Raw genomic sequence first — 49,988 nt, forward strand, 5'->3', positions numbered from 1 at the left:
GCGCGGGTGCTGATCACCGAAATCGATCCCATCTGTGCCTTGCAGGCGGCCATGGAGGGGTTTGAGGTGACCACCATGGAAGCCGCCGCGCCGGTGGGCGATATCTTCGTCAGCGCCACGGGATGCTGCGACGTGATTCGCGGAGAACACATGGAGATGATGAAAGACGAGGCCATCATCTGCAATATCGGTCACTTCGACAGCGAGATCGAGATGCACTACCTGGAAAGCAGCGATGGCTGCCGCAGGGAACCCATCAAACCCCAGGTGGATCGTTGGCGCTTGCAATCGGGCCGCTCCATCCTCGTGCTGGCCGAGGGGCGCCTGGTGAACCTGGGCTGCGCCACCGGACATCCCAGCTTTGTCATGAGCAACAGCTTCACCAACCAGTGCCTGGCCCAGATCGCCTTGGCCACCGAACCCCATGATAAAAAGGTTTACACCTTGCCCAAAACCCTGGACGAGGAGGTGGCGCGGCTGCACTTGGAACGGTTGGGGGTCAAGCTGACCCGTTTGACGGACAAGCAGGCCGCCTATTTGGGCGTGCCCCTGCAAGGCCCCTTCAAACCGGACCACTATCGGTATTGATCTGTCAATCGGGGCTCCGAACAGCAAGGGCGGCATCCGTTAACGGATGCCGCCCTTGCTGTTGCGTTTCGCGAGCCCTAAGCGTCGCTGCCCACCACGAAACGGTCCACCAGCTCGAAGAGGTCTTTCAGGGCGAAGGGCCTTGCCAGAAAGGCGTCGGCGCCTAGTTCCACGGCCGGTATTTCGTCGGCCGGGTTGGCCGACATGGCGACGAAGTAGGTGCGCGGCTGCTCCTTTTTCAGATAGCGCAGCAACTCAAAGCCGCTCTTGCCGGGCAGGTGGACCGCCGAGAGCACCATGTGCACCGGCTTGCCCGCTCCGAGGAAATCCTGCAGCCCGTCCGCGTTTTCGAAGACGAGAATGTCCCTGTTGACGCTGTACATCATAACATTGACGATGAACTCCCGCGTCAAGGCTTCGTGATCGACAACGGCGATTTGAACATTGGGTATGATACGGCGCCTCACCCGGTTTGAGCTACAACGCGAAGGGGTTTTGGGATCGATCAGCCGTTTGGCCCCCGCCACCAACGGCTGGGCCTTTTTATGCTGTTTCCCACCGGTCCGTCAAGGGCCTGTCGTTTAAAAGCGATAGGCCAAGCCGATCATCACCTCGTAAGCTTGGCGGGAAACTTCGTTGAGGCGCGTGGTATGGGTTGTGCCGTCTTTGAGGAAAAGGGTGTCGGTGCCGGCATCGGTGGACCAACGTGTGAATCGCATCTGCAGCGATCCACGCAGATACCGGGTGAGATGCAGCAGCCATTCGGCCTGAACGGTGAACCCATGGCCGTCGGCCGACTGTTCGAAGCTGCGCGGTTGCCTGAATTCGTCTCGCAGGTTCCATGTGGCCTCGGCGGAAAAGTCGGTACGAAAGTGGTACATCAGCATTAGCGTCCATTCCATGGGCGGCGGCCGATCACCTGTCGCCATCAGGGTGTAGTGCAGGTCGCAGCCCACCCAGGGCCCCCACCACAGGGCTTTGTAAGTGCTGTTCAATCCATCGAAGTTGCTGCCGCCACCTGCAATGAGTTGCCTGCCGTTGGTGATGCGAAAATTTTGTTTGTGAACGGAGAAGCCGAGCAAAGGGGCGACGAGCAGTCGTTCTTGCACGAAGTGGAAAGGATACCCGAGACCGGCCACCACATCCCAGAGCTGATCGTCATTGGTGGCGCTGATGGAGCGTGAGTACACATTGGTCCGAATCGGGCCCCGGTAGTCCGAATCCGTTACCATGCCGCTCTGGATGGCGGCATAGGCGAAATGGCCGCGACAATAGAGGTGGCGTCCGGCCCGGAGTCGGCCGCTGAGCTGGAGTTGATAACTGAAAACCTCGGTCCACTCCAGTTCGGAACGCACATTGACCGGTTCGCCGCCGTATGCACCGCTGATCGACCAGTCCAGGGAGTCGAAACGCAGACCGGCGGCCAAGCCGATGCTGCCCTGCAAATGGCCCAGAACGTTCTGCACATTGGTACGGGTTGCACCTGAGAGAACTTCCACCGATGTTTGGGCGGTACCGTCATCCCCTGCCTCAGCAAAAACGTCCGCTGCCGTTCCGTTGATGACCATGCCTGCCCAAACCGCCACTGCCAGCCAACCGCAAACGATCAACCGTCTCAACCAGATGGAACCCATTTGTCGTCTTCAGCCCTTGTTTCGCTATCGGTGCAAGATTGGTGTTTTTCGGTAAGCGCCCTTTGGTGGTGCGTCATCTTTCTCTGTACCCGCCTGCCATCATCCTCTCAGGATCCCCGCTCTTGTGACACATTCTAAACAAACAATCCAATTAATTTGAGTGGACTCGGTCGACATCGCCGCAGGCGCGGCAAGGCGGGCTTGCATAATTTGCTTTGCCGCTTACTGTTTCGGGATAATCTGTTGGTGCAACGGCCCAAGGGGAACGACAGGTTTCAACCGCATCTTGAGGGGTTGGCCTTAAATGCGTATAATCAAATACCATCGGCGGCGTTTTCACGCGCCGCGCCTTGCCCGGATAAGTGAAACGCCGTGGGTCATTGGGTGCAACCGAGACGAAGGGGCCCCCGCAATGAAGGCCTTGTTGAAAGTCATATGTCTGGTTTCATGGTTGATCTTGTCGGCCTGTTCCATCATGCCGGCAGATGTGGAGCAAACCGCACTGCCCCCCATGGATTTTCAGGAGCTGGTCCAAAACGCCCGCGCCCATCGGGGGCAGATGGTGATTGTAGGCGGCTATGTGGTCCAGGTGGAGAACCATACCGATCACACCCGTATCACCGCCTTGGAAGTCCCCCTGGGTTTTCGACGGGAGCCCGTTGAGCGGGACCGCTCCCGGGGGCGTCTGATTTTGATTTACGATGGGTTCATCGACCCCGAGGTGTACACCGAGGGCCGCAAATTCACCGCCGCTGGATACTTGCTGGGCAGCTCCGCGGTCGATCCGGAACCCGAGCCTTTTCCCTATCTGCGGATTGCCGTGGAGACGCTGCATCTGTGGTCGGAACAGCAGCCGGTGCGGTACGAACCCTATTATCGTGATCCGTGGATGTATCCCTATGGGCATCCGTGGTGGTGGCGCCATCCCTATTGGTGGTGGTAGGGCCGGCATGCGGTTGCTTGCATTACGGGTGTGTTCATGAAAGCCAACTGAGTGGAAAGGAAGATCCATGACGATGCGCAAAACGGTTCGGCAGTGTGGCCTGTGGGTGTCCTTGTTGCTGGTTCTGTCGGCTTGCGCGGCGGGAATGTCCAGTGAAGCCCGCTCCCGAATCACCCTGGAGACGCCCTTTGCCGAGTTGCAAGGGCAGCCGCAGCAGTACATGGGTGAAACGGTGATGCTGGGCGGCACCATCATCGCGTCCCAAGTGATGGACGGCACCACCGAAGTGACTGTGCTGCAGTCGGCGCTCGATCACAACGACCGGCCCTTGCAGGACGATCAATCCGCGGGGCGCTTTCTGGTGCGCACCGACCAGTTCCTCGATCCGGCCCTCTACCCCGAGGGAACGGCCATCACCGTGGTGGGCCGTTTGGTGGAGACCCAACAGCGCCTGATCGGCAGCATGCCCTATCAATATCCGGTGATCGTACCGCTGGAGATCAAAAAATGGCCCAAAGAGCAGCCGGACCGTGGACCCCGTTTCCACTTCGGGATCGGCGTGGGCACTCGTTTTTAGCGCGAGCCCTTAGCCGATCTTTCCGGATTGCTTGTCAACCGCCGGTGGCTGTAGTATGAGAATTGCATATGGAGGAGATGGCCAATGGAAATCAACGGTAAACTGCCACCTGTCTATACTCGGCAAACCGTCAACGCCGGCCTAAAACCGGCATCGACGGGAACCGCGCCGGTGGGCGGCGCGGCGCCGGAAGAGCGGGTCGCCCTCTCCGAGCGGGCGCGCGAGATGAATGCCGCCCACCAAGCCGTCAGCCGAATGCCCGAGGTGGATCTTGAGAAGGTTGCCCGCATCAAAGCACAGGTACAAGCGGGCACCTATCGGCCGGATGCTGAAGAGACGGCCGCCCGCATGCTGGCTGAATCGCTGCTGGCCACATCCTGAACGGATCGATGCGGTAACCACCCCGGGACAAGGGGCCGAACCTATGAGGGCCTGTGGTGACCCGCACCCACCGCTCACCGTTACGCCTTTCGTTCCATACCACCGATCCCCGTTGCGCTTTGAGGATCCGACATGCAAGAGATGGTCAAAACCCTCCAGCGGCAGGTGGCCGACCTCCATCTGCGTTTGGCCGAAATGGCGGCGCTGCAACAGCGGTGCGACGCGGCCGAGGCGGCCCTGGCGGAGCTGACGCACAGCACCCGCGTGCTGGGTGACAGTGCGCCCTTCGGGATATTCACCATCGATCCAACGGGCCGCATCACCGGCATCAACCGCCGGATGCGGAATCTCTTGTCTTGGCCGGGCGGCAAGGACCCCACGGGTGTCAACCTCCGGGAAATAGAGCCGATCACTGCGGCCGGCGTGGACAAGGATTTCCAGCGCTGCCTGGAGCGCAGGCATGCGGTTCTGCGGGATTGTGAGTGCCTGGACCACAACGGCAGTTGCCTCAAGCTCCGCTTTCATTTGAGCCCCATCTCCGATGATGGCGATGCGGTGCACGGCGTGATCGCCTTTGTGGAGAACCAGACCCATCTGCGGCAAGCCCAGGAGGCCGCCCAGGAGAGTGAGCAGCGTTACCGTTTGTTGTTCAAATCGTCGCCCATCGCCATGCTGGAAAGGGATGCCTCGGCGCTCAAACAAACACTGGAACAACTGCGCCTGTCGGGCATTGACGACCTGCAGGGCTATCTTCGGGACCGACCGGAAGCCGTGGTCCGCTTGATGGATCTGGTGACCACCACCGATTGTAATGATGCCTTCATTGCCCTGGTGGGCGTTCAGGACAAGACGGCGTTGATGGCCGCCCTGTCCCGGATGACCCAGGAGGGGGCCATGCAGGAGCTGGTGCGGGAAACGGTGGCGGCCGTTGCCGAGGGCCGCGTGCCGCCCGAAAGGGAGATCGCCCTCAAAACAGTACAGGGAGAAACCCGGCATGTGATCGCCCGGGCCATGGTGTTGGCCGGCCATGAAGACACCATGGCGCGGGTCGTGGTTTCCCTGGTGGACATCACTTCCCGCATGGCGGCCGAGGCGGCTTTGCGCGCCAGCGAGGAGCGACTGCGCAAACAGGCCTTGCGGGACAACCTCACCGGGCTTTTCAATCAGCGTCACCTGCACGCTTCCCTGCCCTTGCTGCTGCAATCGGCACGGGCACGCCAGGCGCCCCTTTCACTGCTGTTCATGGATTTGGACAACTTCAAATCGGTTGTCGACGCCCACGGCCATCTCAATGGCAGCCGGGCCATTCAGGAAGTGGCGGCCACCATCCAAAGCACCATCGCACCACCGGCCTACGCCGTGGCCTATGCGGGGGATGAATTCGTGGTGGTGCTGCCCGATTGTGAGCAAGGGACCGCCCTGGCCAAGGCCGGGGAGATCCAAGCCTTGATTCAAGAGACCTTCTACCTGACGCGCCAGGGCCTGGCCGTACATCTGCAAGCCAGTTGCGGCGTGGCCACCTTTCCGCATCACGCCGACACCCCGGAGTGCTTGTTGACCGCCGCCGACACGGCGCTGTTCAAGGTCAAAGGCACCGGCAAAGGCGCCGTGGCCCCCTACGCCGCCGACGCCCCGCCGGTCTGCGCCGGCCCCTGACGGCATCGGGAACGCAGATGATGAAATATCAGCTTTCCAGAATCTTGCGCGCCAATGCGTCGTTGGCATCGCCGCAGTGGGCGATACCGGTTTCCCGCGCCGTCTCCCGGTTGGCGGCGAACAGATCGTTGCGATGCAGCTGGTCGATGGTGAATTTGCGTGCACCGGCCATCAACTGCTGCAAGCCGCAGGAGAGTTTGTCGGCCAGCGTCCAGAAAGCCATGGCGCCATAGGGGATGTGTTTCATCTCGTCTTTGCCCACCTTCTTTTCGACGTCGTAGTAGCAGGCAAAAATTTCTTCGGCGGAACCGCCGATATCCCCCACGGTCCTGGGCAGTCGATCCCAGTTGCCGCTGACCGCCGCTTTGCGCTCGGGATTGAGCGCCCCTTCGATATTGGCCCCAAGGAATCCGGGGATCATCACCGCACGGCCCATGCATACCAATTTGGTGTAGGGCGCGCCCAGGGCCAGGGCTTTGAAGATGCTGTCCTCCAGCGCAAAACCGCCGGCAAAAGACAGGTCGACCACCTGCTCGCCCTTGGCCGCCAAATAAGCGGCGTATTGGTGGGCTTTGGCGTGCAGCAGGATCGACGGCACACCCCAGCTCTGCATCATGTTCCAGGGGCTCATGCCGGTGCCGCCGCCCGAGCCGTCGATGGTCAGCAGGTCCAGCTTGGCGTCGGTGGCGAACTTGATGGCCATGGCCAGTTCCTCCATGCCGTAGGAACCGGTTTTCAGGGAGATGCGTTTGAAACCCAGGCTGCGCAGGTAGGCCACGCTCTTCATGAAGTCCTCGCGCACCAAGTCGACGCGGCTGAGCTGGGTGCCCCCCAGGCGGCTGTGGCGGGCGAAGGAGCGGATGGCCCCCTTTTCAAAGGCTTGCTGTACCTCGGGCAACTCGGGATTGGGATCCACCACATAGCCGCGCTTTTTCAGGAATAGGGCGTAATCGATGCTGGTCACCTGGATCTCGCCGCCGATGTCCTTGGCGCCCTGGCCCCATTTGAGTTCGATGATGCACTTGTCGCCGTACTTCTCGGCCACATAAGCGGCCACGCCGTTGCGGGTGTCCTCCACGTTCATCTGCACGATGATGGCCCCGTAGCCGTCGAAATAGCGCAGGTAGGTATCGATGCGCCGATCCAGCTCGGGCGCCTTGGCGATCTTGCCGTTGCGGATTTCCGAGTCGCGGTCCACGCCCACCACGTTTTCACCGATGACGATGGGAATGCCCACCAGGGCGCCGCCGATGGCAAAAGCATCCCAATACTTGGCGGCCACGAAGGTCGACCCCAGGGCGCCGGTCATCAAGGGGATACGGGCCTTGGTTTTTACCTCCCGGCCGAACTCGGTGGTCAGGTCCACATTGGGAAAGATGCAGTCGTCCGGGTCGTTGGAGAGGCGGCCGTCGATGCCGTGGGCGCCGTAGGCGTACCCTTGAATGCGCAGGGCGTTGTAGGAGACCCCGACATGGGTGGTGTTGTTGGCACCGGCGGTGACGATGCCGAAGTCGCGGGGATAGAGCAATTTCCGGCCCACCAGGCTCGAGAGCCAGGTTTCACACTTGCCTTCGCAATCGGCCCGGCACAGGGTGCACAGCCCCGATTCGGCCGCGTTGCCGCGATTGACGGTGCCCAAGACATCGTTTCTTTTGTCAAAACGCATGGTTCTCACTCCTTTGAACGATGGTAACCCGGCAATATCCGGGTGGGTCCGCAGCCCCGATCATCGGAAGGAGAGGAGACAGGCGATTCGCGCCTCGGACGCAAAAAGGCGTCCGCTCCAACTGGATGGGAGCCGCAGACGCCTTTGTCTGAGTCTGTTTTTGGATTTTTCGTTCCGCACAGCCCTGTGCGGGAAGGATGCGCTTGAGCCGCTGTCGCCGTTGACATCGCGATGCGCACGAAACCTTAACTAAATAAAAAACCGGTCTGTTTTTGTCAACAAAAAATTGTTTTGTGCCGGCCGTACCGGCCTGCTCGCCGGTTTACACGCCTCTGCTTTGCAGCTCGGAGGAGAGCAGGACCGCTTCGGCCACCTGCCGCATGGAGCGCCGTGTGTCCATGCTCTGCTTTTGCAGCCAACGGTAGGCTTCCACGCCCTGCAGCCCCGTGCGTTGCATCACGATCTCCTTGGCCCGCTCGACCAGCTTGCGGGTTTCCAGTTCCTCCTGGATGACGCGCGTTTTGACCATCAATTCAGTGTTCAGGATGGCCACCGCCGCCTGGTTGGCAACGGCGGTGAGCAGGTTCACCTCGGTGTCCGAAAAAGCATAGGGCGCGCAGGTAAAGCAGTTGAGCACCCCGATCACCTTGTCGTCCTTGAGCAGCAAAGGAACGCCCACCATGGAGACCAGACCGAGATTGCGGGCCATCTCCTTTTCCTTGAAGCGGCGGTGGCGCAACACATTTTTGATGATCAGGGGCTTTTTAGTGGTGGCCACATGGCCGACCACCCCTTCGTTCAGCGCCAGGCTGCGGTCCTTCACATATTCGGGGGCGATGGACTGGGTCGCCTTGAGGCGGATGACCGGCGGGGACTGTCCTTCATCGATGAGCCATAGGGAGCAGATGGCCACGCCGGTCACTTTGGCCGTCACCATCACGATCAGTTTGAGCAGCTCCTCCAGATACAAATCGGAGGTGATGGCGTGGCTGATGTCGGTCAGCGCCTTGATGTAGTCGTCGTAGGTTCGGAATTCGGTCTTTTCCATTGCGCTCCGGGCGGTTTGATTTCTACGCAGGGTGTATTAGTTTGCGAATACGCCATATTACCCGGCTCGGGACCGAGTCGCAAGGGTTTTGACGAGCTGCAGCCAACGCCGAGAGGCCCTTGCGGCTTTACAGGACGGGCCGGATGGACGAAAATCGGGGTCGTCATTTTGATTCGTTGCAGGCCCCGAAACGGTGAGGGAGGGTTTTTTATGACTGACAATGCTTTGATCGTGGTGGATATGCTCAATGATTTCATCCGTCCAGACGGGGCGCTCTATTGCGGTCCGGGTGCCGAGGCCATTGTGCCCTTCGTGCAGCAACGGTTGGCAGCGCACCGCCGGGCGGGCGATGCGGTGATTTTTCTGCGGGATGCCCACGCCCCGGACGACAAGGAGTTCGCGCGCTTTCCACCCCACTGCGTGGCCGGCACGCCGGGCAGTCGCATCATCGACGAGCTGAAACCGAGAGACGACGAACCGGTCCTGGACAAAACCCGCTACAGCGGCTTTTACGGCACCGACCTGGCAAAGATTCTGGCGGATTACGCCCCCGCAACGGTGGAGGTGGTGGGCGTGTGCACCTCTATTTGCGTCATGGATACGGTGGGCGGATTGGCCAACAGGGATTACGCGGTGACCGTGCCCAGGGCCGGCGTGGCCGATTTCGACGAAGCGTTCCACCGGTTCGCCCTGCAGCGCATGGAGCGGCTCTATGGTGCGCGTATTGTGGACACCGCGCGATGATCGGTTGCATAACGAAATCGGCCCGCCAGCGGGAGACCCTACCTCCCTGCCGCGGGCCGGCAGTGGTTTGCGCGCCAGGGTGCGCGGCACCCCGGCGCCGGTTTACTGCACCGTAATCTTTCCGGCCTTGCGTTCTTCCGGTTTGGGCACTTCCACTTTCAACACACCGTCCTTGTAATCGGCCTTGACGGCCTCCGGATCCACATCGGCCGGAAGGGTGAAAGACCGTTCGAAGCGGCCTTGGAACCGCTCCTTGCGGTAGTAGCGCTCTTCCTGAACCTCGTTTTCCACTTTGCGCTCGCCCTTGATGGTCAGAACGCGGCCCTGTACGTCCACCGCGATATCCTCCTTGGCGACGCCGGGCAATTCGGCCTTGACCACGATGGCCTCGTCGTTTTCAAACACATCCACCGCCGGATTCCATTCCCACAGCGCCTCGCGGTCTTTGCCGGCAAGGGCCGGGAACCAGAGATCATCCAGCAGCGCGCCGAAACGGCGCTGTACATTGAACAGATCCCTTGTTGGACGCCATTTCATCAGTTCCATGGTATCTACCTCCTTTGGCAGCAAGCATTAAACTTGGCGACAACAGCCCCATTCGGGGGTGACGGCCACGCACCGGACAACCTGTCGCGGTCGCTTTTCCCGGGTGCATCTGTGGCAACCGGGGCCATCGCCTTTGATTTGAACAATGTGCATTGCCTTGTGACTGTCAATATTATTTCATTACTTTTTAACTAAGAACTAAACAATAATGTAACGGAGTTGCTTCCCCCCGGCTTCGATGATATGCGGCCATGGCGATCGTGAATTTGCGCATACCGATTCATGTGGGTACTACGAAAGGCCGTTTGAAGAATGGATTCCCTGGAGAGCATGAACATTTTCGACAGTCACTGCCACCTGGACGACAAGGGATATGAAGGGGATTTGGATGGCGTGGTGGCGCGGGCGCGTCAAGCCGGGGTGATCGCCATGATGGCGGTGGGCATCGATCTACCCACCTCGCAAAGGGCGGTGGCCCTTGCCGAGCGTTACGCGGGCATCCATGCATCGGTGGGTTTGCACCCCCACGATGCCCGAAACGGTTCGTCGGCCCTGATGGAAGACTTGAAAGCCTTGGCGGCCCACCCCAAGGTCCGGGCATGGGGTGAGACCGGCCTCGATTTCAACCGCATGCACTCCCCGCGCAAGGATCAGGAGCTTTGGTTCGAGCAGCAATTGATTTTGGGCGAAGCGCTCGGACTGCCCATGATCTTTCATGAACGGGACAGCGAGGGCCGCTTTCTCGAACTGCTGGCGGCCCACTGGACACCGGCGCGCCAGGGGGTGGTGCACTGTTTTTCGGGTACCGAGGCGGAGCTGGAGCGCTATCTGGCCATGGGGTTGCACATCGGGATCACGGGTATATTGACCATTCAGTCCAGGGGTCGGGAGTTGCGCCGCCTGGTGCGGCGCATACCGGCCGACCGGCTTCTGGTGGAGACCGATGCGCCCTATCTGACGCCGACGCCCGAACGCAACAAGTTTCGTCGCAACGAGCCGGCCTTCGTGCGCACGGTGCTGCTCAAGCTGGCGGAGGTGCGCCAGGAAACGCCGGAGACGTTGGCGCTGACGGTGTGGCGCAACACCTGCCGCTTGTACGGAGTGGCGGAGCACTGAACACGGGGGCGCCGCAGGAGGCCCATCAGATGGGCGCGCTCGACCGCCCGGGCTACGATTGGATCGACAGCGGCTTTGTGACCGGGGTCACGGTCAGGCCGGGGAGGGTCCCACAGGCCAAGACGAAAGCCTGTAAAAGCCATCTCGGGCTTGCGACCTGTTCAAGCCGGCCTTTCAGCGGCCAAGGCGCCGACGGTGGTTTGCAGCAAATCGTCGTCCCAATAGAGGGTCACGGGGGTGGCATCCGTTGCCAGCGCTTGGCAGGCGGCCTTTGTTTGCGGATCGCCCATGGCGCCGCCGGCCAGTACCGCGAGCGCGCGCAAGCGGTTGTCGGGGGATGATAGAAAGGGCCGCAGGAAGGCGGCCGCTTCCTGGACCAACGCCGGCCGGGTGTGCCCCAGCCGGGCGACGGCCCACAAAACACCGGCTTGCAATCCTTCGTGTTCCAGATGGTTGCCGTGGGGATTGAGATAGGAGATGAGAATCCGGGCGTATTCGCCGGCCAGGCGCTCGCTGCGGGCCATGATCTCGCCCATGGCTTCGGGTGCGCCCCAGCCGATGCCCCCCGACTCATCGTTGAGGTGCCACATCAACCGCCGCATGATCACCCGCGCCCCCTCCGTATCGTGATCGGCCAACCGCGCCGTGACCACACCCATGGCGGTCACGGCACGCCAGCGCACTTGCGGATCCCCGTGGTGCAGCAGGCCGAAAAGGGGGTTGATCACCCGCCGGGCCGGCAATGCCGCGATGGCGCGCATCGCCGCCTGCTGGTCCGCCTGCCCCATCAGATCGAGCACCTTTTGCTTCAGTTGCCGATAGCCCATGGCGGTTCAGAAGGTGATGATCTCGTAGCCCGCTTCCCGATAACGGGCCATGCCGGGGTGGCCGTTCATATCGTCCAGCAGGGCCAGCCCTTGGGCTTCGGCCGCTTGAAGTGTGCCCATCTTTTTGGAACAGGCCCGGCACACCCCTTCCACCAGACCGGCCGATTTCACCTTTTCCCACAAGGGGTGCAGGGGATGGTCCCCAGCGGCCAACGGTTCGATCAAGGCGGTGGCGGACCCTTCCACCACGATGCCGGCCCGACCGCCGCGGGCCTGGATGTCCAGGGCGTTGAGCAGTACGTGAATAAAACACATGGGATCACCGTTGAAAACGAACAGGGCTATGGATGGCATGGGGCTTGGTCTCCTTCCTCCCAAGAGATGGCATCCTCCGGGCAATATTTGATGGCTTCCGCCACCAGGTCAACGGGATAGTCCGCCAGATCGGCCACCTCGATGTAACCGGCGTCGTTGAGCGCAAACACCTCGGGGCAAACCGCCACACACCCCATGCAGAGGGTGCAGGCGGCCAGGTCCACCACCGGACGGGTCAATCCGCCACCTCATCGCAAATCCGGCGGCCGATGGCGCGGCCGAAGGCGTAGCTCTCCTCCAGGGCGGGGGTGTCGGGCACATACTGGTGTCGCACCGGGTCCATCACCTCGAACTGCATGGCCGCCAGCTCCTTGGCGACCAGCTTGGGCGCTTCCCCGCTCCAGCCGTAGGAGCCGAAGGCCGCGCCGATCTTGCCCTGGGGCTTGAGCCCTTTCATATAGGTCAGAAAATCGCTGACCGTGGGAAAGAGGCCATTGTTCAGCGTTGGCGAGCCCACCACCACCGCCTTGGCGTCCAGCACTTCGGTGAGTACGTCGCTGCGGTGCCACTTGCGCAGATACATGGGACGCACGGCCACCCCTTCAGCGTACAAGCCCGCCGCGACGGCATCGGCCATGCGCTCGGTACTGTGCCACATGGTGTCGTAGACCACCACCGCCTTGCGCTTGGGTTGCTGTTTGGACCAGCGCACGTAGGCCTCGATGATTTTGCCCGGTTCCGTGCGCCACAATATCCCATGATCGGGACAGATCATGCGCAGCGGGAGCCCCATTTGGGTCACCTTGTCCACCAGTTTGAGAATCAGGGGCGCATAGGGCAACAGGATGTTGGCGAAATATTTCTTGGCATGGGGCATGATGGCGTCGCCGACCACGTCATCGAACTTTTCGAAACCGGCATAGTGTTGGCCGAAGGCATCGCTGGACAGCAGGATCTCGTCTTCCTTGATGTAGGTGAACATGCTGTCCGGCCAATGGAGCATGCGGGTCTCCAGGAAGGCCAGGGTGCGGCGGCCCAGCTTCAGCTCCTGGCCGTCGCCGACCGGCTGGTAGTTCAGCGGTTGGGAAAAGTGCAGCGACAGATTCTTGTGCCCCATCTTGGAGCAGTAGACCGGCTTGTCGGCGCCGATGCGGTGCATCACCCGGGCCAGGCTGCCGGAGTGGTCCATTTCCGTATGGTTACTGATCATGTAGTCGATCTTTTGCGGATCGATCACCTGTTGGATGTTGGCGATCAACTGGTCGGTGAACGGTTTTTTCACCGTGTCCACCAGGGCCACCTTTTCATCCACGATCAAAAAGGCATTGTAGCTGGTTCCCAGGGGGGTGGAGTATCCGTGAAAATCCTGGATGTTCCAATCGTTGACCCCCACATCATAGATCCCCTTGGCGATTTCAACAGGTTTCATGGCGTTGTTTCCTTGGAATGAGGATGCCCTTTTCACCCGGGGCGAAAAGGGCATGCGGTGCAACGGATGGGCGACTACTCTTCTTTTTCGAACTCCGATTTGGCGGCGCCGCAGACCGGGCACTCCCAATCGTCGGGCAGGTCCTCGAATTTGGTGCCGGCCGCCACGCCGTTGTCCGGATCGCCCTGTTCGGGGTCGTACACATAGCCGCAGATGGTGCAAACATAACGGTCCATTACAGTTCTCCTGTTTGTTTGGGTGGTAAATCGGGATGCTGGTTCAGAAAGTCGATCACTTTTTCCTCGATGGTGTCGCGCACCTGTCGCACGAAATCGATCTCCTTGCCGGCCGGATCGGGCAGATCCCAATCCAGGCGCAGGGTGCCGGGCAGATGGGGGCAGGCCTCGCCGCAGCCCATGGTGACCAAGGCTGCCGGGGGGCTGCCGTCCAGGGCCCCGTCCAGAAGACGGGGCGTGCTGAATCCCATATCGATGCCTTTTTCCGCCATGGCCGCCACCATGACCGGGTTGACCGCGGCGGCCGGTGCGCTGCCGGCGCTGATGACATCCAGCCGATCTCCGGCGTGGATACGGGCAAAGGCCGCCGCCATGCGGCTGCGGCCGGCATTTTCGCGACAGGCGAAGATCACCTTGGGCCGTCCGGCAAGGCCGTCGGCCAGTTGGTCGGCCGCCGCCGCCACATCCTCGGCCAGGGAGGGCAGTTCCATGATTTGCCCCCGCTTTTCGATGTGCCGATAGGTCAGGCTGCCTGCATAGCGGGCCGCCACCGCATCGAAGAAATATTTGGCCGTCAGGTGAATACCGTCGAAAAGCTGTTTGCCGCCCGTGGCGCCAACGGAGAGCAGAAAGCCACGACGAAGGTTGTGGCGCGAATCGTTGAGCTTGAGCAGGTGTTTGCGCGCCCAAAGGGTCTGGCAGCGATCGATCAAGGCCTTGAGCTGGGCGCTGACGCCATAGAAGAAGACCGGCGAGGCCAGGATCACCAGGTCGGCATCCCGCAGCAGACCGTAGATCTCCTTGTGCATGTCGTCGTCGATGGGGCAGGTGCCTTTGGTTTCGCAAACCGTGAGCTCCTTGCACGGTTCGATGTGTCGGCGACAGACATCGATGGTTTGCGTTTCCATGCCCAGACCGGCCAGCCGGTCCATGAACAGCGACAGTAATTGATCGGTGTTGCCTTTTTTGCGCGGGCTGCCGAGAAGACCTATTGCGCGCATCGATAACGCCCTTTCCCTGTGCGAGGAGGGTCGGTCCCCGCCGTATGCCTTGTTGTCTCAGCCCCTTGCCGATTGCCACAACAGGTGGCGGCCCGGCCGGGGTCGCGATTCGGAGATTGACAGGGTGCGCCGACACGCCCCCGTCGCCGATGTTCGCTTACGCGGCGCCATCCAAGGTGCATTGTGTGAAATCGATGGGCTCGCCGCAACTGTCGCACTTGTGCGATTTGTCGAACTCATCCGAGAAGATCTCTTTTGCAGCGCCGCATTTAGGGCATTTGCACTCGAAGGATTTGAGGTTTTTAAACGATTCGAATCCGGGGCAATGTTGCGGGGTCGTCATCCGGGCCTCCTTTTTTGCGCTGCCATGCGCAGCTTCGGGATGGTTATTTGATGCGCTGGTCCTTGCCGTCGAATTGGCAGTCAGGGGTGTAACAGGTGTTGTCCAAAAATTCGCATGCCTCCTTGCAGGAGGGGCAGCGTTCCGGAGGCGTCTCGGCCTCCAGTTCATAACCACAGTTGCCGCATTTCCAGTTGGCCATGGGGTCCTCCTTGTACTCTGATGAAATGGGCGCCCGACCGGAAGGAAGCCTCGGGCTCCCTTCCGGTGCGCCACGCTCAAAAACCTGATGGATCGGGTCAGGGTCGGCCTAGTTGGCCTTCCACAGACCGTGCAGATTGCAATACTCCCGGGCGGTGATGTCGTTGGCAGTGACCATGAAGGTCGCCTCCGGAGTTTCGCCCGGTTTGAGGAACTGGCGGTAAGCCTTGCCGTCGGCAATGATTTCGATCCATTCGATGTAGTGTTTCTCTTCCATGGGGTGCGCCACGCTGCCGACCTTCACCTTGACGCCGCCGTCGATCTTTTCGATGACCGGTACATGCTTCTCCTTGGCCGCATCCACCGTGTTCTCTTTCATGCAGACCATGGGTTGACCACAGCAGACCAATTGTCCGGGACCGGCATGCAATACTTCCACGATGTTGCCGCAAACTTCACATTTATAAACTTCCAGCCGTTCGGTCATTTCAAAAACCTCCTTTGGTTGTTTGGGTATGTAATCCGGCTTGAATCGCCGGCGTCTATTGCGCGCAAGAGCGCGCATTGAATCGGTGGACTACCAATTCTCTCCCAGAAGCTCAAAATGGGCTTGGGGATGGGCGCAGGCCGGGCACATTTGAGGCGCTTCCAGTCCCTGATGCAGATAGCCGCAATTGCGGCAACGCCACACCACCGGTTCGCCCCGCTTGAAAACGCTTCCGGCGGCGATATTGGCGGCCAGGTCGAGATAGCGTTTTTCATGCTGCTTTTCGGCCACGGACACGGCATCCCAAACCATGGCGATGGCCTCGAATCCTTCTTCGCGGGCGATTTTGGCGAATCCGGGGTACATTTCGGTGTGTTCATGGTGCTCGCCGGCGGCGGCCATCTTGAGATTTTCCAGGGTGCCGGCGATGACGCCCGCCGGGAAAGCACCCACGATCTCCACTTCGCCGCCTTCGAGGAACTTGAAGAAGCGCTTGGCGTGCTCTTTTTCCTGGTTGGCGGTTTCTTCGAATATATCCGCAATCTGCACGTAACCATCCTTACGGGCCTGGCCGGCGAAATAGGTGTATCGGGTCCGGGCTTGAGACTCACCGGCAAACGACAGCAACAGGTTTTTTTCGGTTCGGGTGCCTTTCAATGATGACACTAGTCAACCTCCTTTTCGATGTCTGGGTTCGGGTTGGTTGGTTTTTCCTCAAGCTCCAGCCACCATCCTTTGGCCTGGTGGCGTCTCTTTTCTTCTTCGGCAATACGCAACAGTTTGTAGGCCGCATCGCGCAGCATCCCGTACAGCACCCCGCAGCCCACATCCTCCCGGTCGGCATCCCCCTGGTCGGCAAGCCGCATCATCTCCCGAGTGAGCCGAATGGTTTGCTGGATATTATAATCACAAGGTCGCGCCACGCAACGTTCTCCCACAAAGGGTGCTGAATCGGTTGAGGATCGTTGCGCATTGTCATATCAAAACCCGTGCCAAACGCCACCGCAACGCCCTTTTCGGCTGCGGTGGCGATGATGCGCGGACGAATCAGGGCTTTGTGAGGGCTGCCGGTGAGCGTTCGGGCGCCGTTTCATTGCGGCACTCAATGATACGCCATCCCCGTGGCAGCGCCATGGCACCGGTGTCCCTTATGCTTGCAAGGTCTTGAAACAATGAACAATAAAGAGTGTTTCGAAAATCCCGTTGCCGGTTTTGAGACACATCTGTCTCGCAATACAGTGGGGCCGGGGTGTGGCGGCGCAGAACGGTGGTAGAAGAAAAGTGGTTCATGAACGCACAAACGTATGTCCACCGTGCTGAGCATTGTTTGTCAAAGCTATCATAGAGATGCGGCAGTGGCAAGGAAGGCAACCGGATTTTCAGCCGATAAAGCATGGCACCCATGTTGCAGAATGCGTGGTCAGTGCCCATAATGAAGATGGTCATACCCAAACAGCGCGTATGCGGGGAGCGTTTCCCGCTGCAAGGAAGGCGGTTATATGAATACATTGGAACAAATTCGGCAGGATGGGGCGTTGATCGACGCCATTGATTGGGAGATGACGCCGGAAGAGGCGGTGCGGCTCTACCTGGAATGGGGCAACAATTGGGCCGGCGGCAACTACGTGATCCGCTCCAAAAGCGACGAGACCTGCTATTTTGCGGTCAGCACCTGGAAAGAGCCGCCGGTGATCTATTTAATCCGGCGCAATTCCGAAGAGGCCCGCGAACTGGCGCGCATCGAAATGCCGCCGCGGATCCACAAAGCGTTCATTCGCGAGCATGGCAATCTCAAGGGGGTCTATCCCGTGGAAGGCGTCATCAAACGATGGTTGCAGCAGGAACTTGGTTGGAGCTGAACATCCGGACCCATCGGCCGTCAGAGGGCAGCTTCGGCCGGCAGGGCCTGCTCGGCGAAGCGGCGGGCGGTTTCGTTAAGGGAGCACTCGGGACACAGGCCCAGAAATTCCAGGCGGTGGCCCATGATGGTATACACCGTGGCGCCGTACAGGTTGTCCTCGAGGCTATTTAGCGGTGCGATGGGGGCATCGTCCATGCGGCCGCAGTAGATACAGCGGATGTGGTAGTGTTTTTGGGGAATGCCGTCGTACCGTTTCTGACTGCCGCTGATCTCCAGGGTTTGGATTTCGCCCATGGCGGTCAAGAGCTCCAGGTTGCGGTATACGGTGCCCAAACTGATGTGTGGCAGTCGCTTACGCACCATTTCGTAGAGCATGTCGGCGGTGGGATGGATGTTCTCCTTGCGCAGCTCTTCCAAGATCACACGGCGCTGCCGGGTCATGCGAAACTTTGCGGGCTGTTTCGTTTCAGAGGTGGTGGGGTTCCGGTTCTGCATCACATTTCTCGGGTGCGGCGTCCGCAACCTAACGTCGCGGGCGCCGCGTGCTTGGGTGCACGGCAAGTGTATTGCTCAGCGCTGATCCATGGGAACGAAGCGGCACTCCTCGGGGCCGCAATACTCGCCGATGTACTTGGATTCCGGGCGGTAAAGCATGGGTTTGGGTGCAGCACCGGCAAACTGCTCCTCGATCACATGGGCGGTCCAGCCGGCCACACGGGAGATGGCGAACAGAGGCGAATAGAGATCCACCGGAATGCCCATGGAATAGTAAAGCGAGGCGCTGTAAAAGTCGACATTAACATAGATGTCCGTGCCTTTGCGCTCTTTGAAGGCTTTCTTGCCCTTTTCTTCGAGGATCTTTGAGATTTCATACCAGCGGGTGTCGCCGGCCAGCTCTCCGGCCCGTTTGGACATGGGCGCCAGGATGTGGGCGCGGGGGTCGTCGGTTTTGTACACCGCATGGCCCAGGCCCATGATCTTCTTGCCTTCGTCCAAAACGCGGTTCACGTACGCTTCGGCCTTGTCGGGGCTGCCGATGTCCAGCAACATGCGCATCACGCGAACATTGGCGCCGCCGTGCAGCTCGCCGGAAAGGGAGCCGATGGCCGCCGACACCGCGGCGTACATGTGCGCGCGGGTGGAGGCCACCTCACGGGCCGCGAAGGTGGATGCGTTGAAGGAGTGTTCGGCGTGCAGCACCAGGCCGGTGTCGAAAAAGCGCACCGTTTCGCTGTCCGCCGGCTTGCCGAACAGCATGTAAAGGAAATTGGCGGAATGGTCCAGCTCGGGATCCGGGCTCACCGGCGCCAGGCCTTTGCGAATGCGTTCCCAGGCGGCCAAAACGGTGGGCAGCTTGGCCACCAGGCGGATGGCCATGCGCAAGGCGGCCTCCTGGGAGGTGTCGGTGACGTCACTGTCGTGGTTGGCCAGCATGGGCACGGCCGCTTGCAGGATGTCCATGGGCAAGGCATCGGCCGGTCTTGTCTTTAGGGCTTCGATGAGGGCATCGGGAACGGCTCGCTCGGCCGTGAGCTTCTGTTTCAGCGCAGTCAACTCCTCGGCGGTGGGCAGCTTTTCGAACAGCAGCAAGTGAACGATCTCTTCGAAACAGGTGTTTTTCGCCAGGTCGGAAACCAGAAAGCCGCGGTAAATCAGCTTTCCCTGGTCGCCGATAACGTCACTGATCTTGGTGCTGGCCACGGTCACGCCCCGCAAACCGGTATTCACTGTGGGTGCGCACGCTTCGGTCATACAAGCCTCCCTTGAAACTGCCCCTCTGGAGGGGTCCGTTGGTCGCTTTTAAAACGGTTAAGGTCGTTATCTATCAGGAATAATTATCATGTATGAGTTGAAAATCAAACCCAAAAGTGGTAGCTTTCATACTGTCGCCGTTGCGGCTGCCGTGCCATTTCCCCTTGCGGGAATCCGTGCCGCTCCCGCCCCGTCCCTGCGCCGCCGGGCGGCGCAACCGCGCGGCGGATTCCCGCAACACTTCCAGACAACCTAACCTGCAACCATCAAGATGGACCGTAGAGTCGAGCGACGATGCAAAAGCTGACCATTAAGAAGGGCTACCGGCTGCGCATGACAGGCGTGCCCACCGACACAATCACCGACCTGCCCGATCCGGCCCGCGTGGCTCTGTTGCCCGAGCACATCCCCCACATCAAACCGCGACTGCGGGTGGCCGAAGGGGATCCGGTATCCATCGGTTCGATCCTTTTCGAGGACAAACGGGACGCGCGCTGGATATTCCGCTCTCCCGGCGGCGGCACGGTGTCGCGCATCCGATTCGGGCCGCGGCGAGTGATCCAATCCATCGTGATCGACCGCCCGGAATCGGGTGAAGAGCCCGCCGAGACCTTCACGGCTGTCGATGCGCAGGCCCTGGCGGACATGTCCCGCGAGGATTTGGTCGCGCACCTGCTCGAGGGCGGCATGTGGTGGGTGTTGCGTCAGTTGCCGTTTCGCGATTTGCCCGATCCTGAAACGCCCCCGCCAATGATCCTGGTCGGTCTCGACGACCGGGAGCCGTTCCAGCCCGATCCGGCGCTTTATCTGGACGGGCGCGCCGATGATTTGGCATTCGGCCTCGAGGTGCTGCAAAAACTGGCCGAAAAGGGCGAGGTGGTCGCCTTCACCGGCCATGATCGGCATACCGTGATCGACCGGTTCGGCCAACACCTGACCCATGTGGTGCAGGGGATCTACCCCAGCGAGGATCCGGCGACGGTGCTTTACCACCTGAAAACCGGTCCTGAACAAAACCGCGCCTGGTACATCGCGGGGCAGGACCTGCTGGCGTTGGCCGCCTTTTTGAGACAAGGCCGCTTTCCCATCCACCGCGTGGTGGCCGTGGGCGGCAGCGACGCGCCGCTGCGGCAGCACTTCCGGGCCCGCCTGGGTGCGCCGTTGGCGCAATTGGCGGACACGAAGCAACTCAACGGCGACAGTCGCTTGATCGTGGGCGGGGTGCTGCGGGGGTTCGGCGCGCCGCCGGACGGCTTCATGGGGCTTTATGAAACCTCCCTGAACATCCTGCCCGACGGCGGGCCCGCCGAATTTCTGGCCCTGTACGATCCGGGGTTCAAAAAGCCGAGCTATTCGCGGGTCTTTCTCTCCAAGATCAACCCGGCCCAGCTGGTTTACACCTGCCATGTGCAAGGCGGCGAGCGGGCCTGCATCTCCTGTATGCACTGCGCCGGGGTGTGCCCCGTGGATCTGTGGCCCCAGATGATCCACAAGGCGATCCACGCCGGGGAGGTGGAGGAGTATTTGGCCCTGGGACTGCTCGATTGCGTGGAGTGCGGCCTGTGCAGCTATGTGTGCCCCTCCAAGATCGAGCTGACCCGGGGATTTATCGAAGCCAAGGCGGCCTATGCCAAGGAGCTGGCGGCCAAATCCGAATGATTCATACACTTATCGGTAGGGCGGTGTGACGCGAACATGAATCCGATACGCAAATTTTTCGAGACCCAACGCCGACACTTCGAACCCGACGGCCGCCTGGCGCGCCTGGAACCCTTTTTCGAAGCCATGGAAAAGGTGTTTTTCGGTTCGGCCGATGTAACCCGCCAGGCCCCCCATCCCCGGGACAGCCTCACCGTGCAGCGCTACATGATGATGGTGATCGTGATGTTGCTGCCGTGCCTCTTTTTCGGCATGTACAACGTGGGGTTGCAGGCCTTCAAGGCGGCCGGTCTACCCCTGGAGTTCGGGCCCATGTTCTGGTTGGGGTTCAAAACCGTCATGCCCCTGGTGATCATTTCCTACCTTTTCGGCTTCGGCTGGGAGATCGTTTTCTCCACCATCCGGGGGCACCAGATCAGTGAAGGGGTCTTTGTCACCTGCATGCTGTTTCCCCTGATATTGCCGCCCACCACCCCCTGGTGGCAGGCGGCCCTGGGCATCTCCTTCGGCGTGGTCATCGGCAAGGAGGTGTTCGGCGGCACCGGGCGCAACTTTCTCAATCCGGCGCTGACCGGACGCGCCTTTCTCTTTTTCGCCTATCCGGCCGCCATGTCCGGAGACGCCGTTTGGACCGTGGCGGCCGGCAACGGGCAGCCGGCCGTGGATGCGGTCACGGCGGCCACGCCCCTGGTGGTGGCCGCGTCGGCGCCGGCCGACGGCACCGTGGTGTCTGCCCTGGGCAGTGCCGGTTACGACTGGTCCACCCTGTTTTTTGGTTTCTACCCCGACAGCATCGGCGCCTCCTCCACCTTCCTGTGCATCATCGGCGCCGCGGTGCTGATCCTGATCGGCGTGGCCAGCTACCGCATCATCCTGGGGGACATCCTGGGCATCCTGGCCATGGGCTACCTGCTCAACCTGCTGGCCGGGCCCGACAGCATGCCCTACCTTTCCATGAACCCGTTTCACCATCTGCTCATGGGCGGCGCCGCCTTCGGCATCGCCTACATGACCACCGACCCTGTGTCGGCGCCCAACACGAACGGCGCGCGCTGGTTGTACGGGTTCCTGATCGGTGTGCTGACGGTTCTGATCCGCGTCTTCAACCCCGCTTTTTTCGAGGGGATCATGCTGGCCATTCTGTTCATGAACGTTTTCGCGCCCCTGCTGGACCACATCGTGGTGCGCACGCGGGTGCGCCGGAGGATCCCCAATGTATAGCCCCGCGGATGGCCCCGGTTCCCGCCGCCGGGAAGAGGAGGTGTCATGTCCGGTTCGATGAAATCCATCCTTTTCGCCACCGTTTTGTGCGTGGTGTGCAGCCTCCTGCTCACCGCCGCCAGCACCGGCCTGCAAACCCGCCAGCAGATCAATGCCGAGGTGGATCGCCGCAAAAACATCCTGCTGGCGCTGGGGGCCGTGGAAGAAGGGCGTGTGGCCGCCGAGCGCGTGCAGGAACTGTACGACACCTACGTCCAAAGCCTCTGGGTGGATGGTTCCGGCCGTTGCGTGGATGCCGACGCCCGTCAACCCGAGGATCTGCCCGTGTTCATCTATGAACGGGACGGTGCGGTGCAGGCCTATGTGGTGCCCATCGACAGCAAGGGGCTGTGGGGGCGCATCAACGGTTATCTGGCCCTGGAAAACGACGGCAGCACCATCCGCGGCTTCACCGTTTACCAGCACCAGGAAACACCGGGGCTGGGCGGTGAGATCGAAAGCCGCTGGTTTCGCCAGAATTTCGAAGGCAAGCAGATCGTTGACGCGGACGGCAATTTCGTCTCCATCCAGATCGCCAAGGCCGGCATGGTGGACACCCTGCCGGCCGAACGGCGGGACAACTATGTGGACGGCATCAGCGGCGCCACCCTCACCGGCAAGTTTCTCAACGAGGGCATGCGCGAAACCCTGAAACGGTACGAGCCGGTGGCCATCCAGTTCCGGCAGGACAGAAGCGGCTGTCCGGGCGGTTCCTGATGCCCGCGACATCCGGCGAAAAATGCTTTACGGTTTCAACCATGGGGAGCTGAACACACAATGGGCCTCTTAGCCAAAAGCCAAACCTACCGGGCCATCTCCGAAGCGCTTTGGCAGAACAATCCCATCTCCAAGCAGATCCTGGGGATCTGTTCCGCCCTGGCGGTCACGGTGCAGCTGAACACCGCCATCGTCATGAGTCTGGCCCTGACCTTCGTGGTGGCCTTTTCCAACTTGACCATCTCCCTGTTGCGCCATCAGATTCCGCGCAATATCCGCATCATCGTGGAGGTGGCCGTCATCGCCACCCTGGTGATACTGGCCGACGAGTTTCTGCGGGCCTTCATGTTCGACATCAGCAAGCAGCTGTCGGTTTTTGTCGGGCTGATCATCACCAACTGCATCGTCATGGGCCGCGCCGAAACCTTCGCCATGGGCAACCCCCCCTGGCGCAGCTTCGTCGACGGCGTGGCCAACGGGGTGGGCTACGGCTCCATCCTCATCGGCGTGGCCTTTTTCCGGGAACTGTTCGGCTCCGGCAAGCTGTTGGGCTTTTCGGTGATCCCGGCCTCCTTTTACGAAGCCGGCTACCAGGACATGGGGTTGATGGTCCTGGCGCCGGGGGCCTTCATCATGATCGGCCTGTTCGTTTGGCTGGAGCATGCACTGCTGAAGGAAAAGAAATAGATGGAAGAGCTGATCAGCATATTCGTCGAATCGGTCTTCGTGGGCAACATCCTGCTGGCCTACTTTCTGGGGATGTGCTCCTATCTGTCGGTTTCCGGCAACCTGCAAACCTCCTTCGGCCTGGGCGTGGCGGTCACCTTCGTCACCACCATCACCGCGCCGGCCAACTGGGTTTTGTACCATTTCCTGCTGGCGCCGGGGGCCTTGGCCTGGGCCGGTCTGCCGGACATGAACCTGGGCTTTTTGCGGTTGGTGCTCTTCATCGCCACCATCGCCGGCATGGTGCAGGTGGTGGAGATGGTCATCGATCGCTACTCCCAGCGGCTCTACAGTGCCCTGGGGGTTTTTCTGCCGCTGATCACCGTCAACTGCGCCATTCTGGGCACATCCTTGTTCATGGTGGAACGGCGCTACACCTTCAGCGAGACAGTGGTGTTCGGCTTCGGCTCGGGCATCGGCTGGTTGCTGGCCATCGTCGCCATGGCCACCATCATGCAAAAGCTGCGCTACGCCGACGTTCCCGAAGGCTTGCAAGGCTTCGGCATTCGCATGATCGTCACCGGACTGATGGCCATGGCGTTCATGCTGTTCGCCGGCATTACACTGTAATCATGTAACACTTAAAACTCTCGCCGGCCCCGCCGGCGAGCAAGGCACTTACCATGATATATTTGATCAGCCTGGCCGTTTTTGTGGGGGTGATTCTGGTGCTGGTGGGGATTCTGCTTTTTGTGGAGTCCCGGCTGACCGCCACGGGGGAGCAGCGCATCGTCATCAACGAGGACGAGGAGAAGAGCATCACCACCAGCGGCGGCAAGACCCTGCTCAGCGCGCTGGTGGAAAAAAAGATCTACCTGCCCAGCGCCTGCGGCGGCAAAGGCACCTGCGGCACCTGCAAATGCCACGTGCTGGAGGGCGGCGGCGACATCCTGCCCACCGAACTGGCCCTGGTCAACCGGGTGGAGCGTGCCGCAAAGGTGCGCCTGGCGTGCCAGGTCAAGGTCAAGCAGGATATGTCCATTCGTATTCCCGACGAAATTTTCAATATCCGCAAATACAACGCCACCGTAATTTCCAATGAAAATGTGGCCACCTTCATCAAGGAGTTGGTGATCCAGCTGGACGAAGGGGAAACCATCACCTTCAAGGCCGGCGCCTACATTCAAATCGACATTCCCGAGTACGAAGCCGAGTTCAAAGATTTCAGCGTGGCTGAAAAGTACAAGGCGGCCTGGAAGCAGTTCAATCTCTTGACCCTCAAAGCCAAATCGGACGAACAGGTCAACCGGGCCTACTCTTTGGCCAATCCACCCATTGAAACCGACACCCTGGTGTTCACCATCCGCATCGCCACCCCCCCGCCGGGCAAAGAGGACAGCATACCGCCGGGGGTGGGCTCCTCCTACGTGTTCAATCTCAAAAAGGGCGATCGCATCACCTTCAGCGGCCCCTACGGCGAGTTTTTCGCACGGCCCACCGAGCGTGAAATGTGTTTTATCGGCGGCGGCGCGGGCATGGCGCCGCTGCGCAGCCACATCCGGCAGCAACTGTTGGGCGAGAACAGTCAGCGGCGCATCACCTTCTGGTACGGCGCCCGTTCGCGTCAGGAGATGTTCTACCACGAGGAGTTTTTAGAACTGGAGGAGCGGTTTCCCAACTTCACCTACACCGTGGCCTTGTCCGATCCCCAACCCGAAGACGAGTGGGACGGGCCTGTGGGGTTCATCCACCAGGTGGCCCAAGATCAATATCTGGGCGAGCACGAAGATCCCACGGAGATCGAGTACTACTTGTGCGGCCCGCCGCCCATGGTGGCGGCAGTGGAAAAAATGCTCTACGATTTGGGCGTCGAAGAGGAGATGATCTCCTACGACAAGTTCGGTTAGGAGAATAGGGGTGCTGCGTGTATCACCACCCCTTGATACACAACCGTCTCACGAAGCGACACAATCGAAACACTCCGTTGCGGTCCGAGCCCGACCCTGGGCCCTTGCAACACCTTGTATTCTCGGCATAGTCCGTTTCTGCGGCACCGTTCTTCCCATTGGCACGGTTATTGGTATTGATCCAAACCAGATGATCCATCGTTTCCTCAACGCCCGGCATCGGACCTGCTTTAGGGAGCCGGGCGCGAACCCATTGCACCTGAAAGGGGGCGTCATGCAAATCAAAGTCGATAAAAATGTTGTGGAGTTGGTACCGGAGAACACCCAGGAAACCACCGAGCTGGAAAAGCTGTGGAATGTGATGGTCGATTGCGTCAAATTCAACAAGAAGCTGGTGCCCATCGGTGAGTACGTTCCGCAAAAATCCAACCTGGCCCGTTTTGCCATCGAAGACAAATAGGGCGGTCCATCACACTACACACCAACCACCCGAAACACAATTCAACCATAAATTCAGGAGGCGTACATGCATAAAATTTTGGTGGCCTACATCAGCCGCACCGGTATGACCGAAAAGATGGCCGGCTTTATCGCCGAGGGTATCCGCATGGCCGGCCAGGAGGCCGACTTGCGCAAGGTGGCGGAAATCAAAAGCGAAGCCGATCTGGCCGGCTACGACGGCTATGTTTTCGGATGCCCCACCTACCATCGGGACATGACCAGCGGGATGAAAACGTTTCTGTTTTTGGCCCAGAAGGCCAATTTGACCGGCAAAATGGGAGGGGCTTTCTGCTCCTACACGCACAGCGGCGAGTCGGGAACGATGATTTTTGACACCATGCAGCATGTGTTCAAGATGGACATGGTGGATTTGGGCGCCCTCAATTTGAAGGAGCATATGATCGACAGCCCGGACGGTATCAAGGGGTGCCAGGATTACGGCAAGGCCCTGTCGGCCAAGTTCAAATCCTGAAATCAGGGGCGGCGGTCACTGTCGGGGTCGGGAAGGATTGTGCCGGGGGGCGGTCGGGACGGACGCCGACGCCCCCCTGTTCAATCTCGGCCACGCCCCTTAAAACACCATCTTCTCCGGTGGCCGCCGTTCAGGAACGTAGGGGTGGTCCATGGCGCCCTCGTTCCACTCTTTGGAGACGTAGAGATTGCAATAGCAGCTGCCATACTCCCGCACATCCGGCTCCCGGTAGACGCAGGGACAGATGACGTCCTTGTCCGCCTCACGGTCTCCTGAGGCCAGGCGGCAAGGGCAGGCCATGTACCCGTAGCGCGCCTTGTTTTGCAGCAAGGCCTCCATCAGATCCATCACGCGGTCGCGGTCCTTGTTGAAATAGTAGCCCTTGGCCTCCTGAATCCGCTTCAGATTATCGTAAAGTGTGCTTGCGTCCATCAAAGCCCCAGCGCCTCCTTGATTTGGTTCTCCTTGAAACCGACGATCACTTTTTCGCCGATGATGATGGTCGGAAAAGAGCATTTGGGATTGAATTTGCGCACATCCTCCAAAATGGCTTTACGCTCCTCGCCCTCGAGCAGGTCCACATCCACGAATTCGTATTGGATGGTGCATTCGTCGAGCAGTTTTTTGGTGGATTTGCAGTGGCTGCAAGTACTCAGGCTATAAACTTTGACAGGTTCGGTGGTCATCGGGATGCTTTCCTTTCGTCCACAAACGCCGCGGGCCGTTTGTTGGCGGTTTGTCGGTTCGCGATGTGCCGGATCTTCGGTCCGAGGGGCGGTGTGGCTTAGCGAGTGCCCCGACCGAGTACCTTCTTGACTGCATAATACAGGTTGGTTGCGAATGCAAACGGGACAAAGGGATTCCTTGGGGATGTGCCAAGCCCCGGGACGCGCAACTACCGGTCATCAACGCCCCAATCTTTTCGGGCCGGCGGATGGGTAGCGCATTCGATTGTGGTGCGCGGGAAATCCTGTTCGGTATATATCGATGAAATTTTCAAACGGTGTTGACAGGTATTAAATAGTTCTGCTAATAGGAATTATTACTAATAAGATGCATTGCACCGACGGAGCCGCCCAGACGCTCCCATCGCCGTGCAAACACGGGCTATCCAGCCCCCCGGCCTTTGAAAGCCGAACTCAGAAAGACAATCTTTCCACGAAGGGAGACAGACAGTATGGACATCAAGAAAAAGAGTGACAAAGACAAAGAGATCCCGGTCCAGGATTTCACCACTTGCGATGCCACTCAACAAATGATCACCAAGGGACGCCTCGACGGGGTGGACACCGCCTTCGACCGGGCGGCCAACATGAAGGCCTGTCCCATCGGCGCCGATTCGGCTTGCTGCAAACACTGTTTCATGGGGCCCTGCCGTTTGAACGCCAAGGATCCCTACGGCAAGGTGGGGGTCTGCGGTGCCACCATCGACACCATCATGGCCCGCAACTTCGCCCGCATGGTGGCCTCCGGTGCCGCCGCGCACACGGACCACGGCATGAGCATGCTCGATCTGTTCCGGGAAGTGGTCAACGGCAAAATCAAGGATTACAGCATCAAGGACACGCAGAAGCTGGAAGCCGTGGCCCAATCCATCGGTATCGAGACCGAAGGACGCAGTGCCAAGGAGATCGCCGTGGAGCTTTACGAGGCTCTGGAAAGCACCTACACTGCGGTGGAAGGCGAGATCCCCTTCGCCAAGCGGGTGCCGCCCAAGACCCTGGAGACCTGGCGCAAGCACGGCGTCGTGCCCCGCGGCGCCATGCGCGAAATCATGGAGATCATGCACCGCACCCACATGGGCGTGGACCAGGATTATACCAACATCACCAAGCAGTGCAGCCGTACGGCCCTGGCCGACGGCTGGGGCGGCTCCATGGTGGCCACGGAAATTTCCGACATCCTTTTCGGCACGCCTTCACCGGTGAGCATCGAGGTGAACATGGGGGTGCTCAAGGAGGACCAGGTCAACATCATCATCCACGGCCATGAGCCCAACCTGTTCGAATCGATGATCGAGTCGGTAAACGAGCCCACCTTCATCGAAGCGGCCAAGGCCGCCGGCGCCAAGGGGATCAACCTGGCCGGCATGTGCTGCTCCGGGGCCGAGGTGCTGGTGCGCCACGGCATTCCCCACGCGGGCAACTTCATGTCCACCGAAGCGGTCCTGATCACCGGCGCCGTGGATATCATGGCGGTGGACGTGCAGTGCATCAAGCAGGGTTTGGTCAAGGTGGCCGAATGCTATGGCACGCCGCTGATCACCACCAATCCCCGCTGCCGCATCGAAGGGGCCACCCACATCGAATTCAACGACCACGAGCCCAAGAAATCCACCGATGAGATCGTGATCAAGGCCATCTCCCGGTTCAAGAACCGCAAGGCCAAGGTGCAGATTCCGCAAAACGTCAATATCGGCGTGCACGGTTTCTCCCACGAATACATCAACTACATGCTCGGCGGTTCCTTCCGCGGCTCCTATCGGCCTTTGAACGACAACATCATCAACGGCCGCATCCGGGGCGTGGCCGGCGTAGTCGGCTGCACCAATCCGCGCGTCAAGCAGGACCATGTGCACATCGAGCTGGTCAAGGAGCTGATCAAAAACGACGTTTTGGTGCTCCAGACCGGTTGTTCCCAGATCGCCCTGGCCAAAGCGGGCCTGACCACGCCGGAAGCCGCCCACCTGGCCGGCCCCGGCCTCAGGGAGGTGTGTGAAACCGTCGGCATGCCGCCGGTGCTGGGCCTCGGCTCCTGCGTCGACAACAGCCGTATCCTGATTGCCGCCAGCGAGATGGTGCGTATTGGTGGCCTGGGCGACAGCATCGCCGATCTGCCGGTGGCCGGCTGCGCGCCGGAGTACATGAGTGAAAAGGCCATTAGCATCGGGCACTATTTTGTCGCCTCGGGGGTCTACACCGTGTTCGGCGTCACCTTCCCCATCGTGCAGGGGACCAGGTTCCACAAACATTTGTTCGAGGAGCTGGAAACCATGGGCTTCGGCAAGTGGGGTTTCGCCATTGAGCCCCAGGAGATCGCCCGCCTGATGATCAATCACATCGACAAGAAGCGCCAGGCCCTGGGTCTGGACAAGGGCCGCGAGCGGGTTCTGGTGGACATGCAGGACCGCCGGGCCATCGACGCCGCCTAGTCGCCGGCGGTTTCCGGCAACAACACGAAACGCCCCCCGCTTTGCGGGGGGCGTTTCGTGTTTATTGTGTTTGTTGGGTTATCGAAGCGGCGGCGGATCGCCGGCGAGCAGGTGCAGGCCGACGATGCCCACGACGATCAACGCCAGACAGCCGATGCGCAGCGCCGTTTTCGGTTCGCCGAGAAACAGCATGCCCGCTACGGCGACCCCCACGGCGCCGATGCCCGTCCAGACGGCATAGGCGGTGCCGATGGGGATCCATTGCATGGCCCGGGACAGCAGCCACAAGCTGATGGCCATGGCGGCGGCCGTCCACAGCGAGGGCCACAACCGTGTGAAACCTTGGGTGTATTTCAGACCCAAGGCCCAGCCGCACTCGAACATGCCGGCCACCACCAGGCACCACCAGGCACCTTGCATATCGTTGTCTCCCATTTTTGACTTGTCTTAAGATTGGACCATGGGTATGTTGACCCTTTGTCCGCCCGGAGCGGCATCCGGAGGACCCGCTGTAATCCATGCAAGGAGTCGAGGGGCCGTGACACCGAGATTGAGCAGTGCCGCCGAAGCGAACGCCATTTCCATCAACTTGCCCGCACTGGCGGGGCTTATCAGGGACACCCAACTGCCCCAAGGGGCCATTCCCTGGTTTCCGGGACACAAGACCGATCCATGGGATCACGTGGAATCGGCCATGGGGTTGACCATCGGCGGCCACATGGATCGCGCCCGCTTGGCCTACACCTGGCTCGCGGAGCAACAACTGGCCGACGGCAGCTGGTATGCCGCCTATGTGGACGGCCAACCCACCGATCGCACCCGTGAAACCAACCATGCCGGCTATATCGCCGTGGGCCTCTACCACTACTTTCTGGTCACCGGCGACATGGCCTTCGTAAAGCGGCTGTGGCCCACCGTGGAAAGGGCCGTTGCCTTCGTGCTGCACCACCAGTCACCGACGGGGGAAATCTTCTGGGCCGTCAGCCCCCGGGGCCGAGTGGACCGCATGGCCCTGATCACCGGTTGCAGCTCCATTCTTTTCAGCCTGAAGTGCGCCTTGGCCCTGGCGCGGCTACTGGGCCACGCGCAGCCTAAATGGCGGTCGGCCCTGGCAGAGCTGCACGCCTGTTTACTGCATAAACCCCACCGGTTCAATACCACCAAGGCTCGTTTTTCAATGGACTGGTTCTATCCCGTCTTGTGCGGCGCGCTCACCGGGGACGCCGCCCGGGCGCGGATCGATCAGCACTGGAAGAAGTTCGTCATCCAGGACAAGGGGGCCCGCTGCGTCTCCGACCGCCCCTGGGTGACCATCGCCGAAACCTGCGAGCTGATTCTCGCCCTGGCGGCCATGGGCAATCGGCAGCAGGCGGCCATCCTGTTTCGCTGGATCTGCGACCACACCTTCGAGGACGACACCTTGTGGTGCGGCTTCACCGTGCCCGACATGGTGGTTTGGCCCGAGGAGAAGCACACCTGGACCAATGCCGTGGCGCTGATGGCCGCCGATGCGCTGTTTCATCTGACACCCGGCGGCAACCTGTTCGCCCACGCCCATTGGCAGGCCATGGACATTTAGACCGCGTGCGCAAAGATTATCGGCCATACGCCATCAAAAAAGGGTGGCTCAAGTTCCAGAAGTTCTACACCCGTCATTTTCTCGCTCCCCAGCTTCAATCCCTGGGCAAGGGATTCCTCTTTCTGGGGCCCTGGCACGTGCAACTGTTCGGAGGCCCCATCACCATCGGCGATTATGCCACGGTGATCGCCACATCGGACAAGAAGGTGCGGCTCTCGGTCTGGCCGGAAACGCCGGGTCAGGGCGCCATCCGCATCGGCGACTACACCTTGGTTTGCCCCGGCGTGCGCATCAGCGCCGCCGAAAGCATCGTCATCGAAGACAATTGCATGCTGGCCAACGGCGTTTATGTGACCGACAGTGACTGGCACGGGATCTATGACCGCGTATCCATGGGCCGCGCCCAACCCGTCCACCTGGAAAAAAATGTCTGGGTGGGCGACAGCGCCATCATTTGCAAAGGGGTCACCATTGGCGAAAACAGCATCGTCGGCGCCGGCGCCATCGTGGTGGATGACATCCCGGCCAATTGCGTGGCCGTCGGCAATCCGGCCCGGGTGGTCAAGCAGCTCGATCCCAAGGAGACCTTCACCACCCGCGCCCATTGGTATGCCGATCCCCAGCGCCTGGCCCGGGAGTTCGTCCGCTGGGAGCAAGCCGTGCTCAAGGGCAACACTTTTTTCGGTTGGCTGCGCCACAGCCTGTTTCCCCGGCGAGACGGCTGATCGGGTCCGGCGCCGTCAATGGGTCGCCTCGTTCTGCTGCAACCGGGAATAGGCCGCGAACACGGCGCCGCCGACCAGGGCCACCGCCGCGCTGATGGCGAACAGTCCTTGCGCGCCGATGTACTCGTGCAGCGCGCCGCTGAGGAAGAATCCCGCCATAAGCCCCAATCCGTAAGTGACCGCATTGTTGGCCGCCTGGCCCACCGTTTTGGCTTCGGGCGGCGCCAGGGCGTCGATGTACAGGATGCTGGCCATGTGAAAGGTGCCGTAAGTGATGGCGTGGGTGGCCTGAAGGGCGATCAGGGCGGCGGCCGATTCGGCGCCCCAGAGCCCCGCCCAGCGCAGGACGGCCACGGCAAAGGAGACGATCAGCACCGATTCATAGCGAAAGCGCTGGAAAAGCCGCTCCGAGAACACCATGGCGCTGATTTCGGCGGCCACGGCCACGGCCCAGCAGATGCCGATGAAAAAGCTGTCGTAGCCCAGGGTGGCCAGGTGGATGGAAAAGAAGGTGTAGTAAGCACCATGGCTCAGCAGCATCAGGAAAGCGCAGAACAGAAAGAGGATCACCCGCGGTGTGAGCAAGGCCCGCCAACTGCCGGGGCTCCGCGTTTCGCGCCGGCCGCCGCGGGGAAATCCGAGGGCCACCGCCATTTGCAGCCAGGATCCCGCCAGAATCAGGCTCAGGATGATCCGCACGCCGTAGGCATCGATGGCCCGGCCCAGGGTCAGCACCACCAGGATGAAGGCCAGGGAGCCCCAGGCGCGCATGCGCCCGTAGCGTTTCTTGTCCCGGCCCAGGGCCGCCATGGCGAAGGCTTCCAAAAAGGCGATCAGCGGCGCGTAAAAGATGCCGTGGACAATGGTGATGGCCAGCATCCACCAAAAGTCGGCGGTCAACAGGAACAGGGCCCAGAGGGCCGCGGCCAAGAAGTTGCACAGCAGGTAGATGGAGCGCCGCGCCTGAAACCGGTCGGCCAGGAAACTCCAGAAGAGGGAGAACAGAACCAGCACCACCGATCGCGCAGCGGAGAGGGCGCCGATTTGCCAGCCGCTGAAACCGATCTCGTAGCAGTAGAGATTGAAAAAGGGCAGGTGCATGCCCATCACGCCGAAGTACAGAAAATACTGGGCGCCGAGAATGCCCCGATGGCGGGTGCCGGCGGTCATGGGCGCACCATAGGCAAAATCATCCCAAAGCGCAACCGGCAACCGGTTGCGCCCTGGTGCGAATTATCCGATCCGGGGCCGTCCATCGAACCGTATCAGTCGATGTTGACCGTTATTTTCCTGGGCTTCTCTTCTTCCGGATGAGGAATCAGCACGCTGAGCACGCCGTGCTTGAAAGTGGCCTTGATCGCTTCGGGGGCGATCGCGGTATGCAACGTGAAGGCGCGCTGAAAGGTGCCGCAGGTGCGTTCCCGACGATAGAAACGATCTTCGCGCACATCGCTCTGAACAGGCCGGGTGCCGTAGATGCTCAACAGGTTGTTTTTCACCTCGATGGCGACGTCCTCTTTGCTGACGCCCGGCAGATCCATCTGGATCACCATGCCTTCGTCGCTTTCGAAGATGTCCACCGCCGGTCGCCAGGCGCAGGCGGCAAGATCCTCGTCATCCAGGGCGGAACGGGGAAAGGCATCTTCGAACAGCCGGTTGATGCGGCCTTGCAGGGTCGCGATGTTTTTAAACGGGTCCCATTTGACCACCGACATGCTTGCACCTCCTTGAACGGCCGGATAAGGGTTTGATTCAAAGGCCGAAATTAATCACCCGTGCCCACCTGTCAACCCTTTACAAAGAGGGGGGGCGATGCTATTTTAGCCGCACTCTGGCGCAAGATACGCCTATTCAAGCCCCCGGGGCCGGTTGCCCCGCTCCAGCCTTGAACCACACCGGCTGTGCGGCGGGGGCGACACCCTTCAACGAGCAGGAGTCGCCCATGGACTATATCAAGATTCGATTTGGTGATGAATTCGATCGCTTCGGCACACGACTGGAGCGGACGTTGCAGGACATCTTTCGTCCCCGCCCGGTCAACCCCATGTTCGCCTGCAAGGATTGTGGATGGGTGCCGCAGATGGACATCTACGAAACCCAGAAAGAGGTGTTCATCTGGGCGGAGTTGGCCGGGGTCGAAAAAGAACACCTGGAGATCGAGGTCAACAGCAAGGCGATTCGCATCCACGGTGTGCGCAAGGAGTTGCCCAAGCCCGCCGAAGGGGCTTACCGCCTGGCCGAGATCCGCTACGGACGATTCGAGCGGGTGATCTATCTGCCCACGGCCATCGACCCTGAAGTGGTGTCCACCAACTTTGTCAACGGGTTTTTGTCCATCCGCATGGTCAAGGCGCCGCCTCAAAAGACCCACAAGGTCGCCATCGCCGACGGATGATCGGTGTCGACTCCGGGTTCGGCGCCGGCTGATCGGATCCCGGCGAGAGGAGCTGACCCTATGGAAGCACGCAAGCCCCCAAACGGCCGTAAGGAGGTCTTCATGTCCGAAGAAAACAAACCTTCGGTGGATTATAATACCGAAAATCTGCCCACCACCCTGCCCATTCTGCCGCTGTACGACGCAGCGCTGTTTCCCAAAATGGTATTGCCTCTGGTCGTGATGCAGGGGGATTCCATCAAATTGGTGGACGAGGCCATGGCCCGCAACCGGATCATCGGTCTGGCGGTTTCCCGCAAAGAGGACAAATCGCGGCCCGATCAGAAAAAGGATCTGGCCAAAATCGGTTGCAGCGCCCTGATCCTCAAGATGGCCAAAACCGAAGACAACCGGGCCCAGATGCTGGTTCAGGGGTTGAGCCGATTCGCCATCAAGTCCTATGCGGACGGCAAGCCCTACCTGCAGGCCGAAGTGGAACATTTCGAGGACGTCGAGCGCGAAGACGACGAGACCGCGGCCCTCAAGGCCAACCTGGTCAAACAGTTCGTTCGGGTGGTGGAGCTTTCCCCGGGGCTGCCGCCCGAGATCGCCCAGATGGCCGGCTCCATCAAAGAGCCGGGCACCCTGGCCGACATGGTGGCCTCCACCATCAACTCCAGCGTCGAGGAGAAACAGCAGGTGCTGGAGATCCAGGATGCCACCGAGCGGCTGAAAATGGTGACCAAGCTGCTCAATCACCAGCTCAACATCCTGGAGCTGGGCAACAAGATCCAGAGCCAGGTCAAGGGGGACATGGACAAGCGGCAGCGGGAGTACTATCTGCGCCAGCAACTCAAGGCCATCAAGGAGGAGTTGGGCGAAACCGACGAAGGCGGCGTGGAGGTCGAGGAGTACCGTACCAAGATCAAGGAGCGCGGCCTGCCCGAGGTGGCGGTCAAGGAAGCGGAGCGGGAATTGGATCGGCTGGCCAAAATGCACCCCTCATCCGCCGAGTACACGGTGGCCCTCACCTATCTCGATTGGTTGACCGAGCTGCCCTGGAGCGAGCGCACCGAAGACAACCTGGATATCGCCAAGGCGCGCAAGGTGCTCGACGACGATCACTTCGGCCTGGAAAAGCCCAAGCGGCGCATCATCGAATACCTGGCGGTGCGCAAGCTCAAGCCCGACTCCAAGGGGCCCATTCTGTGCCTCTTCGGCCCGCCGGGCACCGGCAAGACCTCGCTGGGGGCCTCCATCGCCCGCTCCCTGGGCCGCAAATTTCACCGCATCTCCCTCGGCGGCGTGCGCGACGAGGCCGAGATCCGTGGCCACCGGCGTACCTATGTCGGGGCGCTGCCCGGCCGCATCATTCAGGGATTGCGCCGGGCGGGATCCAACAATCCGGTGTTCATGCTGGACGAAATCGACAAGGTCGGCAGCGATTTTCGCGGCGATCCGTCGTCCGCCCTGCTGGAGGTGTTGGACCCGGAGCAGAACCACAGCTTTTCGGACCACTACCTGGATGTGCCCTTCGACCTGTCGCGGGTGATGTTCATCTGTACCGCCAACGTGCTGGACACCATCCCCTCGGCCCTGCGCGACCGCATGGAGGTGATTCAGCTGCTGGGCTACACCGAGGACGAAAAGGTCAAGATCGCCCAGAAATACCTAGTGCCCCGGCAGCGCAAGGAGAACGGGCTGAAGGCCAACGAAATCAGCTTCACCGTCGGCACCATCCGCAAGGTGATATCCGGCTATACCCGCGAGGCGGGGCTGCGTAACCTGGAGCGTGAAATCGCCACCATCTGCCGCGGCGTGGCCGCCAAGGTCGCCGAGGGCAAAATCAAAAAGGCCGCCATCAAGGTGGACGACATCGCCGAGTACCTGGGGCCGGTGCGTTTCACCGCCGAGGCCAAGAGCCGCCTGTCCACCCCCGGCGTGGCCACCGGCCTGGCCTGGACCCCCGTGGGCGGCGACCTGCTGTTCATCGAAGCCACGGCCATGAAGGGCAAGAAGGGCCTGACCCTGACCGGGCAGTTGGGGGACGTGATGAAGGAGTCGGCCACCGCCGCCTTGAGCTTCATCCGCTCCCATGCCAAGGAGTTGAAAATCCCTGAGGATTTTTTCGACACCCACGACATCCACATCCACGTGCCGGCCGGCGCCATTCCCAAGGACGGCCCCTCGGCCGGCGTGACCATGCTCACGGCCCTGACCTCGCTGCTCACCAACCGCAAGATCCGCAAGGATCTGGCCATGACCGGCGAAATCACCTTGCGCGGCCAGGTGCTGCCCGTGGGCGGCATCAAGGAGAAGGTGCTGGCGGCCCACCGGGCCGGCATCAAGACCATCGTAATGTGCAAGGAGAACGAGAAGGACCTGATGGACATCGCCGACAAGGTCAAGAAGGACATCACCTTCCACTTCGTGGACAAGATGATGGATGTGTTGAAGATTGCTATCGAATAGGGGCGGGATGAAAGCGTTCGACGGATTGAAGTGCGGACTGCTGCTGGTGCTGTTGGGATTCGTGGTGCAGGCCTGCTCGGTGCTGCCGCCGCCAGCCCCCGCACCCGTGCCCACCGAACCCGGCAAACCACGGCCCTATCGGGTGTTCGGGGTGTGGTACCACCCCATGGCCGATGCCCGCGGCTATGAAGAGGAGGGGGTGGCCTCCTGGTATGGCGAGGATTTTCACGGCCTCAAGACCTCCAGCGGTGAAATCTACGACATGCATGCCATGACCGCCGCCCACAAGACCCTGCCCCTGGGCACCTTCGTGCGGGTGCAAAACCTGACCAACAACCGCACCGTGGACCTGCGCATCAATGATCGCGGCCCCTTTGCCAAGGGGCGCATCATCGATCTTTCCTATGCCGCGGCCAAGGCCCTGGATGTGGTGCGGCCCGGCACGGCACCGGTGCGGGTGGTGGCCCTGGGGGTGCCGCTGGATGGGCAGCGCGTGGCACAAACCCAGGAGTACATGCCCCTGGACTACTACCACGGCAACTTCACTTTCCAGGTGGGGGCCTTCAGCGAGCGGGCCAATGCAGAGCGGTATGTGGCGACCCTCTCCCAAACCTACGACAATGTGCACATGAGCCCCTTCCACGACGGCGAACGCACCTTTTACCGGGTGCGCCTGGGGCTGAAAACCGATCTGGAGGAGGCCGAAGCCTTCGAGGCCCATCTGAAGGCCAACGGCTTTCCCGGAGCCATCATCGTGGCGGAATGAAACGCTGCGAAGCGATCTTCCTGGACCGGGACGGGGTGATCAACCACGACTCTCCCGACTACATTAAAAGCTGGGCCGAATTCCGATTCCTGCCCGGCAGCCTGGAGGCCATCGCCTTGCTGACCCGCGGCGGCTTTCCCTTGATCGTGATCACCAACCAATCCATCATCCAGCGCGGCATGGTGCCACTGGAAGTGCTGCTAGAGCTGCATCGCCGCATGCGCAACGCCGTGGCGGCCGCCGGCGGGCGCATCGTGGACATATTCTTTTGTCCCCACCGTCCGGATCAAGGGTGCGACTGCCGCAAACCGGCCCCGGGATTGATCCGGCAGGCCGCCCGCCGCCACGGCCTGGATCCGGGCCGCACGGTGATGATCGGCGACAGCGCCAAGGATATTCTCTGCGGCCGCAATGCCGGCTGCGGCAAGACGATTCTGGTGCGCACCGGCAACGGTCCGGCCGCGGAACGGGAGCTGGCGGATGCCGACATCCGGCCCGATGCCGTGGTCGACGACCTGTCGGCCGCCGCCCACCTGTTATTGGCCGAGTTCCGCCGGCCGGACACTGCATAGCCGAACCGCATGCCGCAGAACGCCACCACCCTGGAAGGCCGCATCGAGCGCATCACCTTCCGCAGCCCGGACAGCGCTTTTTTGATCGCCAAGTTTCGCCCGGCGGGGCAAACCGCCCTGGTCACCATCCTGGGCCACCTGCCGCCCAACATCGGTGAAACCTTGCGCATCAGCGGCGAGTGGCAGGCCCATGCCCGCTTCGGGCAGCAGTTCAAAGTCCACCGATTCGAATCGCTGCTGCCGGCCGGGGTGGAAGAGATCCGCCGGTTTCTCGCCCTGGGGCTGATCAAGGGCATCGGCCCCAAAACCGCCGACCGGCTGCTGGCCCGTTTCCAGGAAGACACCCTGACCGTCATCGAGCAGAGCCCCGAACGGTTGACGGAGGTGCGCGGCATCGGCCCCGAAACGGCCCGGCGCATCGGCGCGGCGTGGCGCGAGCATCACCGGGTGCGCACCTTGATGCGCTTTTTGCAGGCGCGGGACATCACCCCGGCCCATGCCATGCGGGTCTACAAGCAGTACGGCGACCAAGCGCTGGAGGTGGTGCAAAACGATCCCGAACGGCTGGTCGGCGATCTGCCCCGCATCGGCTTTTACATTTTCGACGCCCTGGCCCGCGGCGCCGATCCCCCCGTGGCGGACGCGCAGCGGGCGCGGGCCTGCATTCAACACCTGCTGGCCGAGGCCCGGGAAGAGGGGCACATGTGGCTGCCCCGGCAAGCGCTGGTAACACGCTGCGCCACGGCCTTCGAACTGGACTATCATGCCGTCGTCGAAAGTTTGGATGAACTGGCCGCGGAGGAGCGGATCGTCGTCTGCCCCGAAGCGCCCGAAACCCCCGTCTGCCTGCCGGAACTTAATGCCGCCGAGCGCACCATCGCCCGGCGGCTGCGGGCCATGTTGCTGGAAATTCCAATGACGGATGCCCCCGTGGACCATGGGCGGATCATGGACACCGTGGTGCGCCGCATGGCCATCCGGCTGTCCGACGCCCAGCAGGCGGCCTTGGACGGGGCGCTGGGCCGGCGGGTGGTGATCGTCACCGGCGGACCCGGTACCGGTAAAACCACCCTGATCAAAGCCGTGGCCGCCGTTTTCGAAACCCTGGGCATCGCCTGCCTCCTGGCGGCGCCCACGGGCCGGGCCGCCCGGCGCCTGGCCGAGGTGACCGGCCGCCCGGCGGCCACGGTGCACAAGCTGTTGGGGTTCAGTCCGACGGAGGGCGGTTTTCAGCGCGACCAGGATGACCCTTTGGACACCGAGGCCCTGGTGGTGGACGAACTCTCCATGGTGGACGCCGTGCTGATGGGTCACCTGCTCGACGCCCTCCATCCCACCACCCGCCTGGTCCTGGTGGGCGATGTTTGCCAATTGCCGTCGGTGGGACCCGGCAATGTGCTGGCCGATCTGATCGCCTCCGGCCGGGTGCCCACCCATGCCCTGGAAGAGGTGTTCCGCCAATCCGCTCAAAGCCCCATCATCGCCAATGCCCACAAGGTGCGCCACGGCGCGTTGCCCGATCTGCCGCCGACCGCCCCGGACGGCCCGCTGGCCCCCTTCACCTTCATTCCGGCGGACAATCCGGCCGCCGCGGCCCGCATCATCGTCGATCTGTGCACCCGCCACATCCCCCGGCAACTGGCCCTGGACCCGGTGCGCCAGGTGCAAGTGCTCAGCCCCATGCACAAAGGGGATGCGGGCACCCTGCGGCTCAACAGCCTGCTGCAGGCGGGCCTCAATCCGCGCAAACCGGCGGAGCAGCCGCTGGCCGGCCGCTTCTGCCGCGGCGACAAGGTGATGCACTTGCGCAACAACTACCAAAAGGAGGTGTTCAACGGCGAGATCGGCACCATCGATGCCCTGGACCGCGAGAAGGGATGGCTGCAGGTGGATTTCGACGGCCGCCGCGTCACCTACGATCTGTCCGAACTGGACGAGCTGGCCCTGGCCTATGCCATTTCAGTCCATAAATCCCAGGGTTCGGAGTACCCGGCCATCGTGTTGCCCATTGTGACCCAACACTATGTGATGTTGCAGCGCAACCTGCTGTACACGGCCCTGACCCGCGCGCGGCAGACCGTCATCCTGGTGGGCTCGGCCAAGGCGGTGCGCGTGGCCGTGCAAGCCGATCAGCCCGGTCGGCGCCGCACAATGTTGGGTTGGTGGATCACACAATCGATGTAAGGGTTCGCGAAAAGAATTTTTCGCGAACCTGAAGAAGGGATTTACTGCTCCGAATCGGGCGGGGAGGGCTTGTCCGGAGAGGGGTCGGGCAGGGGGACCTTGAAAAATTGCACCCCTTCCTCGCGCAGGGTTTCCTCTTCGCCGGGCGTGCTGGAGCCGCGGATGTTGCGCGGTTCGCTTACGCCGTAGTGGATCTTGAGGGCTTCCTTGGCAAAGTCCGGGCCGACATTGTCGAATTGGCTTTCCACATAATGCATCACCGCTCGTGCCATCACTTCTGCTTCGGCCGCTGTCGGCTTGCGGGGCGTTGGGGCGCCGCCTGTCTTGATGCCCTTGATGGCGAAGGTGGAGGGCACGCGCACCACTTCCGGCGAATCGCACACCGGGCAGACCAGCAGCCCCTCCCGGCGCTGTTGGTCATAGGCCTTCGCATCTTCGAACCAGCCTTCGAAGCGGTGACCTTCGGCACATTGCAAGTCATAGGCGATCATGATCCTTCACGAGCCCTTTCATCCTGAAATCAATAACAAAATAACACAGGGGGGGGTTATTTCAAACAAAATATTGACAGTGGGTTGCTTTTCATCAAAGAATACGCTTTGTTTCGATGCCGGAGGCGCCGACCGGCGTGTCCGGTGGTTCCTGAGCGGATGATGAAAGGTGCCGCACGCCGCGCCCTTCACAATCACCAATACCAAGGGAGAGTTTATCCAATGAAACGGTTATCGTTGACAGCGCTCATTTTCGGGCTGTGCCTGGTTTGCGGCCTCGGCAGCGCAACGGCTGCAACCCGATATATTTCCGAGTCCTTCGAAGTGCCTATGCGCTCCGGACAGAGCACCGAGCACCGGATCATCGCCCTGATCCCCACCGGTCGCGCCGTGGAACTGATCAGCGCCGGCGATGAGTGGTCCCAGGTGCGGCTGCCCGGCGGCCGGGAGGGCTGGGTGCTGTCCCGCTACCTGACGGATCAGCTGCCCAGCGCCCTGCAGTTGGAAAGGCTCGAGCGGCGGCATGCCGAAGTGGTGGAGCAGCGCGGCACACTGCAGGAAAGGGCCGACGCCCTGGCGGCGGAGAACCGAGAGTTGAGCGAAACCCTCAACCAGACCCGTCAACGATTGGAAAATCTCGAAGCCGCCCACGAGGCGCTGAAAACGGAATCGGCCGGATTTTTGGAGCTGCAGGCCGAGCACGAGCAGACGCAAAAGGCGCTGGCCGAAGCCCGCACCCGGGCCGACGAGTTTGAAAGCGCGCTCAACCAACTGACCAACAACCAGCTCTACCAGGGGTTGCTCTATGGCGGCGGACTGGTGATCGTCGGCTTCATCGCAGGCTTTATCCTCAAAAAGCCCAAGCGCCGCTCGCCCCTGATGTGATCTGCCGGCGGTACCGTAAAGTGTTGCGTTCCAAATCAAGGTATGGTGCCGATTCAAAGTTGTTGCGGCGCGAAGTGAGCGCTGTTTGTGGATGCCGCTTTTTACCGGCCAACGAGGTGATGCAGGGGGTGAAGCGCTTTGGGTGATGTGACGACGGATGTATTGGTGATCGGCAGTGGGGTGGCCGGGTTGATGTTCGCCTTGAAGGTGGCCGATCACGGTACCGTGGCCCTGGTGACCAAGAAAAAGGCGGTGGACAGCAACACCAACCTGGCCCAGGGCGGCATCGCTTCGGTCTTCGACCAGGGGGATAGTTTCGATCTGCACGTGCAGGACACTCTGGCCGCGGGCGACGGGCTGTGCAACGTGGATGTGGTGGAGCGGGTGGTCAAGGAGGGTCCGGCGCGCATCCGGGAGTTGATCGACCTTGGCGTGCGCTTCAACCGCCGCGGCGCAGCCGGTGACGGCTTGGACCTGGGGCGCGAAGGCGGCCACAGCCGCAACCGCATCGTCCACGCCCACGACATGACCGGCCGCGAGGTGGAGCAGGCCCTGCTGGACCAGGTGCGCCGCCATCCCAACATCCAACTGTTCGAAAACCACATCGCCGTCGACCTGATCACCCGATCCACGCGCATCAAGCGGGGTCAGGTGACCACCACCCATGAAGATTTCTGCTGCGGCGCCTATGTGATCGAGCGCCGCACCTTGCAGGTCGACACCTTTGCCGCGCCCATCACCCTGCTGGCCACCGGCGGCGCAGGCAAGGTGTACCTTTACACCAGCAATCCGGACATCGCCACCGGCGACGGCATCGCCATGGCCTACCGGGCCGGCGCCACCGTGGCCAATCTGGAGTTCGTCCAGTTCCACCCCACCTGTCTCTTTCATCCCAAGGCCAAGAATTTTCTCATTTCGGAAGCGGTGCGGGGCGAAGGCGCGGTGCTCATCGACGCCGAGGGGCGGCCCTTCATGGCCGACTATTCCTCCCAGAAGGATCTGGCCTGCCGCGATGTGGTTGCCCGGGCCATCGACACCGAATTGAAGAAAAGCGGCGCCGACGCCGTTTTCCTGGACATTTCCCACAAACCGGCTGAAATCATCCGCGAGCGTTTTCCCAACATCCACGCCAAGTGCCTGGAGTACGGCATCGACATCACCCGCGAGCCCATCCCGGTGGTGCCGGCGGCGCACTACATGTGCGGCGGGGTGGTCACCGACATCCAGGGGCGCACCGACATTCACAATTTGTATGCCGTCGGCGAAACCGCCTGCACCGGTTTGCACGGCGCCAACCGGCTGGCCAGCAACTCCCTGCTCGAAGCCCTGGTCTACGCCGATGCGGCGGCCCGCTCGGTGCTGGAACAGATGCAATCCAACGGCAAGCAGGCGGTGCAGCCGCTGCCGCCCTGGGATGATGTGGGCACCAGCGACAGCGACGAGATGATCATGGTGACCCACGGCTGGGACGAGATTCGTCGCCTGATGTGGAACTACGTGGGCATCGTGCGTTCGGACAAACGGCTGGAGCGCGCCCGCCGGCGCATCGAATTCATCCAGAACGAAATTCACGACTACTACTGGCACTTCAAGGTGGTGCCCGACCTGATCGAGCTGCGCAACATCGCCACCGTGGCCGAGCTGATCATTCAGTGCGCGGCGCACCGCAAAGAGAGTCGCGGGCTGCACTACAACCTGCAATATCCCCAACGGGACGACCGGCGCTGGCAAAAGGACACCGTCGTGCGGCGCAAGTTCGTGGGCTGAGCCTACTCGTAGCCGTACACCTTGTAGGCCGTGGGCGCCCCCAGTAGATCGTCGATCTCGGCCTGAATGGCCGCCCGGCGCGAATTGTTGCGCCATTTGCGCCACGCCTCCAATGACTTCCAGGTGCCGATCACCAGGTATTCGCTGGGATCCTCCACATTGTGCATGGTTTCGCCGGAGATGTAGCCGGGCTGTTCGCTGGCCATGCCGCGCAAATGGATCAGCAGTTCATTGAGCCGGGGCAGCACGGCCAGGTCCATGCCGCTGGTCAACTCGGGGATACGACGCGTCATCAATACCCGTATGGTCATCTCGTCCTCCTTTCAAATGGACCACGCCTCCAGGCGGTGGCCCTCCGGATCGTGGAAGTAAAAGACGCGGGCGCCCCATTTGGCTTGGAGGGGACCCACCGCAATGGCGCGGGCGGTCATGCGGCGATGCAACACCGCCACATCATCCACCTGCCACGAGAGGGTGATGCCTTGTCCGACGGCGCACCCCACCGTGGCCCGGGCCGCATCGGCGATGCTCAGAAAAGCGCTCCCCCCGAGGTGGAACTCCACGAACCAAGAGGTGGTGTGGTGCACCGCCAATCCCAGCACCTCCCGGTAAAAACGCACCGTTTGCGGCCAGTTGCGGCAGTACAGGATGGTGTTGGCGCGCTTGACATGGATCAGCGGCCGTTCGGCAGTGGGTCGGTCGGGCATTGCGGGCACCGTTGCTGGCACAGAGTGGATGTTACCTTCCATACTACACGCTCCGGCACGCGCTGCAAACCGAAAACCACGTTCCCCCCTTGCCCCCTTTGCCGAACGGTTATACAAATAACCCATGCCGACCTCGACCGATCAAAGCGACCAAAGCGACATCCGGATGACGGATCGCACCATCACCGTGCGCCAATACCAACTGGCCGCCCGGTGGCTCGTGCCGGCGGGCCAGCGCGATTTTGAAACCGCAGGCGTAGGGGCACGGCATGCCGTGCCCTTGCGGCGCCGGCCAGGATTACAAAAGAGCGCCAACGCCGAGATGGACCGCAAGATGCCGTTTCCGGAGGGCCACAATTCCAAGGCCGCAGGCCCCGTGCTGGTGTTTCTGCATGAAGGCCTGGGCAGCATCTCCGCCTGGGGCGACTTTCCCCTTCAATTGGTGGCGGCCTGCGGACTGCCCGGATTTCTGTACGACCGGCTGGGTCACGGCCGCAGTGACCCCCTGCCGTCGGCACAGACCGATCCGGACTACATCGAACAGGAGGCCTGGGGTTTTCTGCCGCGGGTGCTGGATCAGTGCGCCATCGGCGATGCCATCCTGATCGGCCACAGCGACGGCGGCACCATCGCCCTGATGTATGCGGCGCGCTATCCCGAGGCCGTGGCCGGCATCGTCACCGAGGCGGCCCACATCTATGTCGAGGAGATCACCCGGCGCGGCATCCGCGAGGTGGTCGACGCCTATCGCCGGGGCGAGCTGCGCGCGCGCCTGCAAAAGCACCACGATGCCGACCTGGATGGATTGTTCGAGCGCTGGTCCGCCACCTGGCTTTCCGATGCCTTCGCCGACTGGAACATTCAGGGGTTGCTCTCCCGCGTGCGCTGTCCGGTGCTGGCGATCCAGGGTGAAAAGGACGCCTTCGCCACTCCGCGCCACCTGGCGGACATCGCCGCCGGGGTGGGCGGACCGGCCCGCTCGCTGCTGGTGCCCGGCGCCGGGCACATCCCCCATCACCAGCGCCGGGCGGCGGTGATGGCCCCCATGCGCACTTTCATCCACGCGGTCGTTGCCGGCAATGGCGCAAGCGGTGCCGCTTCGCTTACCGATTGAACCCCTGACGCAAAGGACGGTTGCCATGGAAATCCACAGACCCTGGCTCGCGCAATACGCTGCCCACACCCCCCACACCATCGAAGTGCCCCAAGTGCCCGTTCACCAGTTCCTGCTGGACAACGCTGCCGATCATCCCGATGACATCGCCATCTGCTTCAACGACATCCGGATGACCTACGCCGAACTCAACCAGCGGGTCAATCGCTTCGCCCGCGCCTTGCAGGCCGCCGGCATCCAAAAGGGGGACCGGGTCGCCCTGATCCTGGTCAACTCCCCCACCTACGTGATCACCTATTTCGGCATTCTCAAAATCGGCGCCGTGGTGGTCAACATCAGCGTCGGCATCCAGGGCGAAGAGCTGGCCCGCTGCCTGAACGACGCCGGCGCCCGGGCCGTTGTCTCCCTGGACCTGTTCGCCCAGAACATCTATGCCGTCATCGCCGCGACGGGCGTGGAAACGGTGATTCTGCACTCTGTTTTCGGCCTGGAAAAAGAGCTGGCACTGGGCGATAACGCACCCCGGCCGCTGATTTTCGCTGATTTTATTGCCTCGGCCGACGGCGACGCCGAACCCGATGGGAGGGTGGCGCCGAGGGACGTGGCCGTGCTGCAGTACACCAGCGGCGCCACCGGTGCGCCCAAGGCCGCCACTTTGACCCACGCCAACGTGGTGGCCAGCGTGTACCAGGCCGACTGCTGGGTGGGCATCCAGGGCGCCGGCAACGCCGCCGTGATCTGCATGATCCCCTTTTTCCACGTCTTCGGCATGTCCGCCTGCCTGCTGATCAGCGTCCTCAAAGGATACCGCATGATCCTGATGCCGCGCATGGACGCCATGGACATGGTGTCCCTGACCCAAACCCTGGCCGATCACCGGCCCATCTCCTTTCCCGCCGTGCCCAGCATCTGGGGCGCCTTGCTCACGGTGGACGACGCAACCCTCCGCGACCACCTCTCCTCCATCCAGGTGGCCAGCAGCGGCGGCGCCCCCCTGCCCGTAGCCATCCACGAGCGTTTCGAGCAACTCACCGGACGGCGGATAATGGAAGCCTATGGTCTTTCCGAAGCCGGCTCCACCACCCACATCAACCCCTATCCCATGGGCGGCCCCAAAGGATCCGTCGGCCTGCCTGTGCCGGGTACCGATGCGCGCATCGTAGACATCGAAACCGGCGAGCGCGTTTGCGCGCCCAATGAAATCGGCGAGCTGACCGTGCGCGGCCCCCAGATCATGCAAGGCTACTGGCAAAACCCGGTGTTGACCGCCAGCGCCCTGCGCGACGGCTGGCTGTACACCGGCGACCTGGCCCGCATGGACGAGGACGGCTTCTTCTACCTGGTGGACCGCAAGGACGACCTGATCCTCTCCAGCGGCTTCAATATCTATCCCAGCCAGGTGGAAGCTGTGCTCAAAGCCCACCCGGCGGTCCGGGACGCCGCCGTGATCGGCATCCCCGACCGCATCAAGGGCCAGACGGTCATCGCCCTGGTGGTGCTCGCCGACGGAGCCACGGAAAACCGTAAAGCGCTGCTCGATCACTGCCGCGCCCAAATGCCCGACTACCGCGTGCCCAAAACCTTTCTGTTCCGCGACGACATCCCCCGGGACCCCGCCGGCAAGATGCTCAAGCGGGTGCTGCGCCAGGAACAGTCACCGACCGCCTGAACGACCAATCGACCGGAAATCGCGCTATGGACAAGATCCCTCTGCTGCTGATGTTTCTCGGCCACGTCGCCGTGGACGCCTCCCAAGGCATCCTGCCGGTGGTGGCCGCCCGCCTCAAGGAGCTGTTCGAGCTGAGCTACTTTCAGGTGGGCCTGATGATGCTGCTGCTCAACTTCTCCTCCTCCGTGATCCAGCCCCTGTTCGGCTACATCTCCGACCGGGTGCGCACCGGCTGGTTCGTTCCCGGCGGCATCCTCTGGACCGCCGTGGCCATGGGCCTGCTGGGGCTCTCCCCCAACTACGCCACCGCCGTGCTGCTGGTGGGCCTGGCCGGCCTGGGCACCGCCGCCTTCCACCCCCGGGCCATGATGGCCGTCTACCTGGCCAGCGGCCTGAAAAGAGGCCTGGGCGCCGCCATCTTCTCCACCGGCGGCAACCTGGGCTTCGCCCTGGGGCCGGTGATCGGCAGCCTGCTGGTGCTCGGCATCGGCCTGCACGGCACCGTGGGGTTGATCCCCGTCGGCCTGCTGCTCTTCCTGATCATCTCCTTCTACCCCAACGACTTTTTGCGCCGGGAAGCGGTGTCGCCCGCGGCCGCTGCAACCGCCGCCGTCGATTACCCGCCCGTACCCTGGCGCTCGGTCACCGCCGTCTGCCTGCTGGTCACCGTGCGCTCCTGGGTCTACATGAGCATGATCACCTACCTGCCGCTGTTCTTCCAGGCCCGCGGCATGCACCTGCAATCGGGCAGCCTGCTGCTGACCGTCTACCTCGCCTGCGGCGCGGTGGCCGGACTGTTCGGCGGTCACCTGTCCGACACCATCGGCCGCAAAAAAGTGATCGTGGGCAGCTTTTTGCTCTACCCCCTGCTGGCCGCCCTGCTGCTGTTGTCCCACGGCCCGTGGGTCTGGCTCCTGGCCGGCCTCTCCGGCGCCGCCCTGCTGGCCTCCTTTTCCGTCACCGTGGTCCTGGCCCAGGAACTGCTGCCTCGCTACCTCGGCCTGGCCTCGGGACTGATCCTGGGCCTCGGCTTCGGCACCGGAGGCCTGGGCACGGCCCTCTCCGGCTTTCTGGCCGACCACATCGGCCTGGAAACCACCTTCTGGATCCTGGCCGCCGTCCCCCTGTTCAGCCTGCCCCTGGTGCGGCTGATCCGAAAGCCTCCGGAAGCCGAGGCAGGTGCCACGGCATGAACCGTAACTTACAACTCAAAACTATCTTTTTCGTGCGGTGGTTGTGCTGCAAAAATCGTCAGCATCAGTTCGGCATCATCAAGAAGCCTGTACACAGGCCGCCTTCCCGACAGTCGCTCGCTTTCAGTGATGATGATCGGCACGCCCTCGCCGCGCTTGTCCATGATGAAGTTGCGCCGGCTACCGACGGCATCGACATTCATCGGGCAACGGGCCAACAAGGAACTGATCAATTCGTTTCGTGCCGATTGTCGTTCCGAAATGCTCTCAATCGTGATGGTGTTGGGGATCGTGCCGGGGGAGAACAGCTCCAGCCTGTCCGAAAACAGGTGCAGGCGAATTTTTGAACCATAAATAGAGTAATCCCGGTGGGCGACTGCGTTGACCACCGCCTCGAAAACCGCATTCATGGAAAACTGCGGGGTTTCGATTCGGTTGGGCGCTTTGATGGCAAAAACCCGCATGTTACGCTCCACAAACTTGCAACCATCACGGATCTGGCTATCGAGTGGGCCGGTGATGTCCTTGGCATCCAACTGGTAGGCGGCGTTGCGTTCGGTGCCTCGATAGCAAACGGCCTGAATGAAAGCGCTGGACATAAAAGACGTCGGCGAATCCGAGGCCATCAGGAGGCCGCTGACCGTTGCCCGCATTTCGCCGTCTTCGTCCTTGGCAATGAGTTTTAACTTTTCGAGAAACTCCCGATCCTCTTTTGGTGAAATGACCGTGCGAAGCCGGTTCCAAAGCTTGGGGTTCAAATCCTCCATGGTAGTGCCTGGAACCGTTTGTTCATCGAAGCGAATGAGTCGTGCTTGGCTGCGTTGTTGAAACAACCGGGCCAGAACATCCGGCTTCATTTCCCGCTTGGAACTGCCGATACGGCGGAAATAACCATTGGGACTTTTGTGGACAAACAGGCTGCGGGGCACATCGATGCGGAGAATGGCTTTCTCGATACCTTGCTGGTCGGGAAGAATGCGTTTGCGGATGACGCAATCCAGCGGGGGGTCAATGGCGTCGTTACAGATGGAACGAATCCAGTCTTCAACGAGGTCCAACTTCTCCCGCGGCACCCCTTGAATCTCCCTGGTTTTGTCGTCAACACCCAGCACAATGACGCCGGATGCCGTATTCGCCATGGCTGCCAGCTCGTCGGCCATACTATCTTTGCGCGGGCCGATGACTTTGTTACCACTGATTTCCACCGACTTTAGTTCAAGAACAGAGTCTTCGCCCAGTGCGATTTGTTTGAGCAGGTCGTTGATATTTTCGTACATTGCAGACCTCCGATTACTATAATCCAGCGGCCGCGGGGGGAATCGCAGCAAGAGTAGATCGGCAGCGCCGGAAAAATCTTCGATCAATGTGAATATTGGTGAACATTGCGATCCGTGTGAACACGGTTGATCTTATCAACTCGGTGTCCGCCCTGTCGATCATCTAAACCCTATCACCGGAGGATAATTGGGACAAGAAATGAAATCCTTCAATGATTATCCAAGCGCGCGGTCCCCTGGTCGTTGATTGCGGCAATCCCGATCTTGGCAAATCCGCCAGCCGTCGATTCGCAATCCGTTGAAACGGGTTCGGGGTGGTGAGATTTCCCGGCACGACGCAGATATTTATATCGCCTCAATCCACGCTCTCGTTCGGTACGCAGTGGGCAAACGTTGATGAAGCCGATCAATTGTGTGGTTCGGTAAACGCCCGTGGAATGGAGGTTTGATGGATGCCGGCGGCGGTTGGGAGCGTTGAACGACCGCCGGCGGGTGGGTCGGGGGGCCGGGTACTGCGCGTTTTGGCGCCAAA

General features: G+C 61.4%; 57 protein-coding genes (1 of these 57 only partly in view). 29 read left to right on the forward strand and 28 right to left on the reverse strand.

Going from position 1 to position 49,988, the window contains the following annotated elements:
• A protein-coding gene (ahcY, locus tag MRX98_RS10245) for an adenosylhomocysteinase (RefSeq protein ID WP_246906859.1) crosses the window boundary here: on the forward strand, positions 1-588 show its final stretch. 864 nt of this gene lie to the left of the window's left edge; only the last 588 of its 1,452 coding nucleotides appear in the window; its start codon lies beyond the left edge, outside the window; it ends in the stop codon at positions 586-588.
• A 77-nt stretch (positions 589-665) separates the two neighbouring features.
• Here the strand turns inward: ahcY and MRX98_RS10250 are convergent, their stop codons facing one another.
• Positions 666-1,055 (reverse strand): response regulator, encoded by a 390-nt coding sequence (locus MRX98_RS10250; RefSeq protein WP_246906861.1) that lies wholly within the window; start codon positions 1,053-1,055, stop codon positions 666-668.
• A 114-nt stretch (positions 1,056-1,169) separates the two neighbouring features.
• The gene (locus MRX98_RS10255) at positions 1,170-2,222 is read right to left on the reverse strand and encodes a hypothetical protein (RefSeq protein ID WP_246906863.1); all 1,053 of its coding nucleotides are present in this window, start codon (positions 2,220-2,222) and stop codon (positions 1,170-1,172) included.
• Between the two features lie 412 nt (positions 2,223-2,634).
• Between MRX98_RS10255 and MRX98_RS10260 the strand changes: the two genes are divergently transcribed.
• The 4 genes from MRX98_RS10260 (at position 2,635) to MRX98_RS10275 (ending at position 5,779) form a co-directional block, all read left to right on the forward strand.
• Positions 2,635-3,165: a Slp family lipoprotein gene (locus tag MRX98_RS10260; RefSeq protein ID WP_246906865.1), complete on the forward strand. Its 531-nt coding sequence runs from the start codon at positions 2,635-2,637 to the stop codon at positions 3,163-3,165.
• Between the two features lie 67 nt (positions 3,166-3,232).
• A complete protein-coding gene (locus tag MRX98_RS10265; protein ID WP_246906867.1) occupies positions 3,233-3,742 on the forward strand; it encodes a Slp family lipoprotein in 510 nt (169 codons plus the stop codon).
• A gap of 84 nt (positions 3,743-3,826) precedes the next feature.
• Positions 3,827-4,123, forward strand: coding sequence for a flagellar biosynthesis anti-sigma factor FlgM (gene flgM, locus MRX98_RS10270; protein ID WP_246906875.1), 297 nt, complete (start codon positions 3,827-3,829; stop codon positions 4,121-4,123).
• Positions 4,124-4,255: 132 nt separating this feature from the next.
• Positions 4,256-5,779: a sensor domain-containing diguanylate cyclase gene (locus MRX98_RS10275; RefSeq protein ID WP_246906877.1), complete on the forward strand. Its 1,524-nt coding sequence runs from the start codon at positions 4,256-4,258 to the stop codon at positions 5,777-5,779.
• A 28-nt stretch (positions 5,780-5,807) separates the two neighbouring features.
• On the opposite strand, the gene MRX98_RS10280 is transcribed toward MRX98_RS10275, so the two are convergent.
• Complete coding sequence (locus MRX98_RS10280; RefSeq protein WP_246906879.1) at positions 5,808-7,445, reverse strand: glutamate synthase-related protein; 1,638 nt, start codon at positions 7,443-7,445, stop codon at positions 5,808-5,810.
• 322 nt (positions 7,446-7,767) lie between these two features.
• Complete coding sequence (locus MRX98_RS10285) at positions 7,768-8,493, reverse strand: GAF and ANTAR domain-containing protein (RefSeq protein WP_246906881.1); 726 nt, start codon at positions 8,491-8,493, stop codon at positions 7,768-7,770.
• A 210-nt stretch (positions 8,494-8,703) separates the two neighbouring features.
• On the opposite strand from MRX98_RS10285, the gene MRX98_RS10290 reads away from it, so the two are divergent.
• Complete coding sequence (locus MRX98_RS10290; protein ID WP_246906883.1) at positions 8,704-9,237, forward strand: cysteine hydrolase family protein; 534 nt, start codon at positions 8,704-8,706, stop codon at positions 9,235-9,237.
• A 102-nt stretch (positions 9,238-9,339) separates the two neighbouring features.
• On the opposite strand, the gene MRX98_RS10295 is transcribed toward MRX98_RS10290, so the two are convergent.
• Positions 9,340-9,783, reverse strand: coding sequence for an Hsp20/alpha crystallin family protein (locus tag MRX98_RS10295; protein WP_246906885.1), 444 nt, complete (start codon positions 9,781-9,783; stop codon positions 9,340-9,342).
• A 312-nt stretch (positions 9,784-10,095) separates the two neighbouring features.
• On the opposite strand from MRX98_RS10295, the gene MRX98_RS10300 reads away from it, so the two are divergent.
• Positions 10,096-10,899 carry a TatD family hydrolase gene (locus MRX98_RS10300; protein WP_246906887.1) on the forward strand — a complete coding sequence of 268 codons (804 nt, stop codon included), beginning with the start codon at positions 10,096-10,098 and terminating at the stop codon, positions 10,897-10,899.
• Positions 10,900-11,060: 161 nt separating this feature from the next.
• Here MRX98_RS10300 and MRX98_RS10305 read toward each other — a convergent pair whose 3' ends face one another.
• The 11 genes from MRX98_RS10305 to MRX98_RS10355 all read right to left on the reverse strand — a co-directional run bounded on the left by MRX98_RS10305 (position 11,061) and on the right by MRX98_RS10355 (position 16,658).
• On the reverse strand, positions 11,061-11,726 hold the full coding sequence (locus MRX98_RS10305) for a DVU0298 family protein (protein ID WP_246906889.1): 666 nt from the start codon (positions 11,724-11,726) through the stop codon (positions 11,061-11,063).
• 6 nt (positions 11,727-11,732) lie between these two features.
• Complete coding sequence (locus MRX98_RS10310) at positions 11,733-12,080, reverse strand: cytoplasmic protein (protein ID WP_246906891.1); 348 nt, start codon at positions 12,078-12,080, stop codon at positions 11,733-11,735.
• On the reverse strand, positions 12,068-12,280 hold the full coding sequence (locus tag MRX98_RS10315; RefSeq protein WP_246906894.1) for a ferredoxin: 213 nt from the start codon (positions 12,278-12,280) through the stop codon (positions 12,068-12,070). Before MRX98_RS10315 ends, MRX98_RS10310 begins: the two co-directional genes overlap by 13 nt.
• Positions 12,277-13,470: an FprA family A-type flavoprotein gene (locus MRX98_RS10320; RefSeq protein WP_246906896.1), complete on the reverse strand. Its 1,194-nt coding sequence runs from the start codon at positions 13,468-13,470 to the stop codon at positions 12,277-12,279. Before MRX98_RS10320 ends, MRX98_RS10315 begins: the two co-directional genes overlap by 4 nt.
• A 74-nt stretch (positions 13,471-13,544) precedes the next feature.
• Positions 13,545-13,706, reverse strand: coding sequence for a rubredoxin (gene rd / locus MRX98_RS10325; RefSeq protein WP_246906898.1), 162 nt, complete (start codon positions 13,704-13,706; stop codon positions 13,545-13,547).
• Positions 13,706-14,707 (reverse strand): NAD(P)H-dependent oxidoreductase, encoded by a 1,002-nt coding sequence (locus tag MRX98_RS10330; protein WP_246906900.1) that lies wholly within the window; start codon positions 14,705-14,707, stop codon positions 13,706-13,708. The genes rd and MRX98_RS10330 overlap by 1 nt, the downstream gene beginning before the upstream one ends.
• 157 nt (positions 14,708-14,864) lie before the next feature.
• Positions 14,865-15,050, reverse strand: a complete 186-nt coding sequence (locus MRX98_RS10335; RefSeq protein WP_246906902.1) for a hypothetical protein — start codon at positions 15,048-15,050, stop codon at positions 14,865-14,867.
• Positions 15,051-15,093: 43 nt separating this feature from the next.
• A complete protein-coding gene (locus tag MRX98_RS10340; RefSeq protein WP_246906904.1) occupies positions 15,094-15,249 on the reverse strand; it encodes a rubredoxin-like domain-containing protein in 156 nt (51 codons plus the stop codon).
• Between the two features lie 108 nt (positions 15,250-15,357).
• Entirely contained in the window at positions 15,358-15,735 is a 378-nt protein-coding gene (locus MRX98_RS10345) for a desulfoferrodoxin (protein WP_246906906.1), read from the reverse strand.
• Between the two features lie 90 nt (positions 15,736-15,825).
• A complete protein-coding gene (gene rbr / locus MRX98_RS10350) occupies positions 15,826-16,401 on the reverse strand; it encodes a rubrerythrin (RefSeq protein WP_246906908.1) in 576 nt (191 codons plus the stop codon).
• Positions 16,401-16,658, reverse strand: coding sequence for a hypothetical protein (locus MRX98_RS10355; RefSeq protein ID WP_246906911.1), 258 nt, complete (start codon positions 16,656-16,658; stop codon positions 16,401-16,403). The genes rbr and MRX98_RS10355 overlap by 1 nt, the downstream gene beginning before the upstream one ends.
• A 576-nt stretch (positions 16,659-17,234) precedes the next feature.
• Between MRX98_RS10355 and MRX98_RS10360 the strand changes: the two genes are divergently transcribed.
• Positions 17,235-17,594: a DVU0772 family protein gene (locus MRX98_RS10360; protein WP_246906913.1), complete on the forward strand. Its 360-nt coding sequence runs from the start codon at positions 17,235-17,237 to the stop codon at positions 17,592-17,594.
• Between the two features lie 20 nt (positions 17,595-17,614).
• Here MRX98_RS10360 and MRX98_RS10365 read toward each other — a convergent pair whose 3' ends face one another.
• On the reverse strand, positions 17,615-18,091 hold the full coding sequence (locus tag MRX98_RS10365; protein ID WP_246906915.1) for a Fur family transcriptional regulator: 477 nt from the start codon (positions 18,089-18,091) through the stop codon (positions 17,615-17,617).
• 75 nt (positions 18,092-18,166) lie between these two features.
• A complete protein-coding gene (locus tag MRX98_RS10370; protein ID WP_246906917.1) occupies positions 18,167-19,348 on the reverse strand; it encodes a citrate/2-methylcitrate synthase in 1,182 nt (393 codons plus the stop codon).
• Between the two features lie 294 nt (positions 19,349-19,642).
• Between MRX98_RS10370 and MRX98_RS10375 the strand changes: the two genes are divergently transcribed.
• The 8 genes from MRX98_RS10375 (at position 19,643) to MRX98_RS10410 (ending at position 26,530) form a co-directional block, all read left to right on the forward strand.
• Positions 19,643-21,007: a 4Fe-4S dicluster domain-containing protein gene (locus MRX98_RS10375; RefSeq protein WP_246906919.1), complete on the forward strand. Its 1,365-nt coding sequence runs from the start codon at positions 19,643-19,645 to the stop codon at positions 21,005-21,007.
• 36 nt (positions 21,008-21,043) lie between these two features.
• Positions 21,044-22,228 (forward strand): NADH:ubiquinone reductase (Na(+)-transporting) subunit B, encoded by a 1,185-nt coding sequence (locus MRX98_RS10380; protein ID WP_246906921.1) that lies wholly within the window; start codon positions 21,044-21,046, stop codon positions 22,226-22,228.
• Positions 22,229-22,273: 45 nt separating this feature from the next.
• The gene (locus tag MRX98_RS10385; RefSeq protein WP_246906923.1) at positions 22,274-22,984 is read left to right on the forward strand and encodes an FMN-binding protein; all 711 of its coding nucleotides are present in this window, start codon (positions 22,274-22,276) and stop codon (positions 22,982-22,984) included.
• A gap of 60 nt (positions 22,985-23,044) precedes the next feature.
• A complete protein-coding gene (locus tag MRX98_RS10390) occupies positions 23,045-23,671 on the forward strand; it encodes an NADH:ubiquinone reductase (Na(+)-transporting) subunit D (protein WP_246906926.1) in 627 nt (208 codons plus the stop codon).
• Positions 23,672-24,280: an NADH:ubiquinone reductase (Na(+)-transporting) subunit E gene (nqrE, locus tag MRX98_RS10395; RefSeq protein WP_246906928.1), complete on the forward strand. Its 609-nt coding sequence runs from the start codon at positions 23,672-23,674 to the stop codon at positions 24,278-24,280.
• 53 nt (positions 24,281-24,333) lie between these two features.
• Complete coding sequence (nqrF, locus tag MRX98_RS10400; protein WP_246906929.1) at positions 24,334-25,557, forward strand: NADH:ubiquinone reductase (Na(+)-transporting) subunit F; 1,224 nt, start codon at positions 24,334-24,336, stop codon at positions 25,555-25,557.
• Positions 25,558-25,831: 274 nt separating this feature from the next.
• Positions 25,832-26,017, forward strand: coding sequence for a hypothetical protein (locus MRX98_RS10405; protein WP_246906931.1), 186 nt, complete (start codon positions 25,832-25,834; stop codon positions 26,015-26,017).
• A 66-nt stretch (positions 26,018-26,083) separates the two neighbouring features.
• Complete coding sequence (locus MRX98_RS10410) at positions 26,084-26,530, forward strand: flavodoxin domain-containing protein (protein ID WP_246906934.1); 447 nt, start codon at positions 26,084-26,086, stop codon at positions 26,528-26,530.
• A gap of 99 nt (positions 26,531-26,629) precedes the next feature.
• On the opposite strand, the gene MRX98_RS10415 is transcribed toward MRX98_RS10410, so the two are convergent.
• Both MRX98_RS10415 and MRX98_RS10420 read right to left on the reverse strand, forming a co-directional pair.
• Positions 26,630-26,962 carry a ferredoxin-thioredoxin reductase catalytic domain-containing protein gene (locus MRX98_RS10415; RefSeq protein ID WP_246906936.1) on the reverse strand — a complete coding sequence of 111 codons (333 nt, stop codon included), beginning with the start codon at positions 26,960-26,962 and terminating at the stop codon, positions 26,630-26,632.
• Complete coding sequence (locus MRX98_RS10420; protein ID WP_246906938.1) at positions 26,962-27,216, reverse strand: glutaredoxin family protein; 255 nt, start codon at positions 27,214-27,216, stop codon at positions 26,962-26,964. Before MRX98_RS10420 ends, MRX98_RS10415 begins: the two co-directional genes overlap by 1 nt.
• A 491-nt stretch (positions 27,217-27,707) precedes the next feature.
• Between MRX98_RS10420 and cooS the strand changes: the two genes are divergently transcribed.
• A complete protein-coding gene (gene cooS / locus MRX98_RS10425; RefSeq protein ID WP_246906941.1) occupies positions 27,708-29,681 on the forward strand; it encodes an anaerobic carbon-monoxide dehydrogenase catalytic subunit in 1,974 nt (657 codons plus the stop codon).
• A gap of 78 nt (positions 29,682-29,759) precedes the next feature.
• Here cooS and MRX98_RS10430 read toward each other — a convergent pair whose 3' ends face one another.
• Positions 29,760-30,101 carry a DMT family transporter gene (locus MRX98_RS10430; RefSeq protein ID WP_246906943.1) on the reverse strand — a complete coding sequence of 114 codons (342 nt, stop codon included), beginning with the start codon at positions 30,099-30,101 and terminating at the stop codon, positions 29,760-29,762.
• Between the two features lie 118 nt (positions 30,102-30,219).
• Between MRX98_RS10430 and MRX98_RS10435 the strand changes: the two genes are divergently transcribed.
• Together MRX98_RS10435 and MRX98_RS10440 are read left to right on the forward strand one after the other, a co-directional pair.
• The gene (locus MRX98_RS10435; protein WP_246906945.1) at positions 30,220-31,260 is read left to right on the forward strand and encodes a glucosidase family protein; all 1,041 of its coding nucleotides are present in this window, start codon (positions 30,220-30,222) and stop codon (positions 31,258-31,260) included.
• 5 nt (positions 31,261-31,265) lie between these two features.
• Positions 31,266-31,985: an acyltransferase gene (locus MRX98_RS10440; protein ID WP_246906953.1), complete on the forward strand. Its 720-nt coding sequence runs from the start codon at positions 31,266-31,268 to the stop codon at positions 31,983-31,985.
• 15 nt (positions 31,986-32,000) lie between these two features.
• On the opposite strand, the gene MRX98_RS10445 is transcribed toward MRX98_RS10440, so the two are convergent.
• Together MRX98_RS10445 and MRX98_RS10450 are read right to left on the reverse strand one after the other, a co-directional pair.
• Positions 32,001-33,155 (reverse strand): MFS transporter, encoded by a 1,155-nt coding sequence (locus tag MRX98_RS10445; protein ID WP_246906955.1) that lies wholly within the window; start codon positions 33,153-33,155, stop codon positions 32,001-32,003.
• Positions 33,156-33,250: 95 nt separating this feature from the next.
• Positions 33,251-33,700, reverse strand: coding sequence for an Hsp20/alpha crystallin family protein (locus tag MRX98_RS10450; RefSeq protein WP_246906957.1), 450 nt, complete (start codon positions 33,698-33,700; stop codon positions 33,251-33,253).
• Between the two features lie 227 nt (positions 33,701-33,927).
• Between MRX98_RS10450 and MRX98_RS10455 the strand changes: the two genes are divergently transcribed.
• From MRX98_RS10455 to recD2, 5 genes are all read left to right on the forward strand, one after another.
• On the forward strand, positions 33,928-34,380 hold the full coding sequence (locus tag MRX98_RS10455; protein WP_246906960.1) for an Hsp20/alpha crystallin family protein: 453 nt from the start codon (positions 33,928-33,930) through the stop codon (positions 34,378-34,380).
• Between the two features lie 102 nt (positions 34,381-34,482).
• Positions 34,483-36,831: an endopeptidase La gene (gene lon / locus MRX98_RS10460; RefSeq protein ID WP_246906962.1), complete on the forward strand. Its 2,349-nt coding sequence runs from the start codon at positions 34,483-34,485 to the stop codon at positions 36,829-36,831.
• A 7-nt stretch (positions 36,832-36,838) separates the two neighbouring features.
• A complete protein-coding gene (locus MRX98_RS10465) occupies positions 36,839-37,597 on the forward strand; it encodes a septal ring lytic transglycosylase RlpA family protein (protein WP_246906964.1) in 759 nt (252 codons plus the stop codon).
• Positions 37,594-38,169: a D-glycero-beta-D-manno-heptose 1,7-bisphosphate 7-phosphatase gene (gene gmhB, locus MRX98_RS10470; RefSeq protein ID WP_246906966.1), complete on the forward strand. Its 576-nt coding sequence runs from the start codon at positions 37,594-37,596 to the stop codon at positions 38,167-38,169. Before MRX98_RS10465 ends, gmhB begins: the two co-directional genes overlap by 4 nt.
• Before the next feature lie 9 nt (positions 38,170-38,178).
• The gene (gene recD2 / locus MRX98_RS10475) at positions 38,179-40,353 is read left to right on the forward strand and encodes an SF1B family DNA helicase RecD2 (RefSeq protein ID WP_246906973.1); all 2,175 of its coding nucleotides are present in this window, start codon (positions 38,179-38,181) and stop codon (positions 40,351-40,353) included.
• 41 nt (positions 40,354-40,394) lie between these two features.
• On the opposite strand, the gene MRX98_RS10480 is transcribed toward recD2, so the two are convergent.
• A complete protein-coding gene (locus MRX98_RS10480) occupies positions 40,395-40,844 on the reverse strand; it encodes a DUF1178 family protein (RefSeq protein WP_246906980.1) in 450 nt (149 codons plus the stop codon).
• A 222-nt stretch (positions 40,845-41,066) separates the two neighbouring features.
• Between MRX98_RS10480 and MRX98_RS10485 the strand changes: the two genes are divergently transcribed.
• Complete coding sequence (locus tag MRX98_RS10485; protein ID WP_246906982.1) at positions 41,067-41,729, forward strand: TIGR04211 family SH3 domain-containing protein; 663 nt, start codon at positions 41,067-41,069, stop codon at positions 41,727-41,729.
• 147 nt (positions 41,730-41,876) lie between these two features.
• Positions 41,877-43,496, forward strand: coding sequence for an L-aspartate oxidase (nadB, locus tag MRX98_RS10490; protein WP_343217751.1), 1,620 nt, complete (start codon positions 41,877-41,879; stop codon positions 43,494-43,496).
• A 2-nt stretch (positions 43,497-43,498) separates the two neighbouring features.
• On the opposite strand, the gene MRX98_RS10495 is transcribed toward nadB, so the two are convergent.
• Both MRX98_RS10495 and MRX98_RS10500 read right to left on the reverse strand, forming a co-directional pair.
• On the reverse strand, positions 43,499-43,807 hold the full coding sequence (locus tag MRX98_RS10495; RefSeq protein ID WP_246906984.1) for an antibiotic biosynthesis monooxygenase family protein: 309 nt from the start codon (positions 43,805-43,807) through the stop codon (positions 43,499-43,501).
• Positions 43,808-43,819: 12 nt separating this feature from the next.
• A complete protein-coding gene (locus MRX98_RS10500; RefSeq protein WP_246906986.1) occupies positions 43,820-44,203 on the reverse strand; it encodes a VOC family protein in 384 nt (127 codons plus the stop codon).
• 124 nt (positions 44,204-44,327) lie between these two features.
• Here MRX98_RS10500 and MRX98_RS10505 point away from each other — a divergent pair, with 124 nt between their 5' ends.
• Genes MRX98_RS10505 through MRX98_RS10515 form a run of 3 tightly spaced genes read left to right on the forward strand, consistent with a single transcriptional unit; the run spans position 44,328 to position 48,179 of the window.
• Positions 44,328-45,317 carry an alpha/beta fold hydrolase gene (locus MRX98_RS10505; RefSeq protein ID WP_246906988.1) on the forward strand — a complete coding sequence of 330 codons (990 nt, stop codon included), beginning with the start codon at positions 44,328-44,330 and terminating at the stop codon, positions 45,315-45,317.
• Between the two features lie 25 nt (positions 45,318-45,342).
• Positions 45,343-46,986 (forward strand): long-chain-fatty-acid--CoA ligase, encoded by a 1,644-nt coding sequence (locus MRX98_RS10510; protein WP_246906990.1) that lies wholly within the window; start codon positions 45,343-45,345, stop codon positions 46,984-46,986.
• Between the two features lie 26 nt (positions 46,987-47,012).
• Positions 47,013-48,179 (forward strand): MFS transporter, encoded by a 1,167-nt coding sequence (locus MRX98_RS10515; protein ID WP_246906992.1) that lies wholly within the window; start codon positions 47,013-47,015, stop codon positions 48,177-48,179.
• Positions 48,180-48,187: 8 nt separating this feature from the next.
• On the opposite strand, the gene MRX98_RS10520 is transcribed toward MRX98_RS10515, so the two are convergent.
• Positions 48,188-49,456, reverse strand: a complete 1,269-nt coding sequence (locus tag MRX98_RS10520) for an ATP-binding protein (RefSeq protein ID WP_246906993.1) — start codon at positions 49,454-49,456, stop codon at positions 48,188-48,190.
• Positions 49,457-49,665: 209 nt separating this feature from the next.
• A partial coding sequence (locus tag MRX98_RS10525) for a hypothetical protein (protein WP_246906995.1) occupies positions 49,666-49,988 on the reverse strand: 323 nt, incomplete at its 5' end.

This window comes from Desulfatitalea alkaliphila, assembly GCF_022968795.1.
Lineage (GTDB): Bacteria > Desulfobacterota > Desulfobacteria > Desulfobacterales > Desulfosarcinaceae > Desulfatitalea > Desulfatitalea alkaliphila.

Excerpts from the sequence above, each read along its gene's own strand:
- MRX98_RS10255 (WP_246906863.1), bottom strand. The coding sequence starts at position 2,222 with ATGGGTTCCATCTGGTTGAGACGGTTGATCGTTTGCGGTTGGCTGGCA.
- MRX98_RS10260 (WP_246906865.1), top strand. The coding sequence starts at position 2,635 with ATGAAGGCCTTGTTGAAAGTCATATGTCTGGTTTCATGGTTGATCTTG.
- MRX98_RS10265 (WP_246906867.1), top strand. The coding sequence starts at position 3,233 with ATGACGATGCGCAAAACGGTTCGGCAGTGTGGCCTGTGGGTGTCCTTG.
- flgM (WP_246906875.1), top strand. The coding sequence starts at position 3,827 with ATGGAAATCAACGGTAAACTGCCACCTGTCTATACTCGGCAAACCGTC.
- MRX98_RS10275 (WP_246906877.1), top strand. The coding sequence starts at position 4,256 with ATGCAAGAGATGGTCAAAACCCTCCAGCGGCAGGTGGCCGACCTCCAT.
- MRX98_RS10280 (WP_246906879.1), bottom strand. The coding sequence starts at position 7,445 with ATGCGTTTTGACAAAAGAAACGATGTCTTGGGCACCGTCAATCGCGGC.
- MRX98_RS10285 (WP_246906881.1), bottom strand. The coding sequence starts at position 8,493 with ATGGAAAAGACCGAATTCCGAACCTACGACGACTACATCAAGGCGCTG.
- MRX98_RS10290 (WP_246906883.1), top strand. The coding sequence starts at position 8,704 with ATGACTGACAATGCTTTGATCGTGGTGGATATGCTCAATGATTTCATC.
- MRX98_RS10295 (WP_246906885.1), bottom strand. The coding sequence starts at position 9,783 with ATGGAACTGATGAAATGGCGTCCAACAAGGGATCTGTTCAATGTACAG.
- MRX98_RS10300 (WP_246906887.1), top strand. The coding sequence starts at position 10,096 with ATGGATTCCCTGGAGAGCATGAACATTTTCGACAGTCACTGCCACCTG.
- MRX98_RS10305 (WP_246906889.1), bottom strand. The coding sequence starts at position 11,726 with ATGGGCTATCGGCAACTGAAGCAAAAGGTGCTCGATCTGATGGGGCAG.
- MRX98_RS10310 (WP_246906891.1), bottom strand. The coding sequence starts at position 12,080 with ATGCCATCCATAGCCCTGTTCGTTTTCAACGGTGATCCCATGTGTTTT.
- MRX98_RS10320 (WP_246906896.1), bottom strand. The coding sequence starts at position 13,470 with ATGAAACCTGTTGAAATCGCCAAGGGGATCTATGATGTGGGGGTCAAC.
- rd (WP_246906898.1), bottom strand. The coding sequence starts at position 13,706 with ATGGACCGTTATGTTTGCACCATCTGCGGCTATGTGTACGACCCCGAA.
- MRX98_RS10330 (WP_246906900.1), bottom strand. The coding sequence starts at position 14,707 with ATGCGCGCAATAGGTCTTCTCGGCAGCCCGCGCAAAAAAGGCAACACC.
- MRX98_RS10335 (WP_246906902.1), bottom strand. The coding sequence starts at position 15,050 with ATGACGACCCCGCAACATTGCCCCGGATTCGAATCGTTTAAAAACCTC.
- MRX98_RS10340 (WP_246906904.1), bottom strand. The coding sequence starts at position 15,249 with ATGGCCAACTGGAAATGCGGCAACTGTGGTTATGAACTGGAGGCCGAG.
- MRX98_RS10345 (WP_246906906.1), bottom strand. The coding sequence starts at position 15,735 with ATGACCGAACGGCTGGAAGTTTATAAATGTGAAGTTTGCGGCAACATC.
- MRX98_RS10360 (WP_246906913.1), top strand. The coding sequence starts at position 17,235 with ATGAATACATTGGAACAAATTCGGCAGGATGGGGCGTTGATCGACGCC.
- MRX98_RS10365 (WP_246906915.1), bottom strand. The coding sequence starts at position 18,091 with ATGCAGAACCGGAACCCCACCACCTCTGAAACGAAACAGCCCGCAAAG.
- MRX98_RS10370 (WP_246906917.1), bottom strand. The coding sequence starts at position 19,348 with ATGACCGAAGCGTGCGCACCCACAGTGAATACCGGTTTGCGGGGCGTG.
- MRX98_RS10375 (WP_246906919.1), top strand. The coding sequence starts at position 19,643 with ATGCAAAAGCTGACCATTAAGAAGGGCTACCGGCTGCGCATGACAGGC.
- MRX98_RS10380 (WP_246906921.1), top strand. The coding sequence starts at position 21,044 with ATGAATCCGATACGCAAATTTTTCGAGACCCAACGCCGACACTTCGAA.
- MRX98_RS10385 (WP_246906923.1), top strand. The coding sequence starts at position 22,274 with ATGTCCGGTTCGATGAAATCCATCCTTTTCGCCACCGTTTTGTGCGTG.
- MRX98_RS10390 (WP_246906926.1), top strand. The coding sequence starts at position 23,045 with ATGGGCCTCTTAGCCAAAAGCCAAACCTACCGGGCCATCTCCGAAGCG.
- nqrE (WP_246906928.1), top strand. The coding sequence starts at position 23,672 with ATGGAAGAGCTGATCAGCATATTCGTCGAATCGGTCTTCGTGGGCAAC.
- nqrF (WP_246906929.1), top strand. The coding sequence starts at position 24,334 with ATGATATATTTGATCAGCCTGGCCGTTTTTGTGGGGGTGATTCTGGTG.
- MRX98_RS10405 (WP_246906931.1), top strand. The coding sequence starts at position 25,832 with ATGCAAATCAAAGTCGATAAAAATGTTGTGGAGTTGGTACCGGAGAAC.
- MRX98_RS10410 (WP_246906934.1), top strand. The coding sequence starts at position 26,084 with ATGCATAAAATTTTGGTGGCCTACATCAGCCGCACCGGTATGACCGAA.
- MRX98_RS10415 (WP_246906936.1), bottom strand. The coding sequence starts at position 26,962 with ATGGACGCAAGCACACTTTACGATAATCTGAAGCGGATTCAGGAGGCC.
- MRX98_RS10420 (WP_246906938.1), bottom strand. The coding sequence starts at position 27,216 with ATGACCACCGAACCTGTCAAAGTTTATAGCCTGAGTACTTGCAGCCAC.
- cooS (WP_246906941.1), top strand. The coding sequence starts at position 27,708 with ATGGACATCAAGAAAAAGAGTGACAAAGACAAAGAGATCCCGGTCCAG.
- MRX98_RS10430 (WP_246906943.1), bottom strand. The coding sequence starts at position 30,101 with ATGCAAGGTGCCTGGTGGTGCCTGGTGGTGGCCGGCATGTTCGAGTGC.
- MRX98_RS10445 (WP_246906955.1), bottom strand. The coding sequence starts at position 33,155 with ATGACCGCCGGCACCCGCCATCGGGGCATTCTCGGCGCCCAGTATTTT.
- MRX98_RS10450 (WP_246906957.1), bottom strand. The coding sequence starts at position 33,700 with ATGTCGGTGGTCAAATGGGACCCGTTTAAAAACATCGCGACCCTGCAA.
- MRX98_RS10455 (WP_246906960.1), top strand. The coding sequence starts at position 33,928 with ATGGACTATATCAAGATTCGATTTGGTGATGAATTCGATCGCTTCGGC.
- lon (WP_246906962.1), top strand. The coding sequence starts at position 34,483 with ATGTCCGAAGAAAACAAACCTTCGGTGGATTATAATACCGAAAATCTG.
- MRX98_RS10465 (WP_246906964.1), top strand. The coding sequence starts at position 36,839 with ATGAAAGCGTTCGACGGATTGAAGTGCGGACTGCTGCTGGTGCTGTTG.
- gmhB (WP_246906966.1), top strand. The coding sequence starts at position 37,594 with ATGAAACGCTGCGAAGCGATCTTCCTGGACCGGGACGGGGTGATCAAC.
- recD2 (WP_246906973.1), top strand. The coding sequence starts at position 38,179 with ATGCCGCAGAACGCCACCACCCTGGAAGGCCGCATCGAGCGCATCACC.
- MRX98_RS10480 (WP_246906980.1), bottom strand. The coding sequence starts at position 40,844 with ATGATCGCCTATGACTTGCAATGTGCCGAAGGTCACCGCTTCGAAGGC.
- MRX98_RS10485 (WP_246906982.1), top strand. The coding sequence starts at position 41,067 with ATGAAACGGTTATCGTTGACAGCGCTCATTTTCGGGCTGTGCCTGGTT.
- MRX98_RS10495 (WP_246906984.1), bottom strand. The coding sequence starts at position 43,807 with ATGACCATACGGGTATTGATGACGCGTCGTATCCCCGAGTTGACCAGC.
- MRX98_RS10500 (WP_246906986.1), bottom strand. The coding sequence starts at position 44,203 with ATGCCCGACCGACCCACTGCCGAACGGCCGCTGATCCATGTCAAGCGC.
- MRX98_RS10505 (WP_246906988.1), top strand. The coding sequence starts at position 44,328 with ATGCCGACCTCGACCGATCAAAGCGACCAAAGCGACATCCGGATGACG.
- MRX98_RS10510 (WP_246906990.1), top strand. The coding sequence starts at position 45,343 with ATGGAAATCCACAGACCCTGGCTCGCGCAATACGCTGCCCACACCCCC.
- MRX98_RS10515 (WP_246906992.1), top strand. The coding sequence starts at position 47,013 with ATGGACAAGATCCCTCTGCTGCTGATGTTTCTCGGCCACGTCGCCGTG.
- MRX98_RS10520 (WP_246906993.1), bottom strand. The coding sequence starts at position 49,456 with ATGTACGAAAATATCAACGACCTGCTCAAACAAATCGCACTGGGCGAA.